This is a genomic window from Sphingomonas sp. (assembly GCF_035714405.1).
In the GTDB taxonomy this organism is placed as follows: domain Bacteria; phylum Pseudomonadota; class Alphaproteobacteria; order Sphingomonadales; family Sphingomonadaceae; genus Sphingomonas.
On sequence record NZ_DASTMA010000011.1, the window covers coordinates 220301 to 270178 of the forward strand.

Annotated in this window: 55 protein-coding genes and 2 tRNA genes; 26 read left to right on the forward strand and 31 right to left on the reverse strand. The window is 69.0% G+C overall.

Annotated elements, in window-relative coordinates:
• Positions 1–143: 143 nt before the first annotated feature.
• From VFQ64_RS04285 to VFQ64_RS04295, 3 genes are all read left to right on the forward strand, one after another.
• Positions 144–482 (forward strand): P-II family nitrogen regulator, encoded by a 339-nt coding sequence (locus VFQ64_RS04285; RefSeq protein ID WP_299648363.1) that lies wholly within the window; start codon positions 144–146, stop codon positions 480–482.
• A gap of 116 nt (positions 483–598) precedes the next feature.
• Positions 599–2011 carry a type I glutamate--ammonia ligase gene (gene glnA / locus VFQ64_RS04290; RefSeq protein WP_325102054.1) on the forward strand — a complete coding sequence of 471 codons (1413 nt, stop codon included), beginning with the start codon at positions 599–601 and terminating at the stop codon, positions 2009–2011.
• Positions 2012–2337: 326 nt separating this feature from the next.
• Positions 2338–3633 (forward strand): M20/M25/M40 family metallo-hydrolase, encoded by a 1296-nt coding sequence (locus tag VFQ64_RS04295; RefSeq protein ID WP_325102055.1) that lies wholly within the window; start codon positions 2338–2340, stop codon positions 3631–3633.
• 14 nt (positions 3634–3647) lie between these two features.
• On the opposite strand, the gene VFQ64_RS04300 is transcribed toward VFQ64_RS04295, so the two are convergent.
• The 3 genes from VFQ64_RS04300 to VFQ64_RS04310 all read right to left on the reverse strand — a co-directional run bounded on the left by VFQ64_RS04300 (position 3648) and on the right by VFQ64_RS04310 (position 6203).
• A tRNA-Met gene (locus tag VFQ64_RS04300) sits at positions 3648–3724 on the reverse strand.
• Positions 3725–3774: 50 nt separating this feature from the next.
• Positions 3775–4296, reverse strand: a complete 522-nt coding sequence (locus VFQ64_RS04305; protein WP_325102056.1) for a 2'-5' RNA ligase family protein — start codon at positions 4294–4296, stop codon at positions 3775–3777.
• Positions 4296–6203 carry a potassium transporter Kup gene (locus VFQ64_RS04310; protein ID WP_414712859.1) on the reverse strand — a complete coding sequence of 636 codons (1908 nt, stop codon included), beginning with the start codon at positions 6201–6203 and terminating at the stop codon, positions 4296–4298. The genes VFQ64_RS04305 and VFQ64_RS04310 overlap by 1 nt, the downstream gene beginning before the upstream one ends.
• Before the next feature lie 141 nt (positions 6204–6344).
• Between VFQ64_RS04310 and ald the strand changes: the two genes are divergently transcribed.
• Together ald and VFQ64_RS04320 are read left to right on the forward strand one after the other, a co-directional pair.
• A complete protein-coding gene (gene ald, locus VFQ64_RS04315; RefSeq protein ID WP_325102058.1) occupies positions 6345–7451 on the forward strand; it encodes an alanine dehydrogenase in 1107 nt (368 codons plus the stop codon).
• 38 nt (positions 7452–7489) lie between these two features.
• Positions 7490–7708 (forward strand): DUF3072 domain-containing protein, encoded by a 219-nt coding sequence (locus VFQ64_RS04320; RefSeq protein WP_325102059.1) that lies wholly within the window; start codon positions 7490–7492, stop codon positions 7706–7708.
• A 75-nt stretch (positions 7709–7783) separates the two neighbouring features.
• Here the strand turns inward: VFQ64_RS04320 and VFQ64_RS04325 are convergent, their stop codons facing one another.
• The 15 genes from VFQ64_RS04325 to VFQ64_RS04395 all read right to left on the reverse strand — a co-directional run bounded on the left by VFQ64_RS04325 (position 7784) and on the right by VFQ64_RS04395 (position 20929).
• Positions 7784–8422, reverse strand: coding sequence for a hypothetical protein (locus VFQ64_RS04325; RefSeq protein ID WP_325102060.1), 639 nt, complete (start codon positions 8420–8422; stop codon positions 7784–7786).
• A gap of 148 nt (positions 8423–8570) precedes the next feature.
• A complete protein-coding gene (locus VFQ64_RS04330; RefSeq protein ID WP_325102061.1) occupies positions 8571–9614 on the reverse strand; it encodes a Glu/Leu/Phe/Val family dehydrogenase in 1044 nt (347 codons plus the stop codon).
• Between the two features lie 28 nt (positions 9615–9642).
• A tRNA-His gene (locus VFQ64_RS04335) sits at positions 9643–9719 on the reverse strand.
• 155 nt (positions 9720–9874) lie between these two features.
• Complete coding sequence (gene gspN, locus VFQ64_RS04340; protein ID WP_325102062.1) at positions 9875–10588, reverse strand: type II secretion system protein N; 714 nt, start codon at positions 10586–10588, stop codon at positions 9875–9877.
• Positions 10585–11052 carry a type II secretion system protein GspM gene (gspM, locus tag VFQ64_RS04345; protein WP_325102063.1) on the reverse strand — a complete coding sequence of 156 codons (468 nt, stop codon included), beginning with the start codon at positions 11050–11052 and terminating at the stop codon, positions 10585–10587. Before gspM ends, gspN begins: the two co-directional genes overlap by 4 nt.
• Complete coding sequence (gene gspL / locus VFQ64_RS04350) at positions 11049–12131, reverse strand: type II secretion system protein GspL (protein ID WP_325102064.1); 1083 nt, start codon at positions 12129–12131, stop codon at positions 11049–11051. The genes gspM and gspL overlap by 4 nt, the downstream gene beginning before the upstream one ends.
• Positions 12128–13087 carry a type II secretion system minor pseudopilin GspK gene (gene gspK, locus VFQ64_RS04355; protein WP_325102065.1) on the reverse strand — a complete coding sequence of 320 codons (960 nt, stop codon included), beginning with the start codon at positions 13085–13087 and terminating at the stop codon, positions 12128–12130. The genes gspL and gspK overlap by 4 nt, the downstream gene beginning before the upstream one ends.
• Positions 13074–13721: a type II secretion system minor pseudopilin GspJ gene (gene gspJ, locus VFQ64_RS04360; protein ID WP_325102066.1), complete on the reverse strand. Its 648-nt coding sequence runs from the start codon at positions 13719–13721 to the stop codon at positions 13074–13076. Before gspJ ends, gspK begins: the two co-directional genes overlap by 14 nt.
• 101 nt (positions 13722–13822) lie before the next feature.
• On the reverse strand, positions 13823–14230 hold the full coding sequence (gene gspI, locus VFQ64_RS04365) for a type II secretion system minor pseudopilin GspI (protein WP_325102067.1): 408 nt from the start codon (positions 14228–14230) through the stop codon (positions 13823–13825).
• Positions 14220–14732, reverse strand: a complete 513-nt coding sequence (locus VFQ64_RS04370) for a GspH/FimT family pseudopilin (protein ID WP_325102068.1) — start codon at positions 14730–14732, stop codon at positions 14220–14222. The genes gspI and VFQ64_RS04370 overlap by 11 nt, the downstream gene beginning before the upstream one ends.
• Positions 14707–15147 (reverse strand): type II secretion system major pseudopilin GspG, encoded by a 441-nt coding sequence (gene gspG / locus VFQ64_RS04375; protein WP_325102069.1) that lies wholly within the window; start codon positions 15145–15147, stop codon positions 14707–14709. The genes VFQ64_RS04370 and gspG overlap by 26 nt, the downstream gene beginning before the upstream one ends.
• 8 nt (positions 15148–15155) lie before the next feature.
• Complete coding sequence (gene gspF / locus VFQ64_RS04380) at positions 15156–16379, reverse strand: type II secretion system inner membrane protein GspF (RefSeq protein WP_325102070.1); 1224 nt, start codon at positions 16377–16379, stop codon at positions 15156–15158.
• Positions 16372–17919 (reverse strand): type II secretion system ATPase GspE, encoded by a 1548-nt coding sequence (gene gspE / locus VFQ64_RS04385; protein WP_325102071.1) that lies wholly within the window; start codon positions 17917–17919, stop codon positions 16372–16374. The genes gspF and gspE overlap by 8 nt, the downstream gene beginning before the upstream one ends.
• Positions 17916–20096, reverse strand: coding sequence for a type II secretion system secretin GspD (gene gspD / locus VFQ64_RS04390; protein WP_325102072.1), 2181 nt, complete (start codon positions 20094–20096; stop codon positions 17916–17918). The genes gspE and gspD overlap by 4 nt, the downstream gene beginning before the upstream one ends.
• Positions 20093–20929, reverse strand: coding sequence for a type II secretion system protein N (locus VFQ64_RS04395; protein ID WP_325102073.1), 837 nt, complete (start codon positions 20927–20929; stop codon positions 20093–20095). Before VFQ64_RS04395 ends, gspD begins: the two co-directional genes overlap by 4 nt.
• Positions 20930–21036: 107 nt before the next feature.
• On the opposite strand from VFQ64_RS04395, the gene VFQ64_RS04400 reads away from it, so the two are divergent.
• Positions 21037–21693: a 2OG-Fe(II) oxygenase gene (locus VFQ64_RS04400; RefSeq protein WP_325102074.1), complete on the forward strand. Its 657-nt coding sequence runs from the start codon at positions 21037–21039 to the stop codon at positions 21691–21693.
• A gap of 138 nt (positions 21694–21831) precedes the next feature.
• On the opposite strand, the gene VFQ64_RS04405 is transcribed toward VFQ64_RS04400, so the two are convergent.
• The 3 genes from VFQ64_RS04405 to VFQ64_RS04415 all read right to left on the reverse strand — a co-directional run bounded on the left by VFQ64_RS04405 (position 21832) and on the right by VFQ64_RS04415 (position 27757).
• Entirely contained in the window at positions 21832–24675 is a 2844-nt protein-coding gene (locus tag VFQ64_RS04405; protein WP_325102075.1) for a TonB-dependent receptor domain-containing protein, read from the reverse strand.
• A 76-nt stretch (positions 24676–24751) separates the two neighbouring features.
• The gene (locus tag VFQ64_RS04410; protein WP_325102076.1) at positions 24752–26386 is read right to left on the reverse strand and encodes a hypothetical protein; all 1635 of its coding nucleotides are present in this window, start codon (positions 26384–26386) and stop codon (positions 24752–24754) included.
• A 126-nt stretch (positions 26387–26512) separates the two neighbouring features.
• A complete protein-coding gene (locus VFQ64_RS04415) occupies positions 26513–27757 on the reverse strand; it encodes an amidohydrolase family protein (protein WP_325102077.1) in 1245 nt (414 codons plus the stop codon).
• 171 nt (positions 27758–27928) lie between these two features.
• Here VFQ64_RS04415 and sppA point away from each other — a divergent pair, with 171 nt between their 5' ends.
• Both sppA and VFQ64_RS04425 read left to right on the forward strand, forming a co-directional pair.
• Positions 27929–29800 (forward strand): signal peptide peptidase SppA, encoded by a 1872-nt coding sequence (sppA, locus tag VFQ64_RS04420; protein ID WP_325102078.1) that lies wholly within the window; start codon positions 27929–27931, stop codon positions 29798–29800.
• A 13-nt stretch (positions 29801–29813) separates the two neighbouring features.
• Positions 29814–30374: a GNAT family N-acetyltransferase gene (locus VFQ64_RS04425; protein ID WP_325102079.1), complete on the forward strand. Its 561-nt coding sequence runs from the start codon at positions 29814–29816 to the stop codon at positions 30372–30374.
• 512 nt (positions 30375–30886) lie between these two features.
• Here the strand turns inward: VFQ64_RS04425 and VFQ64_RS04430 are convergent.
• Both VFQ64_RS04430 and VFQ64_RS04435 read right to left on the reverse strand, forming a co-directional pair.
• The gene (locus tag VFQ64_RS04430; RefSeq protein ID WP_325102080.1) at positions 30887–31513 is read right to left on the reverse strand and encodes a trimeric intracellular cation channel family protein; all 627 of its coding nucleotides are present in this window, start codon (positions 31511–31513) and stop codon (positions 30887–30889) included.
• A gap of 519 nt (positions 31514–32032) precedes the next feature.
• Positions 32033–32212, reverse strand: a complete 180-nt coding sequence (locus tag VFQ64_RS04435; RefSeq protein ID WP_325102081.1) for a hypothetical protein — start codon at positions 32210–32212, stop codon at positions 32033–32035.
• A 457-nt stretch (positions 32213–32669) separates the two neighbouring features.
• On the opposite strand from VFQ64_RS04435, the gene VFQ64_RS04440 reads away from it, so the two are divergent.
• Complete coding sequence (locus VFQ64_RS04440; protein ID WP_325102082.1) at positions 32670–32981, forward strand: glycine zipper 2TM domain-containing protein; 312 nt, start codon at positions 32670–32672, stop codon at positions 32979–32981.
• A 62-nt stretch (positions 32982–33043) separates the two neighbouring features.
• Here the strand turns inward: VFQ64_RS04440 and VFQ64_RS04445 are convergent, their stop codons facing one another.
• Complete coding sequence (locus VFQ64_RS04445) at positions 33044–33265, reverse strand: hypothetical protein (protein WP_325102083.1); 222 nt, start codon at positions 33263–33265, stop codon at positions 33044–33046.
• 60 nt (positions 33266–33325) lie between these two features.
• Here VFQ64_RS04445 and VFQ64_RS04450 point away from each other — a divergent pair, with 60 nt between their 5' ends.
• Genes VFQ64_RS04450 through VFQ64_RS04480 form a run of 7 tightly spaced genes read left to right on the forward strand, consistent with a single transcriptional unit; the run spans position 33326 to position 37693 of the window.
• Positions 33326–34063 (forward strand): hypothetical protein, encoded by a 738-nt coding sequence (locus VFQ64_RS04450; protein WP_325102084.1) that lies wholly within the window; start codon positions 33326–33328, stop codon positions 34061–34063.
• Positions 34064–34107: 44 nt separating this feature from the next.
• Positions 34108–34470, forward strand: coding sequence for a fluoride efflux transporter CrcB (gene crcB, locus VFQ64_RS04455; RefSeq protein ID WP_325102085.1), 363 nt, complete (start codon positions 34108–34110; stop codon positions 34468–34470).
• A complete protein-coding gene (locus VFQ64_RS04460; RefSeq protein ID WP_325102086.1) occupies positions 34467–35576 on the forward strand; it encodes an RluA family pseudouridine synthase in 1110 nt (369 codons plus the stop codon). Before crcB ends, VFQ64_RS04460 begins: the two co-directional genes overlap by 4 nt.
• Positions 35576–36145: an FMN-binding negative transcriptional regulator gene (locus VFQ64_RS04465; protein ID WP_325102087.1), complete on the forward strand. Its 570-nt coding sequence runs from the start codon at positions 35576–35578 to the stop codon at positions 36143–36145. Before VFQ64_RS04460 ends, VFQ64_RS04465 begins: the two co-directional genes overlap by 1 nt.
• Positions 36142–36795: an HAD-IA family hydrolase gene (locus tag VFQ64_RS04470; RefSeq protein WP_325102088.1), complete on the forward strand. Its 654-nt coding sequence runs from the start codon at positions 36142–36144 to the stop codon at positions 36793–36795. Before VFQ64_RS04465 ends, VFQ64_RS04470 begins: the two co-directional genes overlap by 4 nt.
• Positions 36792–37004 carry a hypothetical protein gene (locus VFQ64_RS04475; RefSeq protein WP_325102089.1) on the forward strand — a complete coding sequence of 71 codons (213 nt, stop codon included), beginning with the start codon at positions 36792–36794 and terminating at the stop codon, positions 37002–37004. Before VFQ64_RS04470 ends, VFQ64_RS04475 begins: the two co-directional genes overlap by 4 nt.
• Positions 37001–37693, forward strand: coding sequence for an ATP12 family chaperone protein (locus tag VFQ64_RS04480; RefSeq protein WP_325102090.1), 693 nt, complete (start codon positions 37001–37003; stop codon positions 37691–37693). The genes VFQ64_RS04475 and VFQ64_RS04480 overlap by 4 nt, the downstream gene beginning before the upstream one ends.
• Before the next feature lie 22 nt (positions 37694–37715).
• On the opposite strand, the gene gmk is transcribed toward VFQ64_RS04480, so the two are convergent.
• From gmk to VFQ64_RS04500, 4 genes are all read right to left on the reverse strand, one after another.
• Positions 37716–38366, reverse strand: a complete 651-nt coding sequence (gmk, locus tag VFQ64_RS04485; protein WP_325102091.1) for a guanylate kinase — start codon at positions 38364–38366, stop codon at positions 37716–37718.
• 41 nt (positions 38367–38407) lie between these two features.
• A complete protein-coding gene (locus VFQ64_RS04490) occupies positions 38408–38605 on the reverse strand; it encodes a hypothetical protein (protein WP_325102092.1) in 198 nt (65 codons plus the stop codon).
• 174 nt (positions 38606–38779) lie between these two features.
• A complete protein-coding gene (fumC, locus tag VFQ64_RS04495) occupies positions 38780–40168 on the reverse strand; it encodes a class II fumarate hydratase (protein ID WP_325102093.1) in 1389 nt (462 codons plus the stop codon).
• A gap of 168 nt (positions 40169–40336) precedes the next feature.
• Positions 40337–40822, reverse strand: a complete 486-nt coding sequence (locus VFQ64_RS04500) for an SspB family protein (protein WP_325102094.1) — start codon at positions 40820–40822, stop codon at positions 40337–40339.
• A gap of 73 nt (positions 40823–40895) precedes the next feature.
• Here VFQ64_RS04500 and hisB point away from each other — a divergent pair, with 73 nt between their 5' ends.
• From hisB to VFQ64_RS04540, 8 genes are all read left to right on the forward strand, one after another.
• Positions 40896–41483, forward strand: a complete 588-nt coding sequence (hisB, locus tag VFQ64_RS04505; protein WP_325102095.1) for an imidazoleglycerol-phosphate dehydratase HisB — start codon at positions 40896–40898, stop codon at positions 41481–41483.
• Complete coding sequence (gene hisH, locus VFQ64_RS04510; RefSeq protein WP_325102096.1) at positions 41480–42085, forward strand: imidazole glycerol phosphate synthase subunit HisH; 606 nt, start codon at positions 41480–41482, stop codon at positions 42083–42085. Before hisB ends, hisH begins: the two co-directional genes overlap by 4 nt.
• Before the next feature lie 4 nt (positions 42086–42089).
• On the forward strand, positions 42090–42824 hold the full coding sequence (hisA, locus tag VFQ64_RS04515; protein ID WP_325102097.1) for a 1-(5-phosphoribosyl)-5-[(5-phosphoribosylamino)methylideneamino]imidazole-4-carboxamide isomerase: 735 nt from the start codon (positions 42090–42092) through the stop codon (positions 42822–42824).
• Positions 42825–42950: 126 nt separating this feature from the next.
• The gene (gene hisF, locus VFQ64_RS04520) at positions 42951–43718 is read left to right on the forward strand and encodes an imidazole glycerol phosphate synthase subunit HisF (RefSeq protein WP_325102117.1); all 768 of its coding nucleotides are present in this window, start codon (positions 42951–42953) and stop codon (positions 43716–43718) included.
• 112 nt (positions 43719–43830) lie between these two features.
• A complete protein-coding gene (locus VFQ64_RS04525; protein ID WP_325102098.1) occupies positions 43831–43986 on the forward strand; it encodes a hypothetical protein in 156 nt (51 codons plus the stop codon).
• A gap of 31 nt (positions 43987–44017) precedes the next feature.
• Positions 44018–44344: a phosphoribosyl-ATP diphosphatase gene (locus tag VFQ64_RS04530; RefSeq protein WP_325102099.1), complete on the forward strand. Its 327-nt coding sequence runs from the start codon at positions 44018–44020 to the stop codon at positions 44342–44344.
• A 13-nt stretch (positions 44345–44357) separates the two neighbouring features.
• Complete coding sequence (locus VFQ64_RS04535; protein ID WP_325102100.1) at positions 44358–44735, forward strand: histidine triad nucleotide-binding protein; 378 nt, start codon at positions 44358–44360, stop codon at positions 44733–44735.
• Between the two features lie 82 nt (positions 44736–44817).
• A complete protein-coding gene (locus VFQ64_RS04540) occupies positions 44818–46377 on the forward strand; it encodes an amino acid permease (RefSeq protein WP_325102101.1) in 1560 nt (519 codons plus the stop codon).
• Between the two features lie 43 nt (positions 46378–46420).
• On the opposite strand, the gene VFQ64_RS04545 is transcribed toward VFQ64_RS04540, so the two are convergent.
• Entirely contained in the window at positions 46421–47416 is a 996-nt protein-coding gene (locus tag VFQ64_RS04545; RefSeq protein ID WP_325102102.1) for an adenosine kinase, read from the reverse strand.
• A 68-nt stretch (positions 47417–47484) separates the two neighbouring features.
• On the opposite strand from VFQ64_RS04545, the gene VFQ64_RS04550 reads away from it, so the two are divergent.
• Positions 47485–47865 carry a hypothetical protein gene (locus VFQ64_RS04550; RefSeq protein ID WP_325102103.1) on the forward strand — a complete coding sequence of 127 codons (381 nt, stop codon included), beginning with the start codon at positions 47485–47487 and terminating at the stop codon, positions 47863–47865.
• A gap of 76 nt (positions 47866–47941) precedes the next feature.
• On the opposite strand, the gene VFQ64_RS04555 is transcribed toward VFQ64_RS04550, so the two are convergent.
• Both VFQ64_RS04555 and queG read right to left on the reverse strand, forming a co-directional pair.
• Positions 47942–48085, reverse strand: a complete 144-nt coding sequence (locus VFQ64_RS04555) for a lmo0937 family membrane protein (RefSeq protein ID WP_325102104.1) — start codon at positions 48083–48085, stop codon at positions 47942–47944.
• A gap of 11 nt (positions 48086–48096) precedes the next feature.
• Positions 48097–49254 carry a tRNA epoxyqueuosine(34) reductase QueG gene (queG, locus tag VFQ64_RS04560; RefSeq protein ID WP_325102105.1) on the reverse strand — a complete coding sequence of 386 codons (1158 nt, stop codon included), beginning with the start codon at positions 49252–49254 and terminating at the stop codon, positions 48097–48099.
• A 45-nt stretch (positions 49255–49299) separates the two neighbouring features.
• On the opposite strand from queG, the gene VFQ64_RS04565 reads away from it, so the two are divergent.
• Positions 49300–49878: ABC transporter ATP-binding protein (locus VFQ64_RS04565; protein WP_414712860.1), on the forward strand; the 579-nt coding region annotated here is incomplete at its 3' end.

Genomic DNA, 49878 nt, shown 5'->3' on the forward strand with positions numbered 1-49878 from the left:
CCACCCGCAGGGCACCTAGCGTGTATCTGCCCACTTTTACGGCACCGGTTTACCCGAAAATGCGCATTGCCCCTCGGCGCCGACGCTGGCACGTTCCGTGCAACGCGCCCGTCGGGCGGCGTGCAGCCGAAGCGGGGACACGAGTGAAGAAGATCGAGGCGATCATCAAACCGTTCAAGCTCGACGAGGTGAAGGAGGCGCTGCACGAGATCGGCGTGTCCGGCATCACCGTCACCGAGGCCAAGGGTTTCGGTCGTCAAAAGGGGCATACCGAGCTCTACCGTGGCGCTGAATATGTCGTCGATTTCCTGCCCAAGGTGAAGCTGGAGGTGGTGGTCGAGGACGGCCTCGCCGAACGCTGTGTCGAGGCGATCGCCGCCGCCGCGCAGACCGGCCGCATCGGTGACGGCAAGATCTTCGTCCTGCCGGTCGAATCGGCGCTGCGCATCCGCACCGGCGAACGCGACGACGCCGCGATCTAAACTCCCCTCCCGCGGAGCGGGAGGGGTCGGGGGAGGGCATGTTTCCGTCCTCCCGGTCATAACATGCCCTCCCCTAGCCCCTCCCGCGGGGCGGGAGGGGAACAGAAGGAAAAACCATGGCGAACACCGCGTCCGACATCCTGAAGCGCATCAAGGACGAGGAGATCGAATGGGTCGACCTCCGCTTCACCGACCCGAAGGGCAAGTGGCAGCACCTGACCATGGTGGCAGGCCTGATGGGCGAGGACGAGTTCGCCGACGGGCTGATGTTCGACGGCTCCTCGATCGAGGGCTGGAAGGCGATCAACGAGAGCGACATGACGCTCAAGCCCGATCTGGACGCGGTCTATACCGATCCGTTCTCCGCCACGCCGATGCTGATCGTGTTCTGCGACATCGTCGAGCCGGGCACGGGCGAGCTCTATTCGCGCGACCCGCGCTCCACCGCCAAGCGCGCAGAGGCCTATCTGCAGCAGACCGGGATCGGGGACACCGTCTATGTCGGCCCCGAGGCCGAGTTCTTCATGTTCGACGACGTGCGGTTCGAGAACAGCTACAACACCAGCTACTACCGGATCGACGACATCGAGCTGCCGACCAACACCGGCCGCGAATATGAAGGTGGCAATCTCGGCCACCGCCCGCGCGCCAAGGGCGGCTATTTCCCCGTGGCTCCTGTCGACTCCGCGGTCGATATCCGCGGCGAGATGGTCTCGACGATGATCGAGATGGGCCTGCCCTGCGACAAGCACCATCACGAGGTTGCCGCCGGCCAGCACGAGCTGGGCCTGACCTTCGGGACGCTGACCACCACCGCCGACCGGATGCAGATCTACAAGTACGTCGTCCATCAGGTCGCGCATGCCTATGGCAAGTCCGCGACCTTCATGCCCAAGCCGATCAAGGAAGATAACGGCTCGGGCATGCACACCCACTTCTCGATCTGGAACGACGGCAAGCCGAGCTTCGCGGGCAATGGCTATGCCGGCCTCTCCGACATGTGCCTGTATTTCATCGGCGGCATCATCAAGCACGCCAAGGCGCTGAACGCCTTCACCAATCCGTCGACCAACAGCTACAAGCGGCTGGTGCCGGGTTACGAGGCGCCGGTGCTGCTCGCCTATTCGTCGCGCAACCGCTCCGCGTCGTGCCGCATTCCTTACGGAACGGGCCCCAAGTCGAAGCGGGTCGAGGTGCGCTTCCCCGACGCACTGGCCAACCCTTATCTCGCCTATGCGGCGCTGATGATGGCCGGGCTCGACGGCATCCAGAACAAGCTCCACCCCGGCGAGGCGATGGACAAGAACCTCTACGACCTGCCGCCGGCCGAACTCGCCAACGTCCCGACGGTCTGCGCGTCGCTGCGGGAGGCTCTCGAGTCGCTGACGGCAGATCACGAGTTCCTGCTGCGCGGCGACGTGTTCACCAAGGATCAGATCGAGGCGTATATCGAGATCAAGTATGCCGACGTGGCGCGGTGGGAGATGACGCCGAGCCCGGTGGAGTACGACATGTATTACAGCGGCTGAGGTCGGAAGCGCAGCTGGCCGACCGGTGCGCCGGCCCGACGGGCGCGGCGCGCAGCCGCTGTCGGCCGGCCTCGCCAAAGCGAAGTCCGACGTCCCGACGCGGCTTCGCCGCGGCGCCTCCACGCCGCTTCGATCCTCCCCGGCGGAACCCAGGGCCCAGCTGCGCAGGTCGATGAGGCCGGGCGATATCGTGCGCAACGTAGCTCATCGCGCCTGGGCCCCCGCCTTAGCCGGGGAGGATCGAAGCGGAGTGGAGGTGAAGTACGCATCCCAGCGACGCGACCGCTCGGGGTGACGTGAGCGTGCGAGCGCACTACCCTGCCCCCATGCGCCTCGCCCTCCTCACCGCCGCCCTGCTCCTCACCGCGCCAGCCTTGGCAGCGGACCCGTCCCACGAGCGCCTCCGCGCCGCCATTGAAGCCGACACTTCCCGCCAGGAGGCGCTGCTCGAGCGGTTGGTCAACCAGAACTCCGGCACCCTCAACGCCCCCGGCGTCCGCGCGGTCGGCGACATGCTGCGCGCCGAGCTCGAGCCGCTCGGCTTCGCCGTCCGCTGGGTGGACATGACCGCGACCGGTCGCTCGGGTCACCTGATCGCCACGCATCGGGGCAACAAGCGCGGCAAGCGGGTGTTGCTGATCGGCCACCTCGACACCGTCTTCGAGCCCTCCTCGCCCTTCGCGAGATACACCCGCACCGGCGACCGTGCGGTCGGCCCCGGTGTCGGCGACGACAAGGGCGGGCTCGTCGTGATCGTCGGCGCGCTGCGGGCGATGCAGGCGGCGGGCACGCTCAAGGCGGCCAACGTCACCGTCGTGCTCACCGGCGACGAGGAACGCCCCGGCCAACCCACCGCCACGGCGCGCGCGGACCTGATCGCGGCGGGCAAGCAGGCCGATGCGGCGCTCGAGTATGAGAATCTCGCCACTGAAGGCGGCAAGGAGTTCGGCACCGTCGCGCGCCGCTCGGGCAGCGCCTGGGAGCTGCGCACGACGGGGCGTACCGGCCACTCCAGCGGCGTCTTCAACCGCAGCCTGGGCTATGGCGCGATCTATGAGATGGCGCGCATCCTCGATGCCTTCCGCCGCGAGCTGCCCGAACCCAACGCCACCTTCAACGTCGGCCTGGTCGCGGGCGGCACCCCCGCCACCATCGACGCCGGCGGCTCGCAGGTCGGCGCTACGGGCAAGACCAACATCGTCGCCGCCGAGGCGATCGCGCGCGGCGACCTGCGCACCCTGACGCCGGAACAGGACACGAAGCTGCGCGACGCGATGGCGAAGATCGTGGCCCAGCACCTGCCGGGCACGACCGCGACCATGACCTTCTACGACAGCACCCCCGCGATGGCGCCGAGCGAAGGCAATCGCGCGCTGCTGGCGACGCTCAACACCGTCAATCGCGAGCTCGGCCTGCCCGAGATGCCGGAGTTCGATCCGGCCAAGCGCGGCGCGGCGGACTCGGGCTTCGTCGCCGCCGACGTGCCGACGCTCGGCGGACTCGGCGTCGCGGGCGGCGGCGCGCATGCGGAGGGCGAGTGGATCGACCTCAAGAGCCTGCCGCGCCAGGCGCTACGCAGCGCCGCGCTGATCGGGCGGCTGGCGGGCGAGCGCCGGCGCTAAGGGTTCTTGGGATATGGTAGCGAAGGAGGGACTTGAACCCCCGACCCCAGGATTATGATTCCCGTGCTCTAACCAGCTGAGCTACTTCGCCGTATGGACGCGGGCCTATAAGAGGCGCGCGCGCGGCGGGTCAAGCTCAGTTCAAGCGAACATGTGTCGGCTGAGCAGCTCCCAGGGCCCGCCGCGATACCACCACGCCGCCAGCCCCGCGACCTCGACCTCGCGCGGGTGGAAGTCGCGGCTGAGCTGTTGGAGCAGCAGCTTGGCGACATTGGGCTGGACCTTGTTCTGGATCGTCACATGCGCCCGCCAGCCCCCAGCGTCCTGCGGCGTCAGCAACCCCGCAAACGCTTCCGCCAGCTCGGCGCGCAGCCGCACCAGCTCGGGCGCCTCGATCCGAAACGCCACACCACGCCCCAGCGACATCAGCCCCGCCGCGCGCGCGACCGGCGCCCGCACCCCGCGCGTCGCTTCGCTCAGCCGGCGCTTCAGCTCGTCCGCAGCCGAAGGCGGCAGATGGTGGAACAGCGTCAGGTGCGCGTCGAGCTGGTTGCGCTCGGGCGGGAAATGCGCGCGGCGCAGGCCGTCGAACCACGCCTGATCGGCGCGACCGAACAGCGCCGACACGATGATCGGCGCTCCCGCGGGGGCAATCGGCGCCATCAGATCTCGAGTTGGCTCCCCAACTCGACGACGCGGTTGGTCGGCAGGCGGAAGAACTGCATCGGACTTTCCGCGTTCTGCATCATCCAGGCGAACAGCTTCTCGCGCCACAGCGCCATGCCTGGCCGGTCGGACGCGAGCAGCGTCTGGCGCGACAGGAAGAAGCTGGTGTCGATCATGCGGATATCTGGGCCGCAGCTCTTCACCCGCTCGAGCGCGGCAGGCACGTTGGGCTCCTGCATGAAGCCGTATTTGATGATCAGCCGGTGGAAACCCTGTCCCAGATCCTGCAGCAGCAGGCTTCCCTCGTCATCGACATAAGGCACGTCCGCGATCTTGACCGTCAACAGGATGATGCGATCGTGCAGGACGCGGTTGTGCTTCAGATTGTGGAGCAACGCCGGCGGCACACCTTCGGCGGTGGAGGTCATGAACACCGCGGTGCCGGGCACCCGCACGGCGGATGATGCGGCGGAGTCGATGAAGACCTTCAGCGGCATCGCCCCCTCGCGCAGCCGCTCGATCATCAGCTGTCGCCCGCGCGCCCAGGTGGTGAGCAGGGTGAACGCGATCACCGCGACCACCAGCGGAAACCAGCCGCCCTGCGGGATCTTGATGACGTTGGCGGCCAGATAAACTCCGTCGACGATGAAGAAGAGGCCCGCGACCAGCGCGACCCGCCAAACCGGCCAGTTCCACACCCGGATCATCAGCACGGTGATGAGGCAGGTGGTGATGAACATGGTCCCGATCACCGCCAGTCCATAGGCGGCGAGCAGATTGACCGACTCGCGAAAGGTCAGCACGACGCCGATCACCAGCACCAGCAGCGTCCAGTTGACCGACGGAACATAGATCTGGCCGAGCGCGCTCTCGCTGGTGTGGGCGATCCGCACCCGCGGCATCAGCCCCAGCTGCACCGCCTGCTGCACCACCGAAAAGGCGCCGGTGATCAGCGCCTGGCTGGCGATGATCGTGGCCAGCGTCGCCAGGATGACCAGCGGCAGCCGCAGATGCTCCGGCGCCATCAAGAAGAACGGGTTGGCCACGGTCGACGGGTCGCGCAGCAGCATCGCGCATTGGCCGAGGTAATTGAGGATCAGTGCCGGGAACACGACGCACAGCCAACCCAGCGTGATCGGCCGGCGCCCGAAATGTCCCATGTCCGCAAACAGCGCCTCCGCGCCGGTGACGGCGAGCACCACCGCGCCCAGCGAAAGGAACGCCAGCATCGGGTCGCGGACGAAGAACGAGACAGCATGATGCGGCGACAGCGCGCCGAGGATGCTCGGATCGGGGATGATGTGCACCACACCCATGACCGCCAGCACGATAAAATACAGCAGCACGACCGGGCCGAAATAGCGGCTCAAGCCCGCAGTGCCGCGCGATTGCACCACGAACAGCCCGACCAGGATGCCGACCGAGATCGGCAGCACCCACGGCTTCATGCTCGCCTCGACCACCACCAGTCCCTCGACGGCGGACAGCACCGAGATCGACGGCGTGATGATCGCGTCGCCGAAGAACAGGGAGGTCGCGAGCACCGCCAGCATGGTCAGCAGCCACCCGCGCGACCCCGATTTGCGCGTGATCAGCGCCAGCAGTGCCAGGCTGCCGCCCTCGCCCTTATTGTCCGCGCGCATGACGATCATGACATATTTGAATGTCACGATGATCAGGAACGACCAGAAGATCAGGCTGAGCACACCGAAGACATGGAGGAAGTCGATCGGCAGCGGATGATGCCCGGCGAACATCTCCTTCAGCGCATAGAGCGGGGAGGTGCCGATATCGCCGAACACCACGCCGACGGCCCCGATCATCAGCGCGGTGGTGCTGCCTTTGATCTGGTGTCCGTGTTCGTTATCGTGATCTGTAACGACGTTATGCGCGAATGCAGGCATCGACGCAGGCCAGCCTTTCCCGAGCCGGGCGGGCAAGCGGCCCGTCGGAAGGCGGGCCGGTAGCATGGCGACAAGGGTCCGCCAAGCGGCTAAGCGGACCGCCATTCGGCTCGACCGACGGGCCGCTCAGGAGCTGGATCGATGCGTATCGGCGTACCCAAGGAAATCAAGAACCACGAATACCGCGTCGGCCTGACCCCCGCGTCTGCCGCCGAACTCGTCGCCGCCGGCCACGAAGTGGTGGTGGAGACCAACGCCGGCATGGGCATCGACTTCGACGATGGCGCCTATACCGCGATCGGCGCGACGATCCTTCCGGACGCGGCGGCCGTGTTCGATGCGGCCGACATGATCGTCAAGGTCAAGGAGCCGCAGGCGAGCGAGATCGCGCTGCTCGAGCCGCGACACCTCCTCTTCACCTATCTCCACCTCGCCGCCGACAAGCCGCAGGCCGAGGGGCTGATGCGGTCGGGCGCGACCTGCATTGCCTATGAGACGGTGACCGCGCCGGGCGGCGGGCTGCCGCTGTTGAAGCCGATGAGCGAGGTCGCGGGTCGCATGTCGGTCCAGGTCGGCGCGCATTATCTGGAAAAGGAGCAGGGCGGGCGCGGTGTGCTGCTCGGCGGCGTCCCCGGCGTGGCACCGGCGCGGGTCGCGATCCTGGGCGGCGGGATTTCCGGCATCAACGCAGCACAGATGGCGGTCGGCATGCGCGCGGACGTCACGATCTACGACATCAACATGAGCCGGTTGGCCGAGCTCGACATGTTCTTCTCCAGCCAGATCAAGACGGCCTATGCGTCCAAGGCGGCGATCGCGGCAGCGGTGGAGCGCGCGCATCTCGTCATCGGCGCGGTGCTGGTGCCCGGCGCTGCCGCGCCCAAGCTGGTGACGCGCGACATGCTCAGGACGATGAAGCGCGGCTCGGTGCTGGTCGACATTGCGATCGACCAGGGTGGCTGTTTCGAGACCAGCCACGCGACGACCCACGACGACCCGGTGTTCGAAGTAGACGGCGTGATCCATTACTGCGTCGCCAACATGCCCGGCGCCGTGGCGCGGACCAGCACCTTTGCGCTCAACAATGCCACCCTGCCCTTCGCGCTCAAGCTGGCAAACCAGGGCGCCGAACCAGCGATGCAGGCCGACTCGCACCTCGCCGCGGGGCTGAACGTCTACAAGGGCAAGATCGCCTATCAGGCCGTCGCCGACGATCTCGGCCTGCCGTTCGAGAAGTGGAACGGATAAGGAACACGGCCGTTGTTGGCTACGCAAGGAGATCAACAATGGCCGATACCGAGAACCCCAAGACCCATCCGACCTCCAACGCGGTCAAGGACCCGCACGACTGGACCACCGGCGACGAGCCGATGACCGGCGCGCAGGCCAGCTACCTCAAGACGCTGTCGGAAGAAGCGCACGAGGAGATGCCCGAGGAGCTGAGCAAGGCGGACGCATCGATCAAGATCGACGAGCTCCAGGAGAAGACGGGTCGGGGTAAGTAGCGAATCCGTCACCCCGGCCTTGCGCCGTGATCTCGCTTTTTCTTCATTTTGGTGGGGAAGGTAGCGGGCCGCGGATCAAGGCCGGGCCGACGGCTCTACCTGAGCCAGATACGCGTCCAGCAGCGCCAGCCGCTCTGCGATCTGCGGCCGCACCGACACCCCCTCCGGGGTCAGCGCCAGCGCCCGCGCCCAGTAGGGCCGCGCCTTGGCGAACTCCCCTATCCGCACCTGTGCCAGTCCCATGAAAAAGGGTGGACCCGGATGCTCGGGCGCTAGCCGATAGGCCTGGTCGAACGCGAGCCGCGCCGGCGCCGACACGCGCCCGTCATGCGAGGCCAGCACGTTGCCCAGCCCGACCCACAGCAGAACGCTCCGCTTATACCGCCGTAACCCGCCGATCACCGCCTGCACCGCCGCGCGCTTCTCGCCCGCGCGCTGCATCGCGTCCGCCGCGATCATGTACGCGCCTTCGGCGGAATTGCGACCGCCGAGCAGCTGGTCGCGCAGCGCAACCAGGCTCGGATCGTCGCCACCCATCGTCCGCTCCGGTCGCGCGGGCTGAAAGGGGACGCTCGGCTTGCCCTGCAGCGCATAGCCCGTCGCCCCGAGCATCAGCGCCGCGCCGACCAGTGACCACAAAGGCCGCCGCACGCCGAGCACGACGAGCGCCAGCATCGTCGCGGCGAGAAGGACGAGGAGGCTCAGCCACCCCATGCATATCCTCCCCGTTCCCGGACCGGTTGCCGCCGGCTTGCCGGCTGCCATAGGGGGCTCTCCACGCGCGACCCCCTGGCGACCCGCCCCTTCCACCCCCCGCGCAAGCGCGAGCGGCGCCCCTCCCCGTAACCGGGGAGGACCGGCATCACCGTCCGATCAACCTGCGTGCGATCGCGTCCGACACCGCCGAGGCGGGCTCGCCGGTGCGGTCGCTCTCGTCCCAGACCTCGACCAGCCGCGCCGGGATGCGCGCGATGCGGGCCTTGACCTCCGCCTCGTCGCCCTGCCCCAGATACTCCAGCCCGACATTGATGATGCCGCCGGCGTTGATGACGTAATCGGGCGCGTATAGGATGCCGCGCTCGTGCAGCCGGTGGCCGTCCTCGGGCACCGCCAGCTGGTTGTTCGCGCCGCCGGCGACCGCCTTGGCCTTAAGCCCGGCGATCGTATCCTCCGTCAGGATCGCGCCCAGCGCGTTCGGGCTGACGATGTCCACGTCCGCCGCCAGGATCGCGTCGGTCGCGATGGCCTCGGCGCCCAGCTCCGCCGCTAGCTTCTCCGCGCGTTTGCCGTCGACGTCGGCGAGCACCAGCGTCGCACCGTCGGCTGCGAGCAATCGCGCCGTACCGCCGCCGACCGAGCCGACACCCTGGATCGCGACGCGGACGCCGCGCATGTCGTCGGCGCCCAATGCCTTCCTGGCGGCCGCCTTGATGCCCAGGTACACGCCGAGCGCGGTGTACGGCCCGGGATCGCCCCCCGCCGCGCCGCTTGCGACCGGCAGTCCGGACACATACTTCGTCGCACTGGCGATCGTCACCATGTCCGCATCGGTCATGCCGACGTCCTCGGCGGTGACATAGCGGCCGCTCAGCGAATGGATCGCGCGGCCGAAGGCCTCGAGCAGTGCTGCATCTTTGGTCCGCTTGGCGTCCGCGAGGATGACCGCCTTGCCCCCGCCCATCGGCAGGCCCGCCATCGCATTCTTGAAGCTCATGCCACGCGACAGCCGCAGCGCGTCGGTGATCCCCTCGCGCTCGTCGGCATAGTTCCAGAAGCGTACGCCGCCCGCCGCCGGCCCGAGCTCGGTCGAATGGATCGCGATAATCGCGCGCAGGCCCGACTTCACGTCGGTGAAGAGGTGCACGCCCTCATGATCGTCGAAATCGGGAAAGCCCCAATTGCTCATGGGTTCGTGGGTCCTGTGCGCTGGAAAATGGGGCGACCGACGGGACTTGAACCCGCAACTTCCGGCATCACAAGCCGACGCTCTAACCAATTGAACTACGGTCGCCGTGAGCGACAGCGCCCTAGCGGGGCTGCTCGCCGCCCGTCAAGGCGCTGTCCTACAGGTGCCCGATCGGTCATGCAGCAGCGACTCGGCGAAAGGACAGGATGACTGCCGTGGATAGGGACGATTTGGGCCTCAACTTTCCCTAAACTTCCGGCCTAGAACCGTCCCTCCACCACCAGCCGGTAGCCCTGCGGCCCACCGATGAACCCGGCCCGCTCCAGCCTGAGCGCGATCGCCGGATCGGGGCTCCGCAAGCCGAACTCGGCGCGATAGCGGCCGTCGCCGAACACCCGCAGCGCGGCCGTCTCGGTCCCCGCCTGGCTGGTCAGCGGCAGCAGCAGCGCCCCGCCCTCGCACCGCGCCGGCCCGCTCAGCGTCGCCGGCAACGGCACCCCCGCCGCCTCGCCCGCCAGCGTCGCGCGCACCCGGCCATCGGCGCGCTCACACTGGCCATCGCGGAAGTGGACGGTGGCGTCGTCGAGGTCGAGCGAGGTGACCGGCAGCGGCGCGAACAGCTGGCCGGTCGCGAGCGTCGCGGTCATGTCGTCCACCCCGAGCCGATGCCGCCCGACCGTGACGGCGCCTTGCAAGGGCCGGGCACCCTCGCCGTCCAGTTCGATCCGGGCACGGCCCAGGAACAGCGGCCAGAAGGCGAGCCGCGCGCCGGTGTCGCCCAGCGCCACCTCGCCAAACCGCGCCTCCACCAGCCGCCCCGCCCACAGGCTGCCATCGACGCGCCGCGCGGTGAGCCCAAGCTCGCCCAATCCGAACCAGCCGAGCACGAGCCGCAGCGGGATGAACGCGAGCAGCCCGGCGAACAGCATCGCCCCGAACAGTGCCGTCCGCCCAGTGGCGAGCCGCAACCTCACAGCGCGCGCGCCTTCAAGGTCAGTTGTACGCCGACGCTACGATCGCCCTTGTCGGTCAGCGTCGCGGCGTCGACCAGCACGCCTGACGCTTCCAGCCGCGCCAGCCACGGCAGCAGCGCCGCCGGCCGAGCGCCCGCGATCCCGACCCGCACCCGCCCCGGCCCGTCCTCGTCCAAGGTCGCCACCGCGAACCCCGCCTCCGCCGCCCGCACCCGCACGACATCGGCGAGCGTACCGGTCAGCGGCGAGCGGCGGCGGCGCCCGATCTCGCGCAGCGCCGCGACGGTCGCACGCGTCTCCCCCAGCCGCACCACCACCGCCGCATGCCGCTCCCGCTCGCGCGACAGGCCGTCGCCGATCGGCCGGATGACGAGCAGCCACACGACTGTCAGCGCAAGCAGCGCCAACATGACCAGGATCAGCCGCTTCTCGCGCAGCGACCGCGTTTGGAACCAGGCGATCATGGCGCCCGCACCGTCATCTCGCCGGCGACGCGGCCGTTGGCGGAGGTGAAGGTGCTCGCCTCCACCACGAACCCGGCACGCTCGATCGCGCGCTTGAGGTCGGTCGGCAGCGACTCGCGCGCCGCCGCGACGGAGAGCTTAAGGTCGCCGCTCGGCTGGAAATCCAGCCCCGTCACCTCGGTGCCAGGCGTCGCGCGGACCGCCGCGAACACCGCCGCGCTCATGCCGGTGAAGCCCAGCCCCGGCCCACGCACCGCGCCCAGCCGCTCGGACAGCTGCCGGTCGGCATCGGTGACGGTCTCGCCGCGCGGCAGGCCGGTCGCGGCGAGCCGATCCGCCTGCGCCTCCAGCGCGTCGGCGGCGAAGCTGTACTTGGCGAGCTGCACCAGGCTGATCGCCAGCGTCACCGCCAGTATGGACAGCGCGATCCGCGCCAGCCGCCGGATCAGCGCCCAGTCGAGCCCCACCCGCCGCCGCCGCGCGAAGGGGCCCTGCCGCAGGTCGAGCGCCGGCATCGCCACCGCCGCCGCCAGCGCCTCGCTCAGTTCGTCGCGCCCGATCACCCGCGGCGGCTCGCCGCCGGTGACGAGCTCGGTCAGCCGCGCCTCGTCCGCGAAGCCACTCGTCCGCCCCCGCACCACGCCCGCTCCACCGAGCTCGGCGCGGGCGAACCCTTCATCGGGGCGCGGCAGCAGCATCGGCGCGGGCACCATCGCGTCCGGGTCGATCCCGGCGACGGCAAGCTCGGCCAGCCACCGACGCATCGCATCGGCACCCACCACCGCGATCGGTCGCTCCTCCGAACCTTCCTCGCCGATCGCGACGTGCAGCTCGGCAGCCGGCACCGCACTCGCCTCGCCGGCCAGAATGCGCGCGGCCGCGGTCGCCTGCGCCGGGGTGCGCGCGGGCAGCGCCGCCCAGTGCAAGGTCACCGCCTCGGCCGGTGTAACCGCGACCAGCCGGTCGTCGTCTGCGGGCGGCGGCAGCCCCTCCCCCTCTTCCACCGAACGCGCCGCGTCCATCCGCCACCAGCGGAACGACGCCTGCGCGTCGGGGAGGAAGATCAGGGTGGCGGTCACTCCTCCCCCCATTGCCGGGAGACGAGCCGCGCGGGAAGCCTCGTCGCGTCGATCAGCGCCGTCTCGCGCAGATCGAGCCCGTTCACGACCACATCGACCCGCAACGCGAACCAACGGGAGGTCACGCCCGCCCCCTCGCCCAGCGCCACGCCGGACAGCCCGGGCAGCGCGCTCGTGCTCGCCCAGCCCTGTACCGGCCGCTGCAATAACGCCGCGCGCGCCGCATCGACCGTCAGCGTATCGGGCGCGAGCATCGCCACCAGCGGTGCCTGTTCGGGCGCCAGCGTGTTGAGGTTGATCGGCGCCGGCCTGGCGGTCGGTAGCGTGCAGAGCCACGGCTTGAGCTGCGCGTACAGCTCGGCCGTCACACCGGCGACTGCACGCAGTTCGCTGGGGTCCATCATCAGCGTGCTGGCGGTGCGATAGCCCGGATCCTGCCCCAGATAGGCATTGTCCTCCGCGCCGCCCGCCTGCTGATCGGTGTCGCTGTCGATCCAGTCGGACGCGCCCGCCGCGACCTGCTCGGCGATCTGCGGCGAGACCTGCAACAGCCGCATCAGCCGCGCGAACTGCAGCCGCATCAGCGGGTTGTTGGCGTACACCCCCGGCACGGGCTCGGTCACCAAGCTGTTCAGATTGAAGCAATTGCCGCCGTCGCTGACCCGCGCCACGGCCGTGCCGCCCGGGAGCGGCAGCCCGAAGGGTGCGTTGCTCCACCCGCCCGCCAGCGTCACGCGGCCGGGGTTCTGCCCAAGCAGCGTCGTGATCCGGGTCACCGCCAGCGTCTCGGCCGCCTGCGCATAGCTGCGCGCTTGCTCGATCCCAACTGCGTTGGCGGTCAACCGCGTCGCCAGCCGCAGCTTCTCCAGCGCGCCGGCCGCGATCACCGCGATAACGGCGACCAGCAGCAACACGGTCAGCAGCGCCGCGCCGCGCTCGGCATCACTGGGGCGCATCGGTGGCCCTCGGAGCCGGCGTATAGCCGGTGCCGACCAGGAACAGCTGGCGATACTCGACGCCCGAGTCGCGCTGAATGCGAAGCTCCAATGCCTGGGGCACCGGCACCCCGCCTGCGCCGTTCCAGCGATCGCTCCACGCGCCGCGATAACGATAGCGCAGAGTCACGGCGCGCACGCCGGTCAGCAGCGGTGCGGCGGCAAGCGGCTGCGAGCCGTCCAGCCGCGGGTAGGCAATCCGCTGCAACGCCCCCTCGGCAAGCTGGTACGCGACCTTCTGGACGCCCGCGCGCGGCTGCGCGTCGAGGTTGGTCCAACCACCCCGCACCAGCCGCAGCATCGGCGCCGCCGCGCCGCTCGCCTCGCCGACGAACGCCGGCAGCACCGTGCCCGCTTCGTCGCGCTGCGTGCGCGCGCTCGCCTGTGCCAGGTCGGCCGAGAGGATCGACAGCGTCCGTTGCAGCGCCGCGAGATCGTCGAGCTTCCTGCCCGACGCCGCCTGCGTGCGGACGCTGAACGACAGCAGCGCCACACCCGCACTGGCGAGAATCGAAAAGATGAGCAGCCCGACCATCACCTCGACCAAGGTGAAGCCGTGTTCGCGTCGTTCGCCCGCAGCCGCTTCCCCGGCCAACGCCGGGGCCCAGGATCGGGCTGCTCCGAGAGGGTGTGAGTCGCTCCGCCTGCCTCGCAACTGAGCCGCGGCCTTCGCCGAGGAATATTTGACGAGGAAAGTCATCGCACCCCCTCGTCCGTAGGCGGCCGCACCATCGTCGCGCGCCCGACCAGCTGCCCGTCCGCGGCCACCACGCTCACGTCGACCCGCATGATCCGCGCATCGCCGGTCGGCGCCACCGTCCGCGTCCAGCGCCACGTCTGGCCGCCGTTCGCCTCCACGCCCTGCGTCGTGCCCCGGACCGGAGCGAGGGCGCCGGTCACCGCCTCCAGTGCGACATTGCGCGCCACCATGTTGGCGACCAGCGTGCGGTCGAGCACCGTCACGCCACGGATGCTCGCGCTCTGCAGCCGGATCAGCGCCAGCGCCGCAAGGCTGAACACCGCCAGCGCGACGAGGATCTCCAACAGCGTGAAACCGTGTTCGGCGGAACGCCCACAGGCGCTGAAGTCCTTATCATTGCGCATCGGCGCGCACGCTCCCGTCCGCGCCGAGCCGGATCAGCGACCCCCGTTCGCCCCGGCTCAGCCGCACGTCGGCCGCGCGGTCGGGCAGTCCGGTCGGGTCGAACGTGACGCGCAGCCGGCCCGTCGCGTCTCCCGGCTCCGCCCGCGTCCCTTCGGCCCAGCGCTCGACGCGCAACGGTTTGTCGGCGACCGGCGTCCACCGTCCGCCGACCCGCCGGTCAAAGCCATAGCCGCCCGGCGTCACCCACAGGCTCATCGGCCGCGCCTCGACCACTGCCTGGTCGCGCGCCGCCCGCGTCCGTGCTGCGAACCGCAGCGCCTCGTCCTGCACCCGCCCGCCAGGCGACGGCATCGCCCACAGCGTCACGCTCGCCATCAGTGCGATGACGGTGATCGTCACCATCAGCTCGACGAGCGTGAAGCCGTGCTCGGCGTAACGCCGAACGGGCGTAAAGCCGCGCTCGCCGACTTCGGTGCTACATCCAGGAGCCGATATCGGCATCGACCCCCTCGCCGCCTTCCTTGCCGTCGCGGCCATAGGACCAGACGTCCGCCTCGCCATGCTGGCCGGGCGAGGCATAGAGATAGGGCTTGCCCCAGGGATCGTCCTCCAGCTTGCGGATATAACCGCCCGGCTGGTAGCGCGCGGCATCGATCCCCTGCGGCGGTGTGCGCAACGCCTGCAGCCCCTGCGCGGTAGTCGGGTAGCGGTCGAGCTGTAGTCGATAGGTGTCCAGCGCGCCCTGAATGGTGGAGATATCCGCCTTCGCCCGCACGATCTTGGCCTGGTCGCCCGACGGCAGGACGTTGATGACGACGATGGTCGCGAGCAGGCCGATAATGACGATCACCACCATCAGCTCGACGAGCGTGAAGCCGGCTTCATGACGCCGCCTCTTGTTCGGTTCAGTACTCATGCACTTCCTCATTGCCCCGCGAGCGTGTTGAGCTGCAGGATCGGCAGCAGAATCGATAGCACGATCGTCGCCACGACACCGCCCATGATGACGATGATCGCCGGCTCCAGCAGCGACAGCGCCGTGGCGGTGAAGCGGTCGAACTCGCGTTCGAGGTAATCGGCCGCGCGCTCCAGCATCTCGTCCAGTCGCCCCGCCGCCTCGCCCGACGCAGCCAGGTACGTCAGCAGCGGCGGAAAGACGCCGGTGCGCCGCATCGCCGCCGACAGGCTCCCGCCCTGACGGATGGCGTCCGCGATCTCATCGGATGCAGCGCGCAGGCGGCGGTTGTGGATCGTGCTAGCGGTCAGCGTCAGCCCTTCAAGCAGCGGCAGCCGGCTCGCGACCATCGTCGACAGAGTCCGGCTCATCCGCGCCGCGTGCAGGTCCCGCAACAAGCGTCCGAGCAGCGGCAGCTTGAGCAGCCGGGTATCGAAGCGAAGCCGGATCGCAGGGTTCCGCAGCGCCTGCCAGATTCCGAGCCCCGCCAGCACCGCGACCAACAGCATCGCCCACCAGAAGCGCACCAGCAGGTCCGACAGCGCGATGACCACGCGAGTGAGAAAAGGCAGTTCCTGCCCGACCGTGTCGAACTGCTCCACCACCTGTGGCACGACGAAGATCATCAGCGCGGTAACGACGCCGAGCGCGACGATCGCGAGAATTACGGGGTAGGCCAGCGTGGTAATGAGCTTGCCGCGGATCTCCGCCTGCCGCTCCAGTAGCGCCGCCAGCCGGTCGAGGATGGTCGGCAGCGAGCCGGAGCTTTCGCCCGCCGACACCATCGCGCGATACAGCGGCGGGAAGCTCTTCGGCTCCCGCGCCATCGCGTCGGCGAGGCGGCGGCCTTCGACCACCCCGGCATGGACGTTTGCCACGATCGTGCGGGTCGCCTCCTGCTCGGTCTGGCGGGTGATGGTGCGGAGCGACTCCTCCAGCGGCGAGACGCGGTTGAGCGTCGCGAGCTGACGCGTGAACAGGGTCAGCTGCTTGGTCCGCATCCGCGGACGGCCGAGTTGCAGTCCGAACAACGGCCGCGCGACCGTCGCCGGCGCCGAACCGGGTTCAAGACGGACGATGTACAGCCGCTGCCGGTCGAGCCGCGCCCGTGCCGCGTCGATGCTGTCGGCGGCGACGTGCCCGCGCTTCTCCGCCCCGCGCGTGTCGATCGCGAGATAGTCGAAGTCAGGCATCGGCCGTGACTGGGATGGGCTCTTCGACCACATCCCTGCGGCTCACCCGCACCGCCTCTTCGGGCGTGGTCCGCCCCTCCTCCACCAGCCGCCGCGCGGCCTCCGCCAGCGTATCGCCGCGCGTGAAGGCATGGGCCGCGATCGCGCCCTCGTCGCCACCTTCGTTGATGAGGCGGCGGATGGTCTCGTCCACCCGGATCGCCTCGAATACCCCGATGCGGCCCTTATAGCCGGTCTGGTTGCACCGGTCGCATCCCGCCGGCTCCCACACCTGCGCCTCCGCCGCGATGCCCAGCATCGGCGCGGGCGTGTCGCCGGCGCGTACGGGACGACGACAGGCGGGGCACAGTCGCCGCACCAGCCGCTGCGCGATCACCGCGCGCAGCGTCGAGGCGAGCAGGAACGGCTCGACGCGCATGTCGCGCATCCGCGTGATCGCGCCGGCCGCATCGTTGGTGTGGACCGTCGAGAGCACCAGATGGCCGGTCAGCGACGCCTGCACCGCGATCTCGGCGGTCTCGCGGTCACGGATCTCGCCGACCATCACCGTGTCCGGGTCCTGGCGCAGGATCGCCCGCAGGCCGGCCGCGAAGGTCAACCCGACCTTGGGATTGACCTGCGTTTGGCCGATCCCGTCCATCGCGTACTCGACCGGATCCTCGACCGTCAGGATGTTGCGGGTGCCGTCGTTGAGCAGCCTGAGCGCCGCGTAGAGCGTGGTGGTCTTCCCCGATCCAGTCGGTCCGGTGACGAGCACGATGCCGTTGGGCTCGGCGAGCGCATGCTTGAGCAGCACGTTCATCGCCGGCGCCATGCCGATCGCGTCGAGATCGATGCCGGCATTGTCCTTGTCGAGGATGCGTAGCACCACCCGTTCGCCGGCGCGGCTCGGCAGCGTCGAGACGCGCACGTCGAGCAGCTTGCCGCCAAGCGTCAGCCCCATCCGCCCGTCCTGCGGCACGCGACGCTCGGCAATGTCGAGGCGCGCCATCACCTTTACCCGGCTGACTACCACGGGTGCTACATGCGGCGGCATCCGCAGCGTCTCACGCAGCACGCCGTCGATGCGCATGCGTACGACCAGCCCGGTCTCGTAGGGCTCGATATGGATATCCGACACGCCGTTGCGCGCCGCATCGGCGATGATGCCGTTGATCAGCCGGATCGCGGGCGCGTCATCGGCGGTATCGAGCAGATCCTCCGCCGTCGGCAGCCCCTCGGCGAGGCTGTCGAGCTCGCTGCCCATGCCGACCGCCGCCATCGCGGTCGCCTGCCCGTCCATCGCATAGCCGTCGGACAGCAGCCGGTCGAAGGCGGGCGGCGCCACCACCTCGATGTCGAACGGCCGCGCCAGCACCCGCCGTACCTCGATCAGCGCCTTGGGATCGGCGCCCTCGCGCAGCGCGACGGTGAGGTGGCCGTCGGCATCGGTATGCGCGACACAGACGCCGAACTTGCGGGCGAAGAGATAGGGCAAGGTGATCGCCGGCAGGTCCGGCCCATGCGGAGGGTTGGCGACGACGAGCGCTTCGGAGGTCACCTGGGAATCACCGTCGTACTCGACCGCTGCACCGGCACCCCAACCCGAGGATCCTCGATGCTCCCCGGCAAGGGCGCCCGCGGCAGCGGCGCGACCGCGCCCATGTAGTCGCGCACCAGCTGATCCACCGTCGGCTCCTCGCCTGGCTTCTGCAGCCCTTCCTGCAGCCGCAGATAGCCGTAGCGCCGCTCCGCCAGCCGCCGCCCGTCCTCGGCGGTCCGCAGGATGGTCGGGCGGATGAAGATCATCAGATTGGTCTTGGCCCGCGACCGCGCACGCGACTTGAACAGGTTGCCGACCACCGGGATGTCGCCCAGGAACGGGATCTTCTCGATCGTGCGCCGCTCCTCGTCGCTCAACAGCCCGCCGATCACCCCGATCGCCCCGTCGTCGAGCGTCAGCACCGTCTCGATCTCGCGCTTGTTGAGGATCAGGTCCGAATTGTCGTTGCTGACCGGCCCGGCGATCGAGCTGACCTGCAGATGCAGGTTGAGCTTGATCGTGCCGCTGGAGTTGACCTGCGGCTTCACATCAAGCCCGATGCCGACATTCTGCCGCTGGGTCGTGCGGAACGCGTTGTCGAAGTTGGAGGACAGCGCCTGCCCGGTGGTGACCGGGATTTCCTGCCCGACCAGGCTGTGCGCTTCCTGATTGTCGAGCGTCACCAAATTGGGGACCTGGAGCAGGTTGGACGTCGTGTCGCTCTTCACCGCGTTGATGATCGCGCCGAAGATGGTGGAGCCAATCTGCGCCCCGAAGCCGCCGAAGCCGCCCGACGAGCCCAGGATCGAGTTGATCGCCGACTGCGCCAGGCTGTCGCTGACCGCGTTGTTGGTGGTGGTCACCGTCGTCTGGCCGTTGACCGTAGTCGTCGTCGTCGCCAGCTCGCGCGCGCCGATCGCGCCGGCGATCTGGAGGATGTTGGGCGCCGAGTTGGAGAAGGTCGATGCCGCGAACGCGCCGCCATTGGCATCGCCGAGCAGGAACTGCGCACCCAGCCGGTTCACGGTCGAGTCCGACACCTCCGCGACGATCGCCTCGACCAGCACCTGCGCGCGACGCTTGTCGAGCTGGCGAACGACGTCGGCAAGCTGGCGCTGGATGTCCGCGGGCGCCGCGATGACGATCGCGTTCGCGCCGGTGAAGCGGGTCACCACCGCCGCGGTGCGCCCGCCTTGGGTGGTGATCGCCGCCTGTCCGCTACCACCGCCGCCTCCGCTCACCGCCGGCGTGGGTGTCGGGGTCGCGATCGGGCCCGTGCTGGTGTTGGTGCCGGTGCCCGAATTCGTGCTGCCGAAGTTGCTGCGGCTCAGCGGCGTCGAACTCGGCTGGTCGGGCGCCTGGCCGACGAGTTGCTGGAGCACCGGCAACAGCTGCTCGGCGTCGGCGTTCTCCAGGAACACCACCTTGATCTCGGTGCCGTTGCGCGCCTGGCTGTCGAGCTGCTGCGCCACCTGCGCGAGGCGCGCGACTGATGCGGCGTCGCCTCTCAGCGCGATCGAATTGGAGCCTTCGACCGCGACGATGGACACGGTTGCCCCCGGACTTACCCCGCCCCCGCCCGCCGCGCCGCCGGTCAACCCCTGCAGCGCCGTCGCCACTTCGCGCGCGCTCGCGTTGCGCAGCGCGATGACGCGCGTCGAGGCCGAGTCGATGTCGAGCCGCCGCAGCACTTCGCGTACCCTGCGGACATTGTCGGCGAAGTCGACCACGACCAGGCTGTTGCCGGTGCGGTTGGCGGTGACGGAGCCCTGCTGGCTGACCAGCGGCCGCACCGTGTCGAGCGCGGATTGTGCGTCGACTGACCTCAGCCGGACGATCTCCGTCACGAAGCTGTTACGGTTGGCGCCTGTGCTGCCGATCCGGCTCGGCTGCTGCGCCGCATTGTCGAGCGGCTGGATGCGCAGCGCGCCGTTGGCGGTCGGCACCGCGATCAGGTTGTTGGACCTGAGCGTCGACAGGAAGATCTCGAAATACTCCGAGCGACTGAGCGGACGGTCGGTCACCACCGTCACCTTGCCGGTGACGCGGCTGTCGATGATGAAGGTCCGGCCCGTCACCCTCGCCGCATCGGCGATGAAGGCGCGGATGTCGGCATCGCGGACGTTAAGCGTCGTCTGCGCGGTAGCCTGCGAGGCGAGCGCGACCAGCGCGACCGGAGCAAGAAGACCCCTCATCGGCTGGGCGCCACGGTCAGCGCCAGCGACAACATCTGATTGTTGCGCTCGACCTGGATCGGAATGTTGCCGCCGCCGCGGAAGTCGGCCGCGATGCGGTCGAGATCGTCGGCGCCCGCCACCGGCCGTCCGCCGATCGCGGTGACCACATCGCCCTCGCGCAAGCCCGCCTCACGGAAGAGCGCACCGCTCCCCTGAGGTCGCACCACCAACCCGCTAACCCGCCCGCCGTCGATGCGTGGGATGAAGCCGATCTCCTGCCGTATCTGCCCCACCGGCACACCTCCACTTGGCCCTGACGCAGGTGGTGGTGCAAGCCCCGGCGCGGACGGCGCCCCGCCGGGTACGACGGGCTGCACCGCCTTGGACTGGTCGAGGAACAGATCCTCCAGCGCGCCGCCACGATCGAGCGTGACATGGTCGAACGCGACCGCTTTCAGCCGGACGCCGGGCGCGACCTCCTGGCCCACGGCGATCGAGTTCTGCACCCCGTCGGGACCGGCGATGATCGCGGAGCCGCCGCCCTGCGCCTCGTCGATGCGCGTGCCGAACAGGACCAGCTGTAAAGAGGTGACGGTCGCGGGCGCCGCTTCGCCCTGCAACCGGAAGAAGGGGTCGAAGCTCGCCAGCGCGTCGGCCGGAATGCCCGCAACCACCGGCGCGACCGGGCGCCAGTCACCCAGCGGATTGACCGGCGTCACCACCGTCCAAACCAGCCGCGCGGTCTGCGCCGCCAGCGCGGCCAGTAGCAGCAGCTCGGCTGCCGAATAGATGTTGACGACGGGAACACGCCGCAACAGCCGTCGCGCGCGCCCGTCCATGACCAATCGCATGCTTCGTTCAAACCCTCGCCCGGCTCGCCCATAGCAAGCCCAAGTTTCACCGTTGCGTCAACCATTTGTCGCCTTGGAGCGCGCGTGATGCGGTGGCAGAAAGGGGCATGGCCGCCCTCCCCCACCTCGGCTCCGGCCACCCTTCCGAAGCGATCGTGGCGCGCATCCTGTCCAATCCGGGCGTGCAGAAGCTGCCCAGCCCCAAGCTGACGCTGTTCGTCGCGCGCGCCTTTCTGCCGGCGGAGCTGTGCGCCGCCGTCATCGAACGGATTGACGCGGTCCGCCGACCCTCCACGATCGCGGACGCGAATGGCGATGCCGGCTATCGCACCAGCGAGACGGGCGATCTCGACCCCGCGGACGCCCATGTGCAGGAGGTCGAGAGGCGCATCGGCGCGTTCACCGGCCTCCACCCCGCGCATGGCGAGCCGCTGCAGGGGCAACGGTACGGCGTCGGGCAGGAATTCAAGGGCCACACCGACTATTTCGAGCCCAACGGCGCCGACTTCGCCCGCTATTGCAGCGTCGCCGGCAACCGCACCTGGACGGTGATGGTCTACCTCAACGTTCCAGACGCTGGCGGCGCGACGCGCTTCAAGGCGGTCGACAAGATCATCCAGCCGGAAACGGGCAAGCTCGTCTGCTGGAACAACCGCCGGTCGGACGGCAGCCTCAACCCCGCGACGATCCATCAGGGGATGAAGGTGCGCAGCGGGGTCAAGTACGTCATCACCAAGTGGTTCAGGGAGCGGGTGTGGGGGTGACGACCGCTCACAGGTACCGTCATGCTGAACTCGTTTCAGCATCCATGCGAACCATCAGTCGCTGATTTGCGGTCGCGGTCGCGCATGGATCCTGAAACAAGTTCAGGATGACGGAGCATCCCACGGCTCGGTTGAGCTCTAGAACGTCGCACTCACCCCCAGCGAGAACACCCGGCCCAGTTCGTAGCGGTTGATGAACACTTCGTTCCCGCCGGCAAAATTCTGGCTCTCGCGATACCCGGTACGCGTCAGGTTGCGCGCTTCCGCCTTCAGCTCGAACTTGCCGCCCGCCACTTCGATGCCCTGGCGCAGCACCACGTCCAGGCGGATACCGGGCCGCTCCATGATATCGGGCTGAAAGCCGTCGCCCGACAGCAGCGAAGGACCGCGGTTGGTGACCCGCTCGCTGGCATAGTTGAACAGCACGGTGAGCTGCGACAAATTGGCCGTGTCCTCGATGCCGACCTGGACGTTGACGAGATGGTCGGACTGTCCGGTCAGCGGCGCGGCGTCGCGGAACTGCAGGCCCGCCGGACCGAACCCGGTGGGGCACCCGCCCAGCGTCTGGTTGAGGACATTGGGTACGCAGCTCGCATCGGCGGTGATCTGCGATTTGGTGTAGGTATAGTTGCCGAGCAGCAGCAGCCGGCGGGTAGCGAAGAAGTCACCCAGGCCGGACAGCGAGACATATTTCTGCGCCTCCACCTCGGCCCCGTAGAGCTTGGCGCGTGGGAGGTTGGTGAAGCCGGTCTGCAGCCGGTCGTCCGACCCGGTGTAGAAGCCGACCTGCTCGATCGGATTGTCGATCCGCTTGTAGAAGCCGGCAAGCGTGAACCGCTGGTCACGACCGAAGAACCACTCGTACCGCGCCTCCGCATTGTACAGTTGGGAATCGCTCAACAGCGGGTTGCCGAAGAACAGCCGATCCGAATCGGGATCGCGAAACTGCTGCGGCGCGAGCTCGCGGAACTGCGGTCGCGACAGCGTCTTCGACGCCGACGCACGGAGCTGCATGTTCTCGGCGAAGTTCCAGGTCACCGTGGCAGCCGGCAGCCAGTAGTTGTTGTCGAGAACCGTCACCGTCCCGCCGATCGGCGTCACCGTCTCGCGCGCGGTCTCATAACGTACGCCGATGGTGGCGCGCAGGCCGTCAAGCACCTCCGCCTCGGCCTGCAGATAGCCGGCATGAATGCGCAGCCCCGCGTCATAAGCGGCTGCGCCTGCCGTGGTGTTGAACTGCAGCTCGATCGTGCACGCCCCGGCGGCGATCTGCGGACAGGCGTTGTTGATCGCGTCCGGGCCGAGCAGGAAGTCCGGCCGCAGCAGGTTGACCGGATAGCCCGGCGCCGTGCCGCCGCCCAGGCTGGTCTGGTAGTTGAACTGCAACCGGCTGGAGGTCCGCTGCGTGTCCGAATAGAAATAGCCGGTCGAGACCGTGAACGGCCGATCGGTGTCGAGCTTGTACGACAGGTCCGCCTGGCCGGTATACAAATCCTCGTTCAGATCGCTGAAGATGACCGACGCGAACGGCGTGAAGCGGCCGGTGACCTGATAGGCGCCTGCGCATTGCAGCCCGCCCGATTGCTGCTGTCCGTCCGGAATGATCGTCAGCCCGGTCGTGGTGGTCGGCGAGCAGAGATAATCGAACTGGCGCTCGTAAGGCGATTTGCGCTTCGAATTGGCATAGGCGGCGCGCGCGTCCAGCTCGAGGTTGGAGGTGAGCTCGAACTCGCCGACGAACTGGCTCTCGACCAGCTGCCGCTCGAACCAGTTGGTGTTCTGCTGAAAGCGCAGCCCGCTGAAATTGTTGTACCGCTCCGATGCCGAGCCGCGCGCCTGCTTCAGCGTGTCATGGATGTACACGGTGGTGAAGCGCAGGACGTTCTCGTCGAACTCCAGCCCGAGGCCGACCAGCGCATTGGCGACGATCCGATTGTCGGTCAGCAGGGTGGTGAAGTCGTTGCGGATCGACCCGTCCGCCGAAACGGTGTCCTGCTGCGTCGATACCCGCGTGCGGAAGCTATTGGAAAGGCTCAGCGACCCGATCACGCCCAGCCGGGTCGCACCGATGTCGAACACCGAGCCCCCGGACAACTCACCCGACCAATTGGCTGGGATCTGGTTGTTGCGCTGAAGCAGCGTGGTTTCGGCATTGGTCAGCTGCGCCACCTGCGCAGCGGGTACCAAGCCAGAGCCGTTCGGCGCGTTCTTGATGAAGGCGGGGACGTCGCGGGTGCCGTCGTCGAACCCGGTCCAGTCGTACTTGCCACCGTCATAGGTGTAGCCGAGCTCGCTGGTGGTGAAATCGTCGCCCGAAATCGATGCACCGAACGACAGGAAGTTCTGCTTCGGGATTGCCGTCGTGGTCAGGTTGATGACGCCGCCGCCGAACTCACCGGGATAATTGACCGAGTAGGTCTTCTGCACCACCGCCGACCCGACGATCGAAGTCGGAAAGATGTCGAGCGGCACCGACCGACGCAGCGGCTCGGGGCTAGGCAATGGCGAGCCGTTGAGCAGCGACGAGGAATAACGGTCGCCGAGCCCCCGGACATAAACGAAACCACCGCTCACCACCGACAGGCCCGTGACGCGCGACAGCGCGCCGGCGATGTCGCCCTCGCCCGTGCGGGCGATGTCGGCGGCGGAAAGCACCGAGACGACCTGCGAGGTGGCACGGACGGCGTTGGGCACGTTGCGGCCGACGACCACGATGTCCGCGACGTCCCCGGACGCGCCGGGCGCGGAGATCTCGACCTCCTCCTCGGGCGCCTGCGCCGCATCCGTGCCGGGCTGCGCCGTACCACTCTGCGTCGTCGGCGTCTGGTCAACACCGGCAGGCGGGGTGGTCGTGATGGTCGGTCCCGGCGGGGTCGCCGGGCTGGGCGCCGCGGTGCCGCCGCTCGTCTGGGCGAGCACGGCAGGAGCGGTCAGCTGCGACGTGAGGAGAAGGAGCGCTGCGTAAGCGGAACGTCGCTGCATGGCCTAAACTCGATCTGGAGGAGGCGACCGGAGCGGCGCTCACACGCGCCGCTCCGGTGCGGGCCGAGGCGTGGCCTCAGCGGCCCTGGCAGGCGAAGTAGACCGAGCTGAACAGTGGCGGGCCGAACTCCTGTCGCGCCGGGTCGGCGGCACGGATCGTCGAGCGGTCGGCAGCACTGGCCTCCTGCGCGACGAGGTTGATGCAGGCCACGCCCGACGGCGTGCGCACGACGCCATTGATGAAGCGCATGTCCGAGCCGCCACGCTGGCGGATCGCGGCGGGTGCGTTCGCGGTCTGCAGGAAGGTGAAGTTGGCGAAGGTGGAGAAGGTGCGCGGCAGCAGGTCTTCGGCGAGATTCGAGTCGATCTCGGTCGAGAAGGAGTCGGCGGTCGCCCCCGATGCCTTCTGCGCGGCGATGATGAACTGCATGAAGCCGCGATAGCCGTTGTCGATGTCGAACCCGTCGTCGTCCGCGCCGGTCACCACGAAATAGCGGATGTTGGTCGTGCCGCCGAAGATTTCTACGCCGTCATCGGCCGAGTTGTGGCTCTGGATATGATCGATCGTCGTGCCGGTGCCGGTACCGCCGAGCGTCAGACCCTGGACCTCGTTACCGTCCGCCAGTGCAACGCCGGTAAAGCGGATTTGGACGTATTGCAGCGTACCGCTGTTGTCGGCGGCGTCGGGCCCGCCGTAAAAGCGGCTGGTCACGCCTTCGATGCCCAACTGACAGGTCGCCGACGAGCCGTTGGCGTTGTTCGGGCCGGTGCCCGCCGCGCACACCGCGGTCGGCGCCTGGCCGAGGACGATGACGCCGCCCCACTGGCCCTGCGTCGCATCGCCGACATTGTTGGCGGTCAGGTTCTGCTGCGAGGTGAAGATGATCGGCGCGGTGGCGGTGCCGACCGCGTTGATCCTCGCGCCGCGATTGACGATCAGGACGTCCGTCGTGGCTTCGGTGCTGTCGGCGGCGAGCGTCACGCCGGCCGCGATGTTCAGCACCGCCGCGCTGTCGGCGCCGGTCGTGCCGACATCGGTGCCGACCTCGGTCTGGCCACGGAAGCGGTAGACCACGCCCTGAATGCGCGGCAGCGTCAGCGTGCCGGTGATGAGCTGCGGCAGGCGGCAGACGCGGAAGGTCTGGACCAACCCGTCATCGGTCGTCCCCGCCGGGCAGGCAGCGGTCGAGCCGCCGGTGCCGATTGCGGGCACCGAAGCGCACGAGGTGGAGGTGCCGCCGAAGTTCGCCGCGCTCGAGTTGCAGGTCCAGTTCTGGAAGGCATTGTCCGTCGGACCGGACAGCGCGCCGACGAAATTCGTTGCCGTGAAGAAGTTGTTGATCGTGCTGGCGTTGCTCGCCGTGGTCAGCGACGTGGCGCTCGCCGGCGCGATCCCGGAGAGCATGCTGGCGGAGCCGTTGACGTTGTTGTTGGTGCCGGCATTGACGATCGCCAGCTGCTCGTCGGCGGTGATCGCGAAGGTCTGCCCGTCCGAGCGCGTCTGGCCCGAGGTCGAAGCGAACTGCCCGGCGGTGATCGCGGCGGGTGTCGGCGTCGCGGTCGCGGTGGGGGTCGGCGTCGGTGCCGGCGTGACGATGGTGACGCTGCCCGCCCCCGGCGAAGCGACGCTGTCGGCCCCGTCGCAGCCCGTCAGCACCAGCGCGGCGCTGCCCAGCAGCAACGTCGCACGCACGCGGTTGATGATCGCCATGATACCGAAACTCCCCGAATGTCCCTGCGGCCGACTCGGGTGCTCGCCCGCTGGCCATGGGGTGGGCGCTAGGGGCATCGTGTGACTCTCGCGTGGGAGTTTGGCGACAGGCCCGTGACGCTCGCGTTACGGTTCGATGACGACCGTGCCCCCTTTCATCACCAATCGGACCTGTCGCAGCGCGGCGATATCGCGCGACGGGTCGCCGGCGACCGCGACCAGATCGGCGGTCATGCCGGCGCGGACTCGCCCCACCCGCTCCGCCACCCGCAGCGCCCGCGCGTTGCCGCTGGTCGCCGCCTCCAGCACCGCGCGGGGCGCCATGCCCCAGGCGACCATCAGCTCCGCCTCCCGCGCGTTGTCGCCATGCGCGAAGACCCCTGCATCTCCGCCCAGGCACATCGCGACGCCGGCCGCGCGCGCCGCGTCGAACGCGGCGCGTTTGATCGCGACCCGCGCCGGCACCGGCGCCGCGCCGTTCCAGCCGGCATAGCGGCTGATCGCCTCGGTCGCCGCCAATGTCGGGCAATAGACGACGCCGCGCCGCTTCATCGATGCGAACACCGCCGGGGTGCCGCCGTCGCCATGCTCGATCGTATCCGCACCCGCCTCGACGGCGCGGCGCATGCCTTCGGGAGTCGAGGCATGCACGGCGACAGCCCGGCCGGAGTCGTGCGCCGTCTCCGCCGCCGCGCGCATCTCCGCGACGGTAAAGGTCGCGCTCGCCCCGGCGCTGCCGGCGATGCGGTAGTCAGCGTAGAGCTTCACCACGTCCGCGCCCTCGCCGATCTGCCGCCGAGCGACGCGGCGGACCTCTTCCGGCCCGGACGCCTCCTCCGCTCCCTGCGGGACAGGAAAAGCATAGCCGCGTGGCCCATAGGTGCCGGTCGCGACGATGGCGCGGCCGGCGATCAGCAGCCGCGGCCCGGGCACCACGCCCTGGTCGATCGCGCGCTTCAGCCCCTCGTCGGCGTCCCCAGCCCCCTCCGTGCCGAGATCGCGCACGGTGGTGAAGCCCGCCCGCAGCGTCGCCCGCGCCGCCGCCACCGCCCGCGCCGTGCGCAGCGCCACGGGCTCCTTCAGCACCTGATCGTTCCAGCTCGTCTCGTTGTAGGGGTGGAGGAACAGGTGGACGTGCGCGTCGATCAGCCCCGGCATCAGCGTCGCGTCAGGCAGGTCGAGCATGGTCGCCCCGGCCGGCGCAGCGATCGAGGGTCCCGCGGCGACTATCCGATTGCCGGTCACCAGCACCTGCCAACCGGTATGCATCGTCTCACCATCGAAGACGCGAGCCGGGCGGAGGAGGGTGGATCGCTCCTGCGCCGCCAGCGGCGAGGCGAGAAGGGCGAGCAGCAGGGGAAGAAGGCGCATGTCGCTGTGTGGTGCATCGCCCGCCGGCCGCCAAGCTCCGCGGCAATCCTGTCCTCCAAAAGGATAGCAACTGGGCTCGGCCCTCGCCGGGGTGGATACGGCGCGCGGAGCCGGAAGCGTATTGCTCAACCATGACACTTCCGGCTAAGCCATTCGCCGAAGGAGACTCCCGTGAAGCTGGTTCGTGGTGCCTGGAAATTGCTGGTCGGGATCAAGGATGGCCTGGTGCTCGTCGCCATGCTCCTGTTCTTCGGCATCTTGTTCGCGGCGCTCTCCGCGCGGCCGGGATCGAAGCCGATCGGCGACGGCGCGTTGGTGCTGAAACTCGACGGCGCGATCGTCGAGCAGCCCGCCGACATGGACCCGTTCGCAGCGCTGTCCGGCCAGCCGGTCGGGCGCGAATACCGGCTGCGCGACGTGCTCCGCGCCATCGACGCCGCGCGCAGCGACGACCGCGTCAAGGCGATCGTGGTCGATCTCGACGCGTTCGGCGGCGGTTATCCGGCGGTAGTCGGCGAGGTCGGCGCCGCACTGAAACGCGCGCGCGACGAGGGCAAGAAGCCGGTGCTCGCCTATGCCACCGCCTATGGCGATGCCGCCTACCGCCTCGCCTCCAACGCGTCCGAGATCTGGATGCACCCGATGGGCGGGACGCTGTTCGCCGGCCCCGGCGGCTCACAGCTGTTCTACAAGGGCCTGATCGATCGCCTCGGCGTCAATGCCCACGTCTATCGCGTCGGCAAGTACAAGTCCTTCGTCGAACCCTATACCCGGACCGACCAGAGCCCGGAGTCGCGCGAAGCCAGCCAGGCTCTGACCGGCACCCTGTTCGCGCAGTGGCAGGACGGCGTCCGCGCCGCGCGCCCCAAGGCACGGTTCGCGGCCTATCTGACGCAGCCCGACCAGGTCGTGCAGGCGAGCGGCGGCGATATCGCGCAGGCGAACCTGCGTGACGGCATCGTCGACAAGCTCGGCGACCGCACCGCCTTCGGCCGCCGCGTGGCGGCGCTGGCGGGCAGCGACGGCGCCAAGCCCGCGGGCAACTTCACCACCATCCGCTACGCCGACTGGATCGCCGCGCATCCGCTCTCCACAGACGGCGACGCGATCGGAGTGCTGACCGTCGCGGGCAACATCGTCGACGGCAAGGGCGGACCCGGCACCGCGGCGGGCGATACGATCAGCAAGGCGATGCTCGACGGGCTCGCCAAGAAAAAGCTGAAGGCGCTGGTCGTGCGCGTCGATTCGCCCGGCGGCTCGGCGCTCGCGTCCGAGCAGATCCGGCTGGCGGTGCTGGAGGCGAAGAAGCAGAAGCTGCCGATCGTCATCTCGATGGGTGGGCTCGCCGCATCGGGCGGATATTGGGTGGCGACCGCAGGCGATACCATCTTCGCCGAGCCCAATACGATCACCGGCTCGATCGGCATCTTCGGCATCATCCCGACTTTCGAGAAGACGCTCGCCAAGATCGGGGTCACCAGCGACGGGGTGAAGACCACCCCACTGTCGGGCCAGCCGGACGTGATCGCGGGCACCAACCCGGTACTCGACGCGGTGCTGCAGTCGGGCATCGAGAACGGCTATCGCCAGTTCCTCTCCCGCGTCGCGGCCGCGCGCAAGATGACGCCGCAGCGCGTGGACGAGATCGGCCAGGGCCGGGTCTGGGACGGCGGCACCGCCCGTCAGCTCGGACTGGTCGATCGCTTCGGCACCCTCTCCGACGCGATCGCCGAGGCCGCCCGCCGCGCCGGGATCAAGGGCACCGACTATCACGCCGTGTACCTCGAAAAGGAGCCCGGCTGGGCGGCGCAGCTCGCGTCGAGCTTCAACGACGAGGAGGAGGGGACGAGCGGCGACGTATTCGCGCAGGTCGCGACCGCACAGCGCCAGCTTTTTGCCCGCGCATCGGGCGACATGAAGCGGCTGGCGTCCGCCGGCTCGATCCAGGCGAGCTGCCTGGAATGCGGCGGCTTCGGTCCCGTCACGGCGGTGCCGTCCGACGCGCGGCTCCTGGACGTGCTGTTGGCGCGGTTCGGCCTGTGATGGCAGCGAGAACGTGATCGCGATCCGACCGGCGACGGCGGCGGACGCGGCGGCGATCACCGCGATCTACGCGCCGCATGTGCTGGTCGGCGTCGCTTCGTTCGAGACCGCCCCGCCCCACGCGCCAACGATGGCCCGGCGGATGGCGGCATCGGACGGGCTCTACCCGTGGCTGGTCGCCACCCAAGGAGAAGAAAGCGGCGGCGTCATCGCCTATGCCTATGCGAGCGCCTTCGCCGAGCGCGAGGCGTATCGCTGGGCAGTGGAGACCACGGTCTACGTTGCCGACGCGGCGCAGCGGCAGGGGGCGGGACGGCTGCTGTACGGGGCGCTGGTCGACACGCTGCGCGCGCAGGGCTTCACCCAGGCGATCGGCCGCATCGCCCTCCCCAACGAAGGCTCGATCGCGCTGCACGAGGCGGTCGGCTTCCGCCGCGCGGGCGTGTTCCGCGAGGTCGGCTGGAAGCACGGCCGCTGGATCGACGTCGACCTGTGGCAATGCGAACTGGGGGAGCCCACCAGTCCGCCGGCCGAGCCGCGGCGGTTCGCGGAGGTGGGGTTGGTGCGGGGGTGAGGGGCTGGGCTTGTGTCTGATTGTGGTGATAGCCGACATTGCTCGCGGAGGTGCGATGCGCCAGCTTAACCGCATGAACCGCGGCTCAGTAATACTCGTTTTTCTCCTCGCGATCCTGCCGAGTGGGTGTGATCGAGCGACGACAACTTACGCCGCGAGTTGCTCAACGCCGCTCGCTCATTGGGGGCGGGAGAAGGACGGTGTCGGGCATTTGCGAGTGGTCCAGCCCGTCTACGTCGGCTCCGACGGCTCCATCCTCTGGAACAAGGCCGTTATCTCTGACACGACGCTGCGACGATACATGTATCAGATGAGCAGCTTGAACCCAAATCCGCAAGCTGTGCTCGACGCGTCTCCTAGCGCGTCGTGCAACCGGGTGGGAGCAGTTCGCGCTATCATGGATGCCGCTCCAATGTGCAAAGGTCCGCACTCGCTTTGCAGTGAGGGCTGGAACTGGCGGCAATGGCCCGAACTTGGCGGTCCCTAACGTCGGCGATTAGGCGTTAGCTACCTCACCGCCGCCCCCGATAAGCCGGCAGCTTCAACCCCCACCGCAACGCCGCCGCACGCAGCGCGAACCCCGCAGCCGCGCCGATCACCGCCGCGTCCGCCACCGGCACCCCCAGCAGCACCAGCGCGACATAGCTCCCCGCCGCCAGCGCCGCCGCCGTGACGTACAGCTCCGGCCGCATCAGGATCGACGGCTCGCCCGCGAGCACGTCGCGGATGATGCCGCCGACGCACGCCGTCACCACCCCCATCACCGCCGCCGGCACCGGCGGCACGCCGAAGCCCAGCGCCTTGCTCGCACCGAACACGGCATAGGCGGCGAGCCCCACCGCGTCGAACCAGTCGAGCGCCTCCCCCTTCCACCACCGCTCGGGCGTCAGCCAGATCACCAGCGCCACGGCCAGGCACACCGCCGCCGCGCGCTCGTCGCGCACCCAGAACACCGGCGCGCCGATCAGCAGGTCGCGCACCGTGCCGCCGCCGACGCCGGTGATCAGCGCGAAGAAGGCGAGCGTCACGAAGGTCTGCCCCCGCTTCGCCGCCGCCAGCGCGCCGGACGCGGCAAACACCGCGAGGCCGGCGAGGTCGAGCCAAGGGCCGAGCGCGGGGATGGGGAGCGGGAGGGGCATCGCGGAGACTGTAGCGCGGCATCAGGGTACGTGAAATCAACTACCTCCGTTCGCCCTGAGCGAAGTCGAAGGGCACAAGCGGCCAAGGTGCTTCGACTTCGCTCAGCACGAACGGTGATCTTCGAGCGCGGCAGGTATAGAGAATGGCGAGCAGAAAATGCGCGCGGGCCTCAAACCCATCTTCCCCGGCGAAAGCCGGTGCCCAGTTGCTGTGCGCGAACTGGAGTAAGGTATCGCAGCGTCCAATCAGCGGCACATCGCAGCGGCAAAGGCTCTCCTGAGCGCCTGCCTTGCAGGCAGCCGAAGGGCCGCGTCGTCGAAGCTCGCGTGCCGCGAGCCCGGCCGTGCTTGCGCATCTCGTGGCGAGCTACGCTGGCCGCGTGCGCGCCGCGCAAAAAAGGGGCCGGCCTTTCGGCCGACCCCCTCTCGTCGCCGCGCCTTGCATCCGCTGGGGAACCGCAGCCGAAGCTGTTGGCACCCTGCGCCCTGCCGGTTTCGGCGGCAGACCGGCCCGACCTCTCACCGCGAACGGTGCCGTCCAGACCTGCCCTGTTCGGTCACCGGGGCGGCGATCTCGATGTAGTCGCCCGAAAGCGACGCCTTCGCATCCACCGGCCACGGCGGCCTGCTCCACCGATCGCGTCCGAAGACCCGATCCGCTTCGCCGTTCGTCACCATCCGCTTGCCCGACCTCCGCATCCGGCTCGATCCCGAAGAAACCAGCCATCCGCGCCTGCCGTGCCGCTTGCCTGGCGACCCGCCTTGCCTCCACCCGACCGTAAACGGCCCGGCGTCCTCGCCGCGGTTCGGTGATGCCTTCCCTGCCCCTCGTCGCCGTCACCGCTTGCACGGTTGGCGCCGGAGGAACGCTACGAGCATCCCCGCCTGCCTTGCCCGCCTTCGGACCACCTCGCGGCATCCGCAGCCTCTGCCCGGCAGCACCGGCGTTCCACTCCGCTCCGAAGAGCCTCGTCGTCCGCCTGCCCAAACAAAGTCTCACGAGTTCCGAGTCGCGCAAAGCGGCATCGGGGCGACCCGCCTGTGAATAACGTGGACAATTAACGCGGGTTAGCCGCGACGTTGTTTTACGTTCATGAAACCGCGCTCGCCGGCGGTACGTTACGGTCCCAGATCATTTCACACGGGAGTATGTAGCATGCGTAAACTGATCCTGGGCCTCAGCGCCTTCGCCGTCGCCATCCCGTCGGTGGCGGTCCTGCCCGCGGCCAGTGCCGACGCGCAGCGCTACAAGTATCGCGAGTGGCGCGGCAAGGACGGGCGCACCTATTGCCGCAAGTCGAACGGCACCACTGGCCTGATTGTCGGCGGCGTCGGTGGCGCGCTGGTCGGCCGCACGATCGACACCGGCGGTGACCGCACGATCGGCACGCTCGGCGGTGCCGCGCTGGGTGCACTCGCCGGCCGCGCGATCGAGCGTGAGACCAGCAGGCCGCGCCGCTGCCGTTGATCACTGTCTGACCTGATCGTCACGGAGAGGGCGTCGCGAGTGATCGCGGCGCCCTTTTCGCGTCAGATCACGCCGCCGCCGATCATCAGCCGCAGCCCAAACACGACCAGCAGCACCAGATTGAGATTGCGCCCCGAATTGCTCGACGACATCGCGCCCAGCGCTAGCCCGACCACCCCGATCGGCAGCACGAGCCAGTTGAGCCAGCCCAGGAAGGGGATGAAGGCTACCAGCCCCAGCGCCAGGGTGACGAGGCCGATCAGCAGCGAGAAGATGTTCAGCATCACCGATATGTGGCCCGGCGAGCCTCAGGCCGCAACTCTCCTCACCAAAGCTTTACCCGCGTGCGTTACGGCGACGAGATGCGCTTCACCCTTGCCCTGCTTCTCCTCCTCGCCGCCTGCAACGCCGCGCCACAAAGCCAGCAGCAGGATCTCGACGCGCTCGATCGCGAGCTGAGCGACGCCAACAGCGCTGGCAATGCCCGCGATCCTGCGATCGCCGACGCGCTCGCGGGCCAGATCATGGTCGATCCGAACCTCGCCCAATCGTCCAATGCCAACGCGGTTGGCCCGGCCACCCGCCCCGATTCGGGCGCGATGCCGCTCGACATCGCCGGTCCCGATCCGGTCGATCCGGCGACCCTGAAGCGCGCACCCGCCGCCACCGGGAACTGTCCGCAATGCACCGTCAAGGCACAGGCATTGACGCTCGGCGCCCTCGCCGGCCAGCAACCGGGTGCGAAGGGCTGCGCGACGGTCAGCTACTCGGCCCGTTGGGCCAACCGCCTGCCCGCCGACCTGCCCCTCTACCCCGATGCCCGCGTCATCGAGGCGGCCGGCAACGCGCAAGGATCCTGCCGCTTGCGCGTCGTCAGCTTCGCCAGCAGCGCCGCGCCGACCAAGCTGATCGACTGGTATTATACCCGCGCCACCGCCGCCCGTTATTCGGCGGAGCACCGGGCCGACGGCGGGATGCGGGTGCTCGGCGGCAGCCGCGGCGGCGATGCGTACATCGTCTATGTCACCCCCCGCCCCGGCGGCGGTTCCGACGTGGATCTGGTCAGCAACGCCGGGACCTGAGCCCGCGGGGTGACGCGGCAAGCGATTGCCGGTAGGGCTCGGCCATGTCCCTCCTCCTCGTCATGTTCGGCGGCGCGCTCGGCGCCGGCGCGCGCTATCTGGTCGCCCGCGCCACTCCGGAAGCCTGGGCGCCCGGCGCGACGCTCGCCGTCAACTTGACCGGTGGCCTGCTGATGGGCTGCCTGTTCGCGGTCCTCGCGCGCACGCAGGCGGCCGAGCCGTGGCGCTTGTTCCTCGGCGTCGGCGTGCTCGGCGGCTTCACCACCTTCTCCGCTTTCTCGCTGGATGCCGTGACGCTGGCGCAGCGCGGCGAGCTGCTGACGGCGGCCGGTTACGTTCTCGCCAGCGTCGTCGGCTCGATCGCCGCGCTCCTCGCCGGTCTGACGCTCGTCAGGGTCGCGGCATGAGCGACGCCGTCCGCCTGTTCACCGTCGGCTTCGACGACGACGGCATCCGTCTGGACCGTTGGTTCAAGCGGCATCTGCCCGAGACCAGCTTCACCACTGTCGCCAAATGGGCGCGCACCGGCCAGCTGCGTGTCGACGGCTCCCGCGCGACGCCCGGCGACCGCATCATCGCCGGCCAGCAGCTCCGCGTCCCCCCGCCCGAGCCGGTGCGCGAGGATGCCCCCGCCGAGCGCGAGCGGGCGCCGCTGACCCCCGACCAGATCGCCTTTGCCCAGGAGATGGTGATCCACCGCGATCCGCAGGCGCTGGTGCTCAACAAGCCGCCGGGCCTCGCGACGCAGGGCGGCACCAAGACGGTCGAGCACGTCGACGGCCTGCTTGACGCGCTGACCGATGAAGCAGCCAGCCGGCCCAAGCTCGTCCACCGCCTCGACAAGGATACCAGCGGCGCCCTGCTCGTCGCCCGCACCAGCCGCGCCGCCGCCTTCTTCGCCAAGACCTTTTCGGGCCGCACCGCCAAGAAGGTCTATTGGGCACTGATCGTCGACGTGCCCTCGATCGAGGACGACATGGTCGAGCTGCCCATCGCCAAACAGCCCGGCACCGGTGGCGAGAAGATGCATGTCGACGAGGAGAACGGCCAGTCCGCGCGCACCCGCTATCGCGTCATCGAGCGCGCCGGCAATCGTTGCGCCTGGGTCGAGCTCCAGCCCTTCACCGGCCGCACCCACCAGCTCCGCGTCCACATGGCGGCGATCGGCCACCCGATCGTCGGTGACGGCAAATATGGTGGCCAGGCGTCGTTCCTGACCGGTGGCATCAGCCGCAAGATGCACCTCCACGCCCGTCGCATCCGCGTCGACCACCCCGACGGCGGCCAGATCGACGTCTCCGCCGAGCTCCCCACCCACTTCGCCGAGTCGCTCGCCACGCTCGGCTTTGAACAGATGCTCGGCGACCAGCTGCCGCTCGACGAGCAAGGTCCGCTAACGCGCTCGGACAAGAAGGAGGCGGCCAAGCAGCACGCCAAAACCGTCCGCAAGGCGCGCAAGGGCGAACGACGCGGGCGTGGCGCGGATCGCGCGGGCGAAGGGCGCAAGCGCTGATGCACCCCAATCCGGTGTTCAGGCCGGATGCGGCGACCGTGCTGGACCGCGCTGCCGCGATCGGCTTTGCGCATGTCTTCGCCGCCACCCCCGCCGGACCGATCGTCGCGCACGCGCCGTTGACGCGCCACGACGCCGAGCTGCGCTTCCACCTCGCGCGCAAAAATCGCCTCCACCCGCATCTGGACGGCGCGACCATGCTCGCGAGCATCGCCGCGCCCGATGGCTACGTCACCCCGAACTGGTACGAACTCCCCGGTAACCAAGTGCCGACGTGGAACTATATCGCGATCGAGATCGAGGGCGTGGCCCGCGCGCTTCCGGACGCGGCGCTGCTGGAGCACCTTGATCGTCTTGCCGACCTGCACGAACCCCGCCCTGGGCGGTGGACGCGGGCGAAGGCCGATCCGGCGGCGATCGCCACCATGCTCCGTGCTATCGGCGGCTTCGCGATCGACGTCAGCGCCATGCGCGGCACGGAAAAGCTCGCCCAGCACAAGGCCGCCGACGACCGCACCGGCATGGTCGCCGGCCTGCGCGCGCTCGCCGATGCGATGGAGCGCGCGTGAGCCGCCTCGCCATCTTCGACTGCGACGGCACACTGGTCGACAGCCAGGCCAACATCTGCCGCGCGATGGAAGAGGCCTTCGTCACCGCCGAACTGCCGCCGCCATCGCGGGTCGCCATCCGCCGCATCGTCGGGCTCAGCCTGGTCGAGGCGATGCATGCGCTGCTGCCGGACGCCCCGGACACGCAGCACCGCGCGCTGGCGAGCGGCTACAAGGACGCCTACCAGCGGCTGCGCGCGACCGCGTCGCTCGACGACGAACCGTTGTTCGAGGGCATCGCCGAGGTTCTCGCGACGTTGCGCGCGCAGGGCTGGCGGCTCGGCGTCGCTACCGGCAAGTCCGATCGCGGCCTCGCCCACGTTCTTGCGCGCCACGGCATCGCGGACCTGTTCGTCACCCTCCAGACCGCCGACCGCCATCCGTCCAAACCCGATCCCGCCATGCTCCACGCCGCGCTGGCGGAGGCGCGGGTGGAACCCCACATGGCCGCGATGATCGGCGACACCAGCTTCGACATGGCGATGGCGCGCGCTGGCGGGGTGCGCGCGGTGGGTGTCGCCTGGGGCTACCATTCGGTTGCCGAGCTCGCCGACGCGGGCGCGGACGTCATCGCGCAGTCGGCCGGTGATCTCCCCGGGCTCTTGGCATGACTGACGATCCCGCCAAGGGTCGCTGGCTGATGCTGGTGCTGGTCCGGCTCGCGGGCGCCGCCGGCGCTTTCTTCGGCCTGCTGCTGATCGGCCGCGCGCAGGCGCTGGAGCCCAAGCTGCTCGGCATGGCGATCGTCCTCTCCGCGCTGGTGATGATCGCCACCGTGCCGCGCGCGCTCGCGCGCCGCTGGCGGACACCGGAGCCGTGAAGCGGTTTTGGAAAGCGGTGACGGTCACGCCCGAGCGCGGCGTGGTGCTCGACGGTCGCCCGGTGCGCACTCCCGGCAAGGTGCTGCTCCAGCTCCCCAACGATGCACTGGCGCGGGCGGTTGCGGACGAATGGCGCAGCGTCGGCGAGACGGTCGATCCCCGCGCCATGCCGCTCACCGACCTCGCCAATGCCGCCATCGACCGCGTCGCACCCGACGCGCCCGCGTTCGCCGCAAGCCTCGGCCGCTACGCCGACAGTGACCTGCTCTGCTACCGCGCCGAGCTGCCCGAGCCGCTGGTGGAGCGGCAGGCCGCCGCCTGGGACCCGGTGATCGCCTGGGTCCGCGCGCGCTATGATGTTCACATCGAAGTCACCGCCGGCATCATCCACCGCCCCCAACCGCCGCTGACCCTGACCCGGCTCGGCGACGCGGTCGCCGCACTCGACCCCTTCACGCTGGCCGCCTGCGCGCCGATCGTGACCATCACCGGCTCGCTCCTGCTCTGCCTGGCGCTGATCGAGGGCGAGGTGAACGCCGATCAGGCGTGGTCCGCCGCGCATGTCGACGAGGACTGGCAGGCGGAGATGTGGGGTGACGACGCCCTGGCGACGAAGGCGCGCGCCAACCGGCGGGCTGAGTTCGATGCAGCGGTGCGGTTCATGCGATCGGCAAGCCAAGCTCGATAAGCTGAGCAACCGTCGAGTTGGTTTATCGCGTCAGCCCGCGGATGAACCCGATAAGCCCGGTCTGGCGCGACCGCTTCAGCCGCTCGGCCGCCAGGATCGTCTTCACCCCCGCGAAGCACCGCTCGACATCGTCGTTGACGAGCACATAGTCATAGCCGTCCCAATGGCTCACCTCGTTGGCCGCGCGCGACATGCGCGCGTCGATCACCTCGGCGGAGTCGGTGGCGCGGCGGCTGAGGCGCTGGTGCAGCTCTTCCATCGAGGGCGGCAGGATGAAGACGCGGACCACGTCGCCGCCGGCGATCTGGTGGAGCTGTTGCGCGCCCTGCCAGTCGATATCGAACAGCACGTCCTTGCCGCTCGACAGGATCGCGTCGACCGGCGCGCGCGGCGTGCCATAGCGATGACCGAAGACGTGCGCCCATTCCAGGAATGCATTGTCGGCGACCATCTCGCGGAACTGCTCGAGATCGACGAAATTATAGTCGCGTCCGTCCACCTCGCCCGGCCGGATCGGACGGGTGGTGGCGCTGACCGACATCTCCAGCTCCGGCTCTTCCGCCAGCAGCTTGCGCGCGATCGTCGATTTGCCCGCGCCGGATGGCGACGACAGCACGAACAGGACGCCACGGCGTTTGAAGCCGTGGGGGTCGTCGGGGGTGCGGGAGGGCATGGTCGCCTTTGACGCAGCCCCGCCCGCCGGGTCAACCCACGTTAACGCATGCGGCCCGCCCGGCGGCGGTCGAGCAGCTTCTTGGCCACATAAGCGCCGCCGAGGATCGTGCCGAACGGACCCATGCGCCGCAGCGCGGTCGCCGCCATGCCACCCATCATCGCGCCCTTGAAGCCGCCGCGTCCGTCACGCTGGTCGATCTCGCGCCCGACGAGTGCCCCGATTACCTTGCCGATCATGTGAAACTCCTTTCGCCGCACAGCGCGGGAGGCGTTGGTTGGTTCCACCTTCAGCAGCCGTCATGCTGAACTCGTTTCAGCATCCATGCGCGACGGCCCGCCTCACCGTGAAAGTGTCGCTTGTCAGACCGTCGCGCATGGACCCTGAAACGAGTTCAGGGTGACGGCTACGATTCACCTCCCGATCATCGTCTCCGGCCGCACCAAGCGGTCAAACGTCTCCGCATCGACCAGCCCCAGCTCCAGCCCCGCCTCCTTGAGCGTCAGCCCCTGCTCATGCGCATGTTTCGCGATCTTGGCCGAGTTGTCGTAGCCGATCTCCGGCGCCAGCGCCGTCACCAGCATCAGCGAGCGCCCGACCAGATCGGCGATCTGCCGCTCGTTTGCCTCGATCCCGTCGACACACCGTTCGGCGAAGCTGACCATTCCGACGCTCAACAGATGGATCGAGCGCAGCACGTTGGCGCCGATCAGCGGCATGAACACGTTGAGCTCGAAATGCCCCTGCATCCCGCCGACGGTCACCGCCTGATGATTGCCGACCACCTGGCCCGCCACCATCGTCAGGCTCTCGACCTGGGTCGGGTTGACCTTCCCCGGCATGATCGAGCTGCCGGGCTCGTTCGCCGGCAGCGACAGCTCGCCCAGCCCGGAGCGCGGGCCGGAACCGAGGAAGCGGATGTCGTTGGCGATCTTGTTCAGCGCCACCGCCAGCGTGCTCAGCGCGCCGGAGAAGAACACCAGCGCATCCTTGGCCGCGAGTTGCTCGAACTTGTTGGGCGCGGGCTCGAAGCGCGTGCCGGCGATGTCGGAGATCGCCGCCGACATATCCTCCGCCCAGCCTGCGGGTGCGTTGAGCCCCGTCCCCACCGCGGTGCCGCCGATCGCTGTGGTGCGCAGCCCGTCCGTCGCCGCCACGATCCGTGCGCGGCCGCTGGTCAGCTGCGCGGCATAGCCGCCGAACTCCTGCCCCAGCGTCAGCGGCGTCGCGTCCTGCGTGTGGGTGCGGCCGATCTTGACGATGTGCTCCCACGCTTCCGCCTTGGCGGCGAGCGAGGCGGTCAGCCGGTCGAGCGCCGGCAATAGCGCCTGCTCGGCCGCAAGCACGGTCGCAACGTGGAGCGCGGTCGGAAAGCTGTCGTTGGACGACTGGCTCATGTTGACATGGTCGTTGGGATGGACCGGCGACTTGCCGCCACGGGTGCCGCTCAGCACCTCGTTGGCGCGGCCGGCGATCACCTCGTTGACGTTCATGTTGGTCTGGGTGCCCGACCCGGTCTGCCAGATTACCAGCGGGAACTGCTCGTCGAGCTTGCCCGCGACGATCTCCGTCGCCGCCGCCTCGATCGCGTCCGCCACCTTGACGTCGAGCCCGTGGCGCCGGTTCACCCGCGCCGCCGCCTGCTTCACGATCGCCTGCGCCTGCACGATGCCGAGCGGCATCCGCTCGGTGAGGCCAAACGGGAAATTCTCGATCGAACGCTGCGTCTGCGCACCCCAATAGGCGCTGGCGGGCACCGCGATGGCGCCGATCGAGTCGGTTTCGGTGCGTGTGTCGGTCATTCGGCTTACCCTCGTCATGCTGAACTCGTTTCAGCATCCATGCGTGACGGAGCCACTAGCGGCGGCGTCACGGGTGTAAATCCCGTGACGTCGAACGGGAGCGCTTCGCTACCCGCCGGCCGCGCTGGCGCGAGTCAGCCGGACGTGGCCGGCTGCCGCGCCGGCGCATCATTTCTTCCGCTTGAAATCCACCGCGACCACGTTGGAGCCGTCCTCCACCGGCGTCACCGCCGCGCCGTCATTCTCGGCGGCGTCATGCTCGGTGGCGCCGTCGTCTGGCCCCTCCTGCGCTTGGAAACGGAGCTCGAAATTGACCGCTGGATCGTGGAAGCCGGTGATCGCCGCATAGGGGATGACCAGCTTCGACGGGATCTGGTTGAAGCTGAGGCCCACCGAGAACCGCTCGTCGTCGACCAGCAGGTCCCAATAGCGGTTCTGCAGCACGATGGTCATCTCGTCCGGGAAACGTTCGACCAGTCGGCGCGGGATGTCGACGCCGGGGTTCTGGGTCTTGAAGGTGATGTAGAAATGATGCTCGCCGGGCAGCCCGCCGCTCTCCGCCACCGTTCCCAGTACGCGGCCGACCACGGCGCGCAGGGCCTCCTGCACGATCTCGTCATAGGGGATCAGGCTGTCGGGCAGACCGTCGCTCATGCGCCCTTGGGTAGCGGGCTTTGATGCCCGGTCAAGGTTGCCCGCGCCGGAACCTGCGCTATGTGGCGCGACCATGCGGCAGGCGACCATCCAGCGAAACACGGCCGAAACCCGCATCGCGGTAACGGTGAACCTCGACGGCACGGGGGCGTACGACATCGCCACCGGCGTCGGCTTCTTCGACCACATGCTGGAGCAGTTGTCGCGCCATTCGCTGATCGACCTGCACGTGCGGACGCAGGGCGATCTGCACATCGACCAGCACCACACCGTCGAGGACACCGGTATCGCGATCGGCGAGGCGGTGGCCAAGGCGCTGGGCGAAAAGCGCGGCATCCGCCGTTACGGCGACGCGCTCAGCCCGATGGACGAGACGCTGACCCGCGTCGCGCTCGACATCTCGGGCCGCCCCTGGCTCGTATGGAAGACCGCGTTCAGCCAGAAGCGGCTGGGCGAGATGGACACCGAGCTGTTCCAGCACTGGTTCCACAGCTTCGCGCAGGCGGGAGGCATCACGCTCCACGTCGAGACGCTCCACGGCGAGAACAATCACCACATCGCCGAGAGCGCTTTCAAGGGCTTGGCGCGCGCTCTTCGCATCGCGGTGGAGATCGACCCGCGCAAGGCGGACGCGATCCCGTCGACAAAAGGCGTGCTTTGACCCTCGCCCTGATCGACATCCAGTCGGGCAACCTTCATTCGGTCGAGAACGCGCTCCGCGCCGCCGGCTGCGACGACCTCCTCGTCACCGCCGACCCGGACGCGGTCCGCCGCGCCGATCGCATCGTCCTCCCCGGCGTGGGCGCGTTCGGCGCGTGCGCGGCCAATCTGCGCGCTGCCGACGGGCTGGAGGCGGCGCTCGCCGACGCAGCGCTGGAACGCGGGCGGCCCTTCCTGGGCATCTGCGTCGGCATGCAGCTGATGGCGGACGCCGGCGAGGAGCATGGCGAACATCGCGGCCTCGGCTGGATTGCGGGACGCGTCCGCCGGCTGGAGCCGGGCACGATGGCGGCCAAGGTGCCGCACATGGGCTGGAACGACGTCGTGCCCGCGGGCGACCACCCGCTGCTCGAACCCGGCGAGGCCTATTTCCTCCACAGCTACGCCTTCGAGGGCGAGGGCGTGCTGGCGACCACCGACCATGCCGGCCCGGTCACCGCCGCGATCGGCCGCGACACGCTGCTCGGCGTCCAGTTCCACCCCGAGAAGAGCCAGCGCTACGGCGTGGCGCTGCTCGAACGTTTTCTGAAGTGGCGGCCCTAACTTCATGGCGTTGATCGTCTTTCCGGCTATCGATCTCAAGGCCGGCCAGGTCGTGCGCTTGGCGGAGGGCGATATGGACCGCGCCACCGTCTATGGCGACGACCCTGCCGCGCAGGCGATGCTGTTCGCCGATTCGGGCGCCGCGCATGTCCACGTTGTCGACCTTGACGGCGCGTTCGCGGGCCAGTCGGTCAACGGCGACGCCGTCCGCGCGATCGTCGAACGCTTCCCCGGCCACGTCCAGCTCGGCGGCGGCATCCGCACCCGCGACTCGGTCGAGCGCTGGTTCGACCTCGGCGTCGCCCGCGTCGTGATCGGCACCGCGGCGCTTGACGACCCCGACTTCGTCCGCGCCGCCGCGCGCGACTTCCCGGGCGGGATCGTCGTCGCGGTCGACGCGCGCGACGGTATGGTCGCGACCAAGGGCTGGGCGGACGTCTCGACCACCACCACGGTCGACCTCGCCCGCCGCTTCGAGGACGCCGGCGTCGCGGCGCTGTTGTTCACCGATGTCGGCCGCGACGGGCTGCTGAAGGGCTGCAACGTCGAGGCGACCGTCGACCTCGCCCGCGCGGTGGACATCCCGGTGATCGCCAGCGGTGGGGTGAAGGGGTTGGCCGACATCCACGTCCTCGCATTGCATGCCAAGGACGGTATCGAAGGCGTCATCACCGGCCGCGCGCTGTACGATGGTCGGCTCGACCTCGCGGCGGCGCTCAGCGTGGCGAGGGCGGTATAAACTCCCCTCCCGCTTGCGGGGGGAGCTACGAACCTCCCCCTCCCGCTTGCGGGAGGGGTTGGGGGAGGGCATGTCCGACGCGTGCCCACAGCCCCTCCCCTAACCCCTCCCGCAAGCGGGAGGGGAATACGCGCCCGCGTCATCCCCTGCCTCGACGTCGCCAACGGCCGCGTCGTCAAGGGCGTGAACTTCGTCTCACTCCGCGACGCCGGTGACCCGGTCGAGCAGGCCCGCGCCTATGACGCCGCCGGGGCAGACGAGCTGTGCTTCCTCGACATCTCCGCCACGCACGAGGGCCGCGGCACGCTGCTCGACATCGTCCGGCGCACCGCGGCGGTGTGCTTCATGCCGCTGACCGTCGGCGGCGGCGTGCGCTCGGCCGAGGACGCCCGCGCGCTGCTGCTGGCCGGCGCGGACAAGGTCGCGGTCAACTCCGCCGCGGTCGCCCGGCCCGAGCTGGTCGCCGACATCGCCGAGCGCTTCGGCAGCCAGTGCGTCGTCGGCTCGGTCGACGCGCGGCGCAGCGGGGAGCGCTGGGAGGTATTCACCCACGGCGGCCGCCGCCCGACCGGCATCGATGCGGTCGCGCATGCGGTCCATCTGGCACAGCTCGGCGCGGGCGAGCTGCTCGTGACCTCGATGGACCGCGATGGCACCCGCGACGGCTATGACCTGGCGCTCACCCGCGCAATCGCGGACCGGGTGAGCGTGCCGGTGGTGGCATCGGGCGGCGTCGGCACGCTCGACCACCTGGTTGCAGGCATCGCCGACGGCCACGCGTCCGCGGTGCTGGCGGCATCGATCTTCCACTTCGGCGAGGCAAGCGTCGCCGATGCCCACCGCGCGCTGGCCGCCGCCGGAGTCCCAGTACGGCGGCCGCTAACCCGGTGCTAACCGACCGCGGGTAGGACCCTCGTCACCCCGGCCCTGAGCCGGGGTCCCGCTGCCTTGGTTCGGGAGGACAAGCGGGACCCCGGGTCGAGCCCGGGGTGACGAAGGATTCGCGATGTACTCCTCTCTGACCGTCGCCCACGGCCACACCGGCGTCGTCGCCCCGCGCACGGGTCCCGAACTATCCGACCTCGCGCTGTTCGCCGTCGCGGTAGCCGCGGTCTGGTTCGTCCGCCGCGCGCTGCGGAAGCGCTTCGCGCGCAAGGATTGACCCCCCGCCCCCGCTCCGGCAGCGAGCGGGCGTGACCGACGACATCCTCGACCGCCTCCAGGCCACGATCGCAAGCCGGCGCGGCGCGCCAGAAGCCAAGGGCGCCAGCTACACCGCCCAGCTCTTCGCCCGCGGCCGCTCCCGCATCGCGCAGAAACTGGGCGAGGAGGCGATCGAGACCGTGATCGCCGCCTGCGGTGACGACCCGGCGAAGATCGTGCCCGAGGCGGCTGACCTGCTTTATCACCTCCTGGTCCTCCTCGCCGACGCGGGGCTGACGCTGGAGGATGTCCGCGCCGAATTGGAACGGCGCGAGGGCACGGGTGGGCTCGCCGAAAAGGCCGCGCGAACCCTCTGATCCGGAGAGTGCCATGCCCATCGACGCCACCCTGCCCTACGACGACCAGAACATCTTTGCCCGCCTCCTGCGCGACGAGATCCCGTCCCGGCGCGTGTACGAGGACGATTGGGCCGTCGCCTTCCACGACATCGCGCCCGCCGCGCCGGTGCACATCCTGGTTATCCCGCGCGGGTCCTATGTCTCTTGGGACGACTTCTCCGCCCGCGCGAGCGCCGACGAGATCGCCGGGTTCGTCCGTGCGGTCGGCCATGTCGCGCGCGCGCAGGGCCTGGTCGAACCCGGCTACCGCCTGCTCGCCAACACCGGGCCGCATGGCGGGCAGGAGGTGCCGCACCTCCATGTCCACCTGTTCGGCGGCGCCCCTCTGGGCATGATGCTGGCGCGATAAGGGATTGCGCCAAGGCGCTTAGCCGCTAGGTTCCCCGGTCATATATCAGGCGGGCCGGGTGGAGCTCGTTCGGGGAGATTGCATGCAGTTCTCGCGCACCAAGTCTATCGATGCGATTCTGGCGACCGCCAAGAAGAAGGCGCTGCATCGCACGCTGGGGGCATTCCAGCTGACGCTGTTCGGCATAGGTTGCGTGATCGGTACCGGCATCTTCGTGCTGACCGCTGCCGGGGCACAGAAGGCCGGACCGGGTCTGATGCTCGCCTTCGCCATCGCCGGCGCGATCTGCATCGTCGCCGCGCTCTGCTATGCGGAGATCGCGTCGATGCTGCCGGTGGCCGGCTCCGCTTATACTTACACCTATTCGGTCATGGGCGAGCTGCTCGCCTGGACGGTGGGTTGGGCACTGGTGCTCGAATATGCCGTCGCCGCCAGCGCAGTGTCGGTCGGCTGGTCGGGCTACTTCAGCGGTACGATCCTGAACGAATTTTTCGGGATACAATTGCCGGCCTGGCTGGCAGCTGGTCCGCTCGCGCTGGGCGGTGCGCCGGGCGGCCTCGTCAACCTGCCCGCCGTGATCATAGCGCTGCTCGTCACCTGGCTGCTGATGATCGGCACAAACGAATCCGCAAAGGTCAACGCGGTTCTGGTTGCGATCAAGGTGACTGCGCTCACCGCATTCATCATTCTGACGCTTCCATCGGCCGAGCTGGCCAACTTCAATCCCTTCCTGCCTGCGGGCGTCTTCGGTGGCTTCGGCTCCGGGGTCGGCGCGGTCGGTGCGGCGGCGACGATATTCTTCGCCTATGTCGGTTTCGACGCGGTCTCGACTGCCGCGGAGGAAACCAAGAATCCCCAGCGCAACGTGCCGATCGGACTGATCGGCTCGCTCCTGTTCTGCACCATCTTCTACATTCTCGTTGCCGCTGGCGCGGTCGGCACGATCGGTGGGCAGCCGATCGTGGGGCCTGGCGGCATCCCTTTCCCCGCTGGTTCGGAACTGTTGGCGCAGCAATGCGCGCTGCCGCAACATGCCGAGAAGCTGGTATGCTCGAACGAAGCGCTGGCCCACGTGCTGCGCCAGATCGGCTTCGGTACGATTGGCAACCTGCTCGGTATCGCAGCCTTTGTCGCACTGCCGTCCGTGATTCTGATCCTGCTGTTCGGGCAAACGCGCATCTTCTTCGTGATGTCGCGCGACGGCCTGCTGCCGGAAGGACTGTCGAAGATCCATCCGAAGTGGAAGACCCCTTACGTGGTCACCGCAATCACCGGCGGCGTCGTCGCTTTCGCGGCGGCATTCCTTCCGGTCGGCCAGCTCGCCGATATCGCCAACGCCGGGACGCTCTATGCCTTCATGATGGTCGCGATCGCGGTGATGATGCTGCGCCGGTCGGAACCCGACCGCGAGCGTTCGTTCAGGACGCCGGCATTGTGGTTGGTCGGCCCGCTGACGATCGCGGGCTGCATCTTCCTGTTCCTGAACCTGCCGTTCGAGGCGATGATCGTGCTTCCCGCCTGGGCAGCTGTCGGCCTGGTGATCTATTATCTCTACGGCTATCGCCATAGCAACGTGGCTAAAGGCATCGTCGAGGTGGTCGACCTCGACGATCTTGAGCCGGAGGTACCCGGCACGCATTGATGGGCCGGGGACACTCCTTTCAAGCGAGTGTCCCCGGATTAACTCAGGCCAGCGATCCCGCCAGCGTCTTCAGATCCGCAACCGGGCGCGGCCCCATATGGCCGATGCACTCCGCCGCGCAGATCGCGCCGAGACGCAGCGAGTCGCCCAGGCTGCGCCCCTGCACCTGCCCGTGCAGGAAGCCCGCCGCGAACAGGTCGCCCGCGCCGGTCGTATCCACGACCGCATCGACGCGCTCCGCGGTCACGGTCGTCCGCTCGCCACCCGCGATCGCCATCGCCCCCTCCGGCCCGAGCGTCACGACGAGCAGCGGGACCTTCGGCGCGAGCGCCGCGATCGCGGCCTCCAGATCGTCGGTCTGCGCCAGCGAGATCAGCTCGGCGTCGTTGGCGAACAGCAGGTCGATCAGCCCGCCATCGATCAGCTCGTGGAAGGCGGCGCGGTGACGGTCGATCACGAACTCGGCCGACAGCGTGAACGCGACCTTGCGCCCCGCCGCCCGCGCGACGTCGATCGCCGCGCGCATGGCGGCGCGCGGCTCCTCGGGATCCCAGAGATAGCCTTCGAGGTACAGATAGGCGCTGTCGGCGATCAGCTGCCGGTCTAGCGCTTCGGCGGGCAGATAATGCGACGCACCAAGAAAGGTGTTCATCGTCCGCTGCCCGTCGGGCGACACGAAGATCAGGCAGCGGCCGGTGGTCGGCGCGCCGGGCCGCGCGTCGGTGTCATAGCGGATGCCGGCCGCGCGGATGTCGTGCGCGAACACCTGCCCCAGCTGATCGTCCGCGACCTGGCCGATGAAGCCGCAGGTCGAACCGAGTGCCGCCAGTCCGGCAATGGTGTTCGCCGCCGAGCCGCCCGACACCTCCTGCCCCGGTCCCATCTTCGCATAGAGCGCGTCGGCCTCCTCCGGCGAGAAGACGAGCTGCATCTGCCCCTTGGTCATGCCGTTGGCGGCGATGAAGGCGTCGTCGGCGCGCGCCAGGATGTCGACGATGGCATTGCCGATCGCGACCACGTCGTAACGGGCTTGGGTCAAGATGAACTCCGATTTGGGGAAAGCGCGCGCTCTAGCGGCCGGGCGCGCGGCGCGATAGTCGCAGGCCGATGAGCAAGACGGCATGGGCGGGCGCAGCGGCGCTGGGACTGGCGGCCTGCACGGGCGGTGTCGCGAAGCCGGGCGCGGTGGCCGCGCCGCCGGCGCGCTACACGGCGGTCGGGCTGGAGCGGGTAATCGGCCAGGATGCCGGCGGCCTCGTCCGGCTGTTCGGGCAACCGAACCAGGAGATGCGCGAAGGAACCGGTCGCAAGCTCCAGTTCGCGAGCGGCATATGCGTGCTCGACGCCTATCTGTACCCGAAGGGCAGCGACGCGCCGCGCGTCACCTGGCTCGACGCGCGCCAGCCCGACGGCCGCGCGATCGACCGTGCCAGCTGCGTCGCAGCGCTGACGCGGCGCGAGGGAGCGCCACCGTCACCCCGGCCTTGAGCCGGAGTCCATCTCACCGCGAGTGCAAGTGCCCGCGGCCCCATGGATGCCGGGTCAAGCCCGGCATGACGACACGCTAGACGCGGCGCCCGCGGAACAGCTGCACCAGGCCGACGATCAGAGCGACCACCAGCAACAGGTGAATCAATCCGCCGCCTACCGAGCCGAGGAACCCGAGCAGCCACAGGACGAGCAGGATCAGAACAACGGTCCAGAGCATGGCTTGGCCTTTCACGCGGACAATGATGCAGGCTCAACGCGGATCGTATCGCCAGCGTTCCATTCCGCACGGACCTGCTCGTCGGGCTCTGTCGGCAGGCGCGCTATGCGTTCCCGCTGCCATGCCGACGGATCGAGCCGGCCCAGCGCCCACACCGCCGCGCCCCGCACCACCGCCACCGGATCGTCCAGCAACGCCTGCACTGGCCCGGCGAGCCCCGCGTCGCCACTGTTGCCGGCCGCCACCGCCGCATTGCGCACGAAGCGGTCCCGCCCGATCCGCTTGATCGGCGAGCCGGAGAAGACCTGCCGGAATGCGGCATCGTCCAGCTGAAGCAGGTCGCTCAGCGCCGGTGCGGTCAGTTCCGCGCGCGGGTGGAACGCGATCTGGGCGTGTGCCGCGGCGGCGAACTTGTTCCACGGGCACACCGCAAGGCAATCGTCGCAGCCATAGATGCGGTTGCCGATCGCGCTCCGGAACTCGGCCGGAATGGGTCCGGCATGCTCGATCGTCAGATAGGAAATGCAGCGCCGCGCATCGAGCCGATAGGGCGCGGGGAAGGCCTCGGTCGGGCACGCGCGCAGGCACGCGTTGCACGAGCCGCAGGTCGAGACCTTCGCGGCATCGGGCGCGAGATCGAGTGTGGTGTAGATCGCGCCCAGGAACAGCCAGCTGCCGTGCTCGCGGCTGACCAGGTTGGTATGCTTGCCCTGCCAGCCCAGCCCCGCCGCCTCGGCCAGCGGCTTCTCCATCACCGGCGCGGTGTCGACGAAGACTTTCAGGTCACACCCGGCCTCCACCGCAAGCCAGCGGCCGAGCGCCTTCAGCTGCCGTTTGACCACATCGTGATAGTCGCTCCCCTGCGCATAGACCGAGATGCGCCCCACCCCGCCCTCGCCCGCCAGCCGCAACGGGTCGGCGGCCGGCGCATAGCTCATGCCCAGCGAGACGACGGAGCGCACCTCCGGCCACAAGGCCGCCGGCGAGACGCGGTGGTGCGCGCGCTCCGCCATCCAGATCATGTCGCCGTGGCAGCCGTCCGCCAGCCATTGCCGCAGCCGCTCGCCGGCCTTCGGCGCAGAGTCGGCACGCGCGATCCCGCAGGCGGCAAAGCCCAGCTCCGCCGCTTTCTCCTTCAGCCGTTGTTCCAAAGGCTTGTCTTGCGTCACCCCCGCCCGCTACCACGCTCCGACCGAGCGGGGGTAGCGTTGAGCGTGCAGGATGAGTGGGCGATCACCGCCAAGGGCCTGATCAAGCGGTTCGGCGACCGCCGCGTCGTCGACGGTGTCGATATCCAGGTGCCGCGCGGCCGCATCTATGGCGTGCTCGGACCCAACGGCGCGGGCAAGACGACCACGCTGCGCATGCTGCTGGGCATCATCGAGCCCGACGGCGGCGAACGCACGCTGCTGGGCTGTGATCGACCGCGCGACGCCAGCGACCGCGTCGGCTACCTGCCCGAGGAGCGCGGATTGTACCCGGCAATGAAAGCCAAGGATGCGATCGCCTTCATGGGCGCGCTGCGCGGGCTGCCCTGGCGCACCGGTCGCGCGCGCGCGGTCGAACTGCTGGAGGGCGCGGGCCTTGGCCACGCGGTCGATACCAAGATCCGCAAGCTTTCGAAGGGCATGGCCCAACTGGTGCAGTTGCTCGGCTCCGTGGTGCACAAGCCCGATCTGCTGGTACTCGACGAGCCCTTCTCCGGGCTCGACCCCGTCAACCAGGAGGGGCTGGAGCGGCTGATCCTGGCCGAGCGCGACCGCGGTGCGACGGTCTTGTTCTCCACCCATGTC

Excerpts from the sequence above, each read along its gene's own strand:
- glnA (WP_325102054.1), top strand. The coding sequence starts at position 599 with ATGGCGAACACCGCGTCCGACATCCTGAAGCGCATCAAGGACGAGGAG.
- VFQ64_RS04295 (WP_325102055.1), top strand. The coding sequence starts at position 2,338 with ATGCGCCTCGCCCTCCTCACCGCCGCCCTGCTCCTCACCGCGCCAGCC.
- VFQ64_RS04305 (WP_325102056.1), bottom strand. The coding sequence starts at position 4,296 with ATGGCGCCGATTGCCCCCGCGGGAGCGCCGATCATCGTGTCGGCGCTG.
- VFQ64_RS04310 (WP_414712859.1), bottom strand. The coding sequence starts at position 6,203 with ATGCCTGCATTCGCGCATAACGTCGTTACAGATCACGATAACGAACAC.
- ald (WP_325102058.1), top strand. The coding sequence starts at position 6,345 with ATGCGTATCGGCGTACCCAAGGAAATCAAGAACCACGAATACCGCGTC.
- VFQ64_RS04320 (WP_325102059.1), top strand. The coding sequence starts at position 7,490 with ATGGCCGATACCGAGAACCCCAAGACCCATCCGACCTCCAACGCGGTC.
- VFQ64_RS04325 (WP_325102060.1), bottom strand. The coding sequence starts at position 8,422 with ATGGGGTGGCTGAGCCTCCTCGTCCTTCTCGCCGCGACGATGCTGGCG.
- VFQ64_RS04330 (WP_325102061.1), bottom strand. The coding sequence starts at position 9,614 with ATGAGCAATTGGGGCTTTCCCGATTTCGACGATCATGAGGGCGTGCAC.
- gspM (WP_325102063.1), bottom strand. The coding sequence starts at position 11,052 with ATGATCGCCTGGTTCCAAACGCGGTCGCTGCGCGAGAAGCGGCTGATC.
- gspK (WP_325102065.1), bottom strand. The coding sequence starts at position 13,087 with ATGCGCCCCAGTGATGCCGAGCGCGGCGCGGCGCTGCTGACCGTGTTG.
- gspI (WP_325102067.1), bottom strand. The coding sequence starts at position 14,230 with ATGCGCAATGATAAGGACTTCAGCGCCTGTGGGCGTTCCGCCGAACAC.
- VFQ64_RS04370 (WP_325102068.1), bottom strand. The coding sequence starts at position 14,732 with ATGCCGATATCGGCTCCTGGATGTAGCACCGAAGTCGGCGAGCGCGGC.
- gspG (WP_325102069.1), bottom strand. The coding sequence starts at position 15,147 with ATGAGTACTGAACCGAACAAGAGGCGGCGTCATGAAGCCGGCTTCACG.
- gspF (WP_325102070.1), bottom strand. The coding sequence starts at position 16,379 with ATGCCTGACTTCGACTATCTCGCGATCGACACGCGCGGGGCGGAGAAG.
- gspD (WP_325102072.1), bottom strand. The coding sequence starts at position 20,096 with ATGAGGGGTCTTCTTGCTCCGGTCGCGCTGGTCGCGCTCGCCTCGCAG.
- VFQ64_RS04395 (WP_325102073.1), bottom strand. The coding sequence starts at position 20,929 with ATGCGATTGGTCATGGACGGGCGCGCGCGACGGCTGTTGCGGCGTGTT.
- VFQ64_RS04400 (WP_325102074.1), top strand. The coding sequence starts at position 21,037 with ATGGCCGCCCTCCCCCACCTCGGCTCCGGCCACCCTTCCGAAGCGATC.
- VFQ64_RS04405 (WP_325102075.1), bottom strand. The coding sequence starts at position 24,675 with ATGCAGCGACGTTCCGCTTACGCAGCGCTCCTTCTCCTCACGTCGCAG.
- VFQ64_RS04410 (WP_325102076.1), bottom strand. The coding sequence starts at position 26,386 with ATGGCGATCATCAACCGCGTGCGTGCGACGTTGCTGCTGGGCAGCGCC.
- VFQ64_RS04415 (WP_325102077.1), bottom strand. The coding sequence starts at position 27,757 with ATGCGCCTTCTTCCCCTGCTGCTCGCCCTTCTCGCCTCGCCGCTGGCG.
- VFQ64_RS04430 (WP_325102080.1), bottom strand. The coding sequence starts at position 31,513 with ATGCCCCTCCCGCTCCCCATCCCCGCGCTCGGCCCTTGGCTCGACCTC.
- VFQ64_RS04435 (WP_325102081.1), bottom strand. The coding sequence starts at position 32,212 with ATGCGGAGGTCGGGCAAGCGGATGGTGACGAACGGCGAAGCGGATCGG.
- VFQ64_RS04440 (WP_325102082.1), top strand. The coding sequence starts at position 32,670 with ATGCGTAAACTGATCCTGGGCCTCAGCGCCTTCGCCGTCGCCATCCCG.
- VFQ64_RS04445 (WP_325102083.1), bottom strand. The coding sequence starts at position 33,265 with ATGCTGAACATCTTCTCGCTGCTGATCGGCCTCGTCACCCTGGCGCTG.
- crcB (WP_325102085.1), top strand. The coding sequence starts at position 34,108 with ATGTCCCTCCTCCTCGTCATGTTCGGCGGCGCGCTCGGCGCCGGCGCG.
- VFQ64_RS04460 (WP_325102086.1), top strand. The coding sequence starts at position 34,467 with ATGAGCGACGCCGTCCGCCTGTTCACCGTCGGCTTCGACGACGACGGC.
- VFQ64_RS04465 (WP_325102087.1), top strand. The coding sequence starts at position 35,576 with ATGCACCCCAATCCGGTGTTCAGGCCGGATGCGGCGACCGTGCTGGAC.
- VFQ64_RS04475 (WP_325102089.1), top strand. The coding sequence starts at position 36,792 with ATGACTGACGATCCCGCCAAGGGTCGCTGGCTGATGCTGGTGCTGGTC.
- gmk (WP_325102091.1), bottom strand. The coding sequence starts at position 38,366 with ATGCCCTCCCGCACCCCCGACGACCCCCACGGCTTCAAACGCCGTGGC.
- VFQ64_RS04490 (WP_325102092.1), bottom strand. The coding sequence starts at position 38,605 with ATGATCGGCAAGGTAATCGGGGCACTCGTCGGGCGCGAGATCGACCAG.
- fumC (WP_325102093.1), bottom strand. The coding sequence starts at position 40,168 with ATGACCGACACACGCACCGAAACCGACTCGATCGGCGCCATCGCGGTG.
- VFQ64_RS04500 (WP_325102094.1), bottom strand. The coding sequence starts at position 40,822 with ATGAGCGACGGTCTGCCCGACAGCCTGATCCCCTATGACGAGATCGTG.
- hisB (WP_325102095.1), top strand. The coding sequence starts at position 40,896 with ATGCGGCAGGCGACCATCCAGCGAAACACGGCCGAAACCCGCATCGCG.
- hisA (WP_325102097.1), top strand. The coding sequence starts at position 42,090 with ATGGCGTTGATCGTCTTTCCGGCTATCGATCTCAAGGCCGGCCAGGTC.
- VFQ64_RS04525 (WP_325102098.1), top strand. The coding sequence starts at position 43,831 with ATGTACTCCTCTCTGACCGTCGCCCACGGCCACACCGGCGTCGTCGCC.
- VFQ64_RS04535 (WP_325102100.1), top strand. The coding sequence starts at position 44,358 with ATGCCCATCGACGCCACCCTGCCCTACGACGACCAGAACATCTTTGCC.
- VFQ64_RS04540 (WP_325102101.1), top strand. The coding sequence starts at position 44,818 with ATGCAGTTCTCGCGCACCAAGTCTATCGATGCGATTCTGGCGACCGCC.
- VFQ64_RS04550 (WP_325102103.1), top strand. The coding sequence starts at position 47,485 with ATGAGCAAGACGGCATGGGCGGGCGCAGCGGCGCTGGGACTGGCGGCC.
- VFQ64_RS04555 (WP_325102104.1), bottom strand. The coding sequence starts at position 48,085 with ATGCTCTGGACCGTTGTTCTGATCCTGCTCGTCCTGTGGCTGCTCGGG.